This window comes from Xanthomonas cissicola (assembly GCF_008801575.1).
Taxonomy (GTDB): Bacteria; Pseudomonadota; Gammaproteobacteria; order Xanthomonadales; family Xanthomonadaceae; genus Xanthomonas; species Xanthomonas cissicola.
On record NZ_VZPL01000027.1, the window covers coordinates 1 to 56,898 of the forward strand.

General features: G+C 64.6%; 49 protein-coding genes, 1 tRNA gene, 1 other RNA gene and 3 pseudogenes (1 of these 54 only partly in view). 22 read left to right on the top strand and 32 right to left on the bottom strand.

Features of this window, described 5'->3' with window-relative positions:
- Nucleotides 1-118 (top strand): annotated as a pseudogene (locus F7R02_RS12905) (IS5/IS1182 family transposase); the annotation flags it as partial.
- Nucleotides 119-133: 15 nt separating this feature from the next.
- Here the strand turns inward: F7R02_RS12905 and F7R02_RS12910 are convergent.
- Nucleotides 134-209: non-coding RNA, sX9 sRNA (locus F7R02_RS12910), on the bottom strand.
- A gap of 147 nt (nucleotides 210-356) precedes the next feature.
- On the opposite strand from F7R02_RS12910, the gene sbcB reads away from it, so the two are divergent.
- From sbcB to F7R02_RS12930, 4 genes and pseudogenes are all read left to right on the top strand, one after another.
- Nucleotides 357-1,802 (top strand): exodeoxyribonuclease I, encoded by a 1,446-nt coding sequence (gene sbcB / locus F7R02_RS12915; protein ID WP_078590534.1) that lies wholly within the window; start codon nucleotides 357-359, stop codon nucleotides 1,800-1,802.
- Nucleotides 1,799-2,485 carry a DUF2461 domain-containing protein gene (locus F7R02_RS12920; RefSeq protein ID WP_003485919.1) on the top strand — a complete coding sequence of 229 codons (687 nt, stop codon included), beginning with the start codon at nucleotides 1,799-1,801 and terminating at the stop codon, nucleotides 2,483-2,485. The genes sbcB and F7R02_RS12920 overlap by 4 nt, the downstream gene beginning before the upstream one ends.
- Nucleotides 2,485-3,074 (top strand): annotated as a pseudogene (locus tag F7R02_RS12925) (aldo/keto reductase); the annotation flags it as partial. The gene F7R02_RS12920 and the pseudogene F7R02_RS12925, both read left to right, overlap by 1 nt.
- 72 nt (nucleotides 3,075-3,146) lie before the next feature.
- Nucleotides 3,147-3,698, top strand: coding sequence for a DUF2939 domain-containing protein (locus F7R02_RS12930; protein ID WP_139371040.1), 552 nt, complete (start codon nucleotides 3,147-3,149; stop codon nucleotides 3,696-3,698).
- 30 nt (nucleotides 3,699-3,728) lie between these two features.
- On the opposite strand, the gene F7R02_RS12935 is transcribed toward F7R02_RS12930, so the two are convergent.
- The 8 genes from F7R02_RS12935 to F7R02_RS12970 all read right to left on the bottom strand — a co-directional run bounded on the left by F7R02_RS12935 (nucleotide 3,729) and on the right by F7R02_RS12970 (nucleotide 11,507).
- Nucleotides 3,729-4,685, bottom strand: a complete 957-nt coding sequence (locus F7R02_RS12935; protein ID WP_005919764.1) for a 5'-nucleotidase — start codon at nucleotides 4,683-4,685, stop codon at nucleotides 3,729-3,731.
- A gap of 165 nt (nucleotides 4,686-4,850) precedes the next feature.
- Entirely contained in the window at nucleotides 4,851-5,627 is a 777-nt protein-coding gene (locus F7R02_RS12940) for an NAD kinase (RefSeq protein WP_003485927.1), read from the bottom strand.
- A 216-nt stretch (nucleotides 5,628-5,843) separates the two neighbouring features.
- Nucleotides 5,844-7,979 (bottom strand): bifunctional 23S rRNA (guanine(2069)-N(7))-methyltransferase RlmK/23S rRNA (guanine(2445)-N(2))-methyltransferase RlmL, encoded by a 2,136-nt coding sequence (rlmKL, locus tag F7R02_RS12945; protein ID WP_078590536.1) that lies wholly within the window; start codon nucleotides 7,977-7,979, stop codon nucleotides 5,844-5,846.
- The gene (locus tag F7R02_RS12950; protein WP_078514592.1) at nucleotides 7,976-8,167 is read right to left on the bottom strand and encodes a hypothetical protein; all 192 of its coding nucleotides are present in this window, start codon (nucleotides 8,165-8,167) and stop codon (nucleotides 7,976-7,978) included. The genes rlmKL and F7R02_RS12950 overlap by 4 nt, the downstream gene beginning before the upstream one ends.
- Nucleotides 8,146-9,759 (bottom strand): ABC-F family ATP-binding cassette domain-containing protein, encoded by a 1,614-nt coding sequence (locus F7R02_RS12955; RefSeq protein ID WP_078590583.1) that lies wholly within the window; start codon nucleotides 9,757-9,759, stop codon nucleotides 8,146-8,148. Before F7R02_RS12955 ends, F7R02_RS12950 begins: the two co-directional genes overlap by 22 nt.
- A 185-nt stretch (nucleotides 9,760-9,944) precedes the next feature.
- A complete protein-coding gene (locus F7R02_RS12960) occupies nucleotides 9,945-10,451 on the bottom strand; it encodes a GNAT family N-acetyltransferase (RefSeq protein WP_078590538.1) in 507 nt (168 codons plus the stop codon).
- 40 nt (nucleotides 10,452-10,491) lie between these two features.
- Nucleotides 10,492-11,019 (bottom strand): alpha/beta hydrolase, encoded by a 528-nt coding sequence (locus F7R02_RS12965; RefSeq protein WP_078590540.1) that lies wholly within the window; start codon nucleotides 11,017-11,019, stop codon nucleotides 10,492-10,494.
- Nucleotides 11,016-11,507, bottom strand: a complete 492-nt coding sequence (locus tag F7R02_RS12970) for an MOSC domain-containing protein (protein WP_078590541.1) — start codon at nucleotides 11,505-11,507, stop codon at nucleotides 11,016-11,018. The genes F7R02_RS12965 and F7R02_RS12970 overlap by 4 nt, the downstream gene beginning before the upstream one ends.
- A gap of 23 nt (nucleotides 11,508-11,530) precedes the next feature.
- Here F7R02_RS12970 and F7R02_RS12975 point away from each other — a divergent pair, with 23 nt between their 5' ends.
- Complete coding sequence (locus F7R02_RS12975; RefSeq protein ID WP_078590543.1) at nucleotides 11,531-12,106, top strand: N-acetylmuramoyl-L-alanine amidase; 576 nt, start codon at nucleotides 11,531-11,533, stop codon at nucleotides 12,104-12,106.
- Between the two features lie 364 nt (nucleotides 12,107-12,470).
- On the opposite strand, the gene F7R02_RS12980 is transcribed toward F7R02_RS12975, so the two are convergent.
- From F7R02_RS12980 to F7R02_RS12995, 4 genes are all read right to left on the bottom strand, one after another.
- Nucleotides 12,471-13,424: a DUF1684 domain-containing protein gene (locus F7R02_RS12980; protein WP_059028868.1), complete on the bottom strand. Its 954-nt coding sequence runs from the start codon at nucleotides 13,422-13,424 to the stop codon at nucleotides 12,471-12,473.
- A gap of 88 nt (nucleotides 13,425-13,512) precedes the next feature.
- Nucleotides 13,513-14,385 carry a sulfurtransferase gene (locus tag F7R02_RS12985; RefSeq protein WP_078590545.1) on the bottom strand — a complete coding sequence of 291 codons (873 nt, stop codon included), beginning with the start codon at nucleotides 14,383-14,385 and terminating at the stop codon, nucleotides 13,513-13,515.
- Entirely contained in the window at nucleotides 14,382-15,203 is an 822-nt protein-coding gene (locus F7R02_RS12990) for a CoA pyrophosphatase (RefSeq protein ID WP_078590547.1), read from the bottom strand. Before F7R02_RS12990 ends, F7R02_RS12985 begins: the two co-directional genes overlap by 4 nt.
- 113 nt (nucleotides 15,204-15,316) lie before the next feature.
- On the bottom strand, nucleotides 15,317-16,015 hold the full coding sequence (locus F7R02_RS12995; RefSeq protein WP_004429231.1) for an FKBP-type peptidyl-prolyl cis-trans isomerase: 699 nt from the start codon (nucleotides 16,013-16,015) through the stop codon (nucleotides 15,317-15,319).
- A 163-nt stretch (nucleotides 16,016-16,178) separates the two neighbouring features.
- On the opposite strand from F7R02_RS12995, the gene F7R02_RS13000 reads away from it, so the two are divergent.
- Genes F7R02_RS13000 through nth form a run of 3 tightly spaced genes read left to right on the top strand, consistent with a single transcriptional unit; the run spans nucleotide 16,179 to nucleotide 18,056 of the window.
- Nucleotides 16,179-16,961, top strand: coding sequence for an enoyl-CoA hydratase/isomerase family protein (locus tag F7R02_RS13000; protein WP_078590549.1), 783 nt, complete (start codon nucleotides 16,179-16,181; stop codon nucleotides 16,959-16,961).
- Between the two features lie 7 nt (nucleotides 16,962-16,968).
- The gene (locus F7R02_RS13005; RefSeq protein WP_039578024.1) at nucleotides 16,969-17,349 is read left to right on the top strand and encodes a hypothetical protein; all 381 of its coding nucleotides are present in this window, start codon (nucleotides 16,969-16,971) and stop codon (nucleotides 17,347-17,349) included.
- Nucleotides 17,346-18,056 carry an endonuclease III gene (gene nth, locus F7R02_RS13010; RefSeq protein ID WP_078590551.1) on the top strand — a complete coding sequence of 237 codons (711 nt, stop codon included), beginning with the start codon at nucleotides 17,346-17,348 and terminating at the stop codon, nucleotides 18,054-18,056. Before F7R02_RS13005 ends, nth begins: the two co-directional genes overlap by 4 nt.
- 200 nt (nucleotides 18,057-18,256) lie before the next feature.
- Here nth and F7R02_RS13015 read toward each other — a convergent pair whose 3' ends face one another.
- The 3 genes from F7R02_RS13015 to F7R02_RS13025 all read right to left on the bottom strand — a co-directional run bounded on the left by F7R02_RS13015 (nucleotide 18,257) and on the right by F7R02_RS13025 (nucleotide 20,953).
- Nucleotides 18,257-19,825, bottom strand: a complete 1,569-nt coding sequence (locus F7R02_RS13015) for a SulP family inorganic anion transporter (RefSeq protein WP_033485684.1) — start codon at nucleotides 19,823-19,825, stop codon at nucleotides 18,257-18,259.
- 11 nt (nucleotides 19,826-19,836) lie between these two features.
- Nucleotides 19,837-20,517: a carbonic anhydrase gene (locus F7R02_RS13020; RefSeq protein WP_005913808.1), complete on the bottom strand. Its 681-nt coding sequence runs from the start codon at nucleotides 20,515-20,517 to the stop codon at nucleotides 19,837-19,839.
- A gap of 115 nt (nucleotides 20,518-20,632) precedes the next feature.
- A complete protein-coding gene (locus F7R02_RS13025; protein WP_003487163.1) occupies nucleotides 20,633-20,953 on the bottom strand; it encodes a hypothetical protein in 321 nt (106 codons plus the stop codon).
- A 336-nt stretch (nucleotides 20,954-21,289) separates the two neighbouring features.
- Here F7R02_RS13025 and F7R02_RS13030 point away from each other — a divergent pair, with 336 nt between their 5' ends.
- From F7R02_RS13030 to rnt, 9 genes are all read left to right on the top strand, one after another.
- Nucleotides 21,290-22,540, top strand: a complete 1,251-nt coding sequence (locus F7R02_RS13030; RefSeq protein WP_003487161.1) for an OprO/OprP family phosphate-selective porin — start codon at nucleotides 21,290-21,292, stop codon at nucleotides 22,538-22,540.
- Between the two features lie 187 nt (nucleotides 22,541-22,727).
- On the top strand, nucleotides 22,728-23,747 hold the full coding sequence (gene pstS, locus F7R02_RS13035; protein ID WP_078590553.1) for a phosphate ABC transporter substrate-binding protein PstS: 1,020 nt from the start codon (nucleotides 22,728-22,730) through the stop codon (nucleotides 23,745-23,747).
- A gap of 351 nt (nucleotides 23,748-24,098) precedes the next feature.
- The gene (gene pstS, locus F7R02_RS13040; RefSeq protein WP_078590556.1) at nucleotides 24,099-25,190 is read left to right on the top strand and encodes a phosphate ABC transporter substrate-binding protein PstS; all 1,092 of its coding nucleotides are present in this window, start codon (nucleotides 24,099-24,101) and stop codon (nucleotides 25,188-25,190) included.
- 112 nt (nucleotides 25,191-25,302) lie between these two features.
- The gene (pstC, locus tag F7R02_RS13045; protein WP_003487154.1) at nucleotides 25,303-26,277 is read left to right on the top strand and encodes a phosphate ABC transporter permease subunit PstC; all 975 of its coding nucleotides are present in this window, start codon (nucleotides 25,303-25,305) and stop codon (nucleotides 26,275-26,277) included.
- Entirely contained in the window at nucleotides 26,277-27,146 is an 870-nt protein-coding gene (gene pstA, locus F7R02_RS13050) for a phosphate ABC transporter permease PstA (RefSeq protein WP_005913799.1), read from the top strand. The genes pstC and pstA overlap by 1 nt, the downstream gene beginning before the upstream one ends.
- Nucleotides 27,147-27,168: 22 nt before the next feature.
- Entirely contained in the window at nucleotides 27,169-27,999 is an 831-nt protein-coding gene (gene pstB, locus F7R02_RS13055) for a phosphate ABC transporter ATP-binding protein PstB (protein ID WP_005913798.1), read from the top strand.
- Between the two features lie 128 nt (nucleotides 28,000-28,127).
- Nucleotides 28,128-28,838: a phosphate signaling complex protein PhoU gene (phoU, locus tag F7R02_RS13060; RefSeq protein ID WP_003487149.1), complete on the top strand. Its 711-nt coding sequence runs from the start codon at nucleotides 28,128-28,130 to the stop codon at nucleotides 28,836-28,838.
- 110 nt (nucleotides 28,839-28,948) lie between these two features.
- A complete protein-coding gene (locus F7R02_RS13065) occupies nucleotides 28,949-29,356 on the top strand; it encodes an RcnB family protein (RefSeq protein ID WP_078590559.1) in 408 nt (135 codons plus the stop codon).
- A 256-nt stretch (nucleotides 29,357-29,612) separates the two neighbouring features.
- Nucleotides 29,613-30,254 (top strand): ribonuclease T, encoded by a 642-nt coding sequence (rnt, locus tag F7R02_RS13070; RefSeq protein ID WP_005913796.1) that lies wholly within the window; start codon nucleotides 29,613-29,615, stop codon nucleotides 30,252-30,254.
- Between the two features lie 239 nt (nucleotides 30,255-30,493).
- Here the strand turns inward: rnt and F7R02_RS13075 are convergent, their stop codons facing one another.
- The 4 genes from F7R02_RS13075 to rnr all read right to left on the bottom strand — a co-directional run bounded on the left by F7R02_RS13075 (nucleotide 30,494) and on the right by rnr (nucleotide 38,134).
- A complete protein-coding gene (locus F7R02_RS13075; RefSeq protein ID WP_078590561.1) occupies nucleotides 30,494-33,529 on the bottom strand; it encodes a ligand-binding sensor domain-containing diguanylate cyclase in 3,036 nt (1,011 codons plus the stop codon).
- Between the two features lie 261 nt (nucleotides 33,530-33,790).
- Nucleotides 33,791-34,540, bottom strand: a complete 750-nt coding sequence (rlmB, locus tag F7R02_RS13080; protein ID WP_078590563.1) for a 23S rRNA (guanosine(2251)-2'-O)-methyltransferase RlmB — start codon at nucleotides 34,538-34,540, stop codon at nucleotides 33,791-33,793.
- A gap of 310 nt (nucleotides 34,541-34,850) precedes the next feature.
- Nucleotides 34,851-35,324 (bottom strand): GFA family protein, encoded by a 474-nt coding sequence (locus F7R02_RS13085; protein WP_078583162.1) that lies wholly within the window; start codon nucleotides 35,322-35,324, stop codon nucleotides 34,851-34,853.
- A 281-nt stretch (nucleotides 35,325-35,605) separates the two neighbouring features.
- Entirely contained in the window at nucleotides 35,606-38,134 is a 2,529-nt protein-coding gene (rnr, locus tag F7R02_RS13090; RefSeq protein ID WP_078590566.1) for a ribonuclease R, read from the bottom strand.
- Between the two features lie 121 nt (nucleotides 38,135-38,255).
- On the opposite strand from rnr, the gene F7R02_RS13095 reads away from it, so the two are divergent.
- A tRNA-Leu gene (locus F7R02_RS13095) sits at nucleotides 38,256-38,342 on the top strand.
- A gap of 323 nt (nucleotides 38,343-38,665) precedes the next feature.
- On the opposite strand, the gene F7R02_RS13100 is transcribed toward F7R02_RS13095, so the two are convergent.
- Nucleotides 38,666-40,189, bottom strand: coding sequence for a platelet-activating factor acetylhydrolase IB subunit (locus tag F7R02_RS13100; protein WP_172397270.1), 1,524 nt, complete (start codon nucleotides 40,187-40,189; stop codon nucleotides 38,666-38,668).
- Nucleotides 40,190-40,516: 327 nt separating this feature from the next.
- On the bottom strand, nucleotides 40,517-41,698 hold the full coding sequence (locus tag F7R02_RS13115; protein WP_172397271.1) for an acyl-CoA dehydrogenase family protein: 1,182 nt from the start codon (nucleotides 41,696-41,698) through the stop codon (nucleotides 40,517-40,519).
- Between the two features lie 88 nt (nucleotides 41,699-41,786).
- On the opposite strand from F7R02_RS13115, the gene F7R02_RS13120 reads away from it, so the two are divergent.
- The 3 genes from F7R02_RS13120 to metH all read left to right on the top strand — a co-directional run bounded on the left by F7R02_RS13120 (nucleotide 41,787) and on the right by metH (nucleotide 46,919).
- Nucleotides 41,787-42,782: an ArsR/SmtB family transcription factor gene (locus tag F7R02_RS13120; RefSeq protein WP_003484667.1), complete on the top strand. Its 996-nt coding sequence runs from the start codon at nucleotides 41,787-41,789 to the stop codon at nucleotides 42,780-42,782.
- Nucleotides 42,779-43,918 (top strand): homocysteine S-methyltransferase family protein, encoded by a 1,140-nt coding sequence (locus tag F7R02_RS13125; RefSeq protein ID WP_078590569.1) that lies wholly within the window; start codon nucleotides 42,779-42,781, stop codon nucleotides 43,916-43,918. Before F7R02_RS13120 ends, F7R02_RS13125 begins: the two co-directional genes overlap by 4 nt.
- 247 nt (nucleotides 43,919-44,165) lie before the next feature.
- The gene (gene metH, locus F7R02_RS13130) at nucleotides 44,166-46,919 is read left to right on the top strand and encodes a methionine synthase (protein ID WP_078590572.1); all 2,754 of its coding nucleotides are present in this window, start codon (nucleotides 44,166-44,168) and stop codon (nucleotides 46,917-46,919) included.
- 137 nt (nucleotides 46,920-47,056) lie between these two features.
- On the opposite strand, the gene F7R02_RS13135 is transcribed toward metH, so the two are convergent.
- From F7R02_RS13135 to F7R02_RS13180, 10 genes and pseudogenes are all read right to left on the bottom strand, one after another.
- Nucleotides 47,057-48,262, bottom strand: coding sequence for an AGE family epimerase/isomerase (locus F7R02_RS13135; protein WP_078590573.1), 1,206 nt, complete (start codon nucleotides 48,260-48,262; stop codon nucleotides 47,057-47,059).
- Complete coding sequence (locus F7R02_RS13140) at nucleotides 48,259-49,245, bottom strand: carbohydrate kinase family protein (RefSeq protein ID WP_033484228.1); 987 nt, start codon at nucleotides 49,243-49,245, stop codon at nucleotides 48,259-48,261. The genes F7R02_RS13135 and F7R02_RS13140 overlap by 4 nt, the downstream gene beginning before the upstream one ends.
- Complete coding sequence (gene fucP, locus F7R02_RS13145; RefSeq protein WP_033484225.1) at nucleotides 49,242-50,552, bottom strand: L-fucose:H+ symporter permease; 1,311 nt, start codon at nucleotides 50,550-50,552, stop codon at nucleotides 49,242-49,244. Before fucP ends, F7R02_RS13140 begins: the two co-directional genes overlap by 4 nt.
- Before the next feature lie 13 nt (nucleotides 50,553-50,565).
- A pseudogene (locus F7R02_RS13150) lies at nucleotides 50,566-51,736 on the bottom strand (LacI family DNA-binding transcriptional regulator).
- A 140-nt stretch (nucleotides 51,737-51,876) separates the two neighbouring features.
- Nucleotides 51,877-52,722, bottom strand: a complete 846-nt coding sequence (locus F7R02_RS13155; protein ID WP_033484223.1) for a transporter — start codon at nucleotides 52,720-52,722, stop codon at nucleotides 51,877-51,879.
- A gap of 327 nt (nucleotides 52,723-53,049) precedes the next feature.
- On the bottom strand, nucleotides 53,050-53,784 hold the full coding sequence (locus F7R02_RS13160) for a DUF2058 domain-containing protein (RefSeq protein WP_011050998.1): 735 nt from the start codon (nucleotides 53,782-53,784) through the stop codon (nucleotides 53,050-53,052).
- Nucleotides 53,785-53,802: 18 nt separating this feature from the next.
- Complete coding sequence (locus tag F7R02_RS13165) at nucleotides 53,803-54,039, bottom strand: SlyX family protein (RefSeq protein WP_003483700.1); 237 nt, start codon at nucleotides 54,037-54,039, stop codon at nucleotides 53,803-53,805.
- Nucleotides 54,032-55,381 (bottom strand): UDP-glucose dehydrogenase family protein, encoded by a 1,350-nt coding sequence (locus F7R02_RS13170; protein ID WP_078590576.1) that lies wholly within the window; start codon nucleotides 55,379-55,381, stop codon nucleotides 54,032-54,034. The genes F7R02_RS13165 and F7R02_RS13170 overlap by 8 nt, the downstream gene beginning before the upstream one ends.
- 25 nt (nucleotides 55,382-55,406) lie before the next feature.
- A complete protein-coding gene (locus F7R02_RS13175; RefSeq protein WP_033484221.1) occupies nucleotides 55,407-56,378 on the bottom strand; it encodes an FKBP-type peptidyl-prolyl cis-trans isomerase in 972 nt (323 codons plus the stop codon).
- A 90-nt stretch (nucleotides 56,379-56,468) separates the two neighbouring features.
- Nucleotides 56,469-56,898 carry the 3' portion of a glutathione peroxidase gene (locus tag F7R02_RS13180; protein ID WP_078590578.1) on the bottom strand. 128 nt of this gene lie beyond the right edge of the window, so the window shows 430 of its 558 coding nt (coding positions 129-558); its start codon lies off the right edge, out of view; its stop codon occupies nucleotides 56,469-56,471.

Here is a 56,898-nt window from a genome sequence, read left to right on the forward strand (position 1 = left end):
TAGTTTTGCTTGGCTGGAGAAGAACCGAAGGCTATGGAAGAACTGCGAGCGCAAACTCAACACCAGCCTGCAGTTCATCCATTTGGCCTTCTTGGCGCTATTACTCAGAAGATCGTGAACAGGTTCTTAGAGCGGCTGACAAAACGTAGCGAGAGCCGTCAGGTGGGCGCGGACGGCGCGCTCAGAACCGCAGTGTACGAGTGGTACATGCCGATTCCGAGCACCGGCCGCACCCGCCTGGCGGCTGCGCAGTCGTTTTGTTAGCTGCTCTTCGCGTGACGTTGCCGCGATGGGGGATACTAGACGACACCGGCAGCACATACGCCGTGCGCCGCGCATCTGGATGTCGTACCCGCATGCCTGACAGCTTTCTCTTCTACGACCTGGAAACCTTCGGCCAGGATCCACGCCGCACCCGCATTGCACAGTTCGCTGCAGTGCGCACCGACGCGCAACTGCGCGTGATCGAAGAGCCCATCAGCTTTTTCGTGCAGCCGGCCGACGATCTGCTGCCCTCGCCCTACGCCACCATGGTGACCGGCATTACCCCGCAGCACGCGCTGCGCGAGGGCGTCACCGAGGCGGAGGCGTTCGCACGCATCGCCGAACAGATGGGCCGACCGCAGACCTGCACGCTGGGCTACAACTCGATCCGCTTCGACGACGAATTCATCCGCTGCGGCCTGTTCCGCAATTTCTACGACCCGTACGAGCGCGAGTGGCGTGGCGGCAATTCCCGCTGGGATTTGCTGGATGTGCTGCGACTGGTACACGCGCTGCGCCCGCACGGCATCGTCTGGCCACAGCGCGAAGATGGCGCCACCTCGTTCAAGCTGGAGCACCTGGCCGATGCCAACGATGTGCGCGAAGGCGATGCGCACGAAGCCTTGTCGGACGTGTACGCCACCATCGGCATGGCGCGCAAATTTCAGCAGCACCAGCCGAAGTTGTGGGACTACGCGTTGCGCCTGCGCGACAAGCGCTTTGCGGCCACCTTGCTGGATGTCATTGCGATGCAACCGGTGCTGCATGTTTCGCAGCGTTACCCTGCCTCGCGCCTTTGCGCTGCGGCGGTACTGCCGCTGACGCGCCACCCGCGCATCGACAGCCGCGTGATCGTATTCGATCTGGAGGGCGACCCGGAGGTGCTGTTGCGGCTCAGCCCCGACGATATTGCAGACCGCCTGTATATCCGCGCCGCGGATTTGCCGGAAGGCGAACAGCGTATCCCGCTAAAGGAAGTGCATCTGAACAAGTCGCCCGCGCTGGTAGCCTGGCAGCATCTGCGCGCTGCGGATTTCGAGCGCCTGGGTGTGGATCACGACGCGGTAGTGGCCAAGGCGGCACGGTTGCGCGCATTGGGCCCTGAACTTGCCGAGAAGGTGCGCCAGGTCTACGGCAGCGAACGCGCCGCGGCCGCGGTGGTCAACGATGCCGACGCCTCGCTCTACGATGGCTTTCTGGCCGAAGGCGACAAACGCCTGCTTGCGCAGGTCCGCGCCAGCGCGCCGGACGAACTGGGCGCGCTGGAAGCGCGCTTTCGCGATCCGCGCCTGATCGAGCTGCTGTTTCGCTACCGCGCGCGCAACTGGCCGCAGACACTCTCGTTCGAGGAACAGGAGCGCTGGAACGTGTATCGCCGCCAGCGCCTGCTCCAAGACCGCGACCTGGGCGAAGTCACCCTGGAGCAATACCACGCGCAGATCGCTGATTTACGGGGTGCTCACCCCGACGATGCTACCAAGCAAGCCCTACTCGACCAGCTCGCCGCCTGGGGTTCGGACCTCCAACGCACGCTATGACCACCTACTTTTCCGACGCCAGCTTCAAGTTCCTGCGCGCCCTGGCCCGCCACAACGACAAGACCTGGTTCAACGACCATCGGCATCAGTATGAAGCGCATGTGCGCCAGCCGTTCCTGCAGCTGATCACCGATCTGCAGCCTGCACTGGCTCAGGTCAGCGAGCACTATCGCGCCGATCCCAAGACCCAGGGCGGCTCGCTGTTCCGCATCTATCGCGATGCGCGGTTTTCCAACGACAAGTCGCCGTACAAGAACTGGCAAGGCGCGCGCCTGTTCCATGAGCGCCGCCGCCAGATGCCGGCGCCATCGTTCTATCTCCATCTGCAGCCCGGCGAAAGTTTTGTCGGCGCCGGCCTGTGGCATCCGGAGCCGGACACGCAACGCAAGCTGCGCCAGTTCATTTTCGACAACCCCGGCAGCTGGAAGGCCGCTGCGCATAACCCGAAATTGCTGCGCAAATTCAGCCTGGACGACAGCGAAAAACTGGTGCGGGCACCGCGCGGCTTCCCCAACGATTTTGAGTTCATCGACGATCTCAAGCACCGCAACTGGGCGTATCTGCGTCACCTGGACGACAGCATCATGACCGGGCCGCGACTGCGCCAGACCATCGAGGCGGACCTGGTGATCCTGGCGCCGTTCGTCGATTACCTGTGCGCGGCCTTGGACCTGGAATTTTGATGACACAGGATCTACCGCTAGGCCAGCAGCGCCGGACGCTGGGCCGCACCAGGCTATTGGTCTCGCCGATCGGTTAGGGATGTTCCGGCTCTTGGGGCCACCGGCGCTTCGACGAAGGCGCCGCCGCACGGGTGGTCGAGCACGCGCTGGCGCAGGGCGTGAACCTGCTCGATACCGGCCACCACTACTCCGCCTTCCATGTGCGCAACCGCGCCTGCGACGGATCCTGCGCCCCCTGCTGGCGCAGCGTTCGCGGGATTCGCTTGTCGTGTCCAGCAAGGGCGGTACGTTGACCGGCCAGGCCGGTGCCAGTGGTGCGCAACAGCGTGACTTCTCTGTCGCAGCGATCACGGCCAGTTGCCAAGCATCGCTGCGCAATCTTGGCTTGGACTATCTCGACATCTACCAGCCACATGGCGCCAGCGAGCACGACATCAACGACGACCTGCTGCTGGCTGTGCAGCGCCTGCGCGAACGCGGCCTGATCCGCCACACCGGCATCAATACGCATTCGGCATCGACCCTGCGCTGGATGATCGCCAATCCTGACGTCTTCGATGGGGTGCTACTGGACTACAACGCGCTGCAGTCGGCGATGGCCTCGGCTCCCCCAGTCACTGATCTTCACCTGTCGCGGCCGCGATTGCGGCAGTCTGGCGGCATGAAAAAAGCCATCGGCGTCCTCATCGCTTTCCTGCTGACCGTCACTGCGTGGTGGTTCGGCGGGCCTTACATGACCATGCATGGCCTGTCCAAGGCCATCGAGCAACGCGACACCGCTGCACTGGGACGTTATGTCGACTTCCCGCGTGTGCGCAGCAGCCTGCGCGCCCAGCTCAACGATTATCTGGTGCGGCAAGCCGGTCCAGACCTCGCCGCCAGTCCGTGGGGCACGTTGCTGTATGGCCTGGGGAACCAACTCGGTGGTGCAGCGGTGGATACGCTGGTGACGCCGATCGGCATCGGTGCACTGTTGCAGGGGCATGTGCTGTGGAAGCGCGGCCGCAATGAACTGCAGGGCGGCGATCCCTTCGGCCCCACCGAGCCAGCACGACCGCTGAAAAACGCCAAACACCGCTTCGAGGCACTGGACCGCTTCGTGATCGACGTCGAACGCGCCCCCGGCGAACCACCACTGAAGGTGGTGCTGGAACCACAGGGGTTGCGCTGGAAGGTGGTGGACCTCCAGTTGGAGATGTCGCCGGCGTCATGATGCCGGTTGAGCGACGTAGCCGCCTTCGCCTTACCCTTCGTTGGCCACGCCGTGCGGCACATGGCCGGCGGCCACATGCTGATGCTGGCGGGCACTGTCGATGTTGTGCTGCGAGTCGTCGAAGAAGATATCCGCACCAAACGCCTGAAGGAACGGGCCCTTGTGACGCCCGCCAAGGAACAGCGCCTCGTCCAGACGCACGCCCCACTCGCGCAACGTGCGGATCACCCGCTCATGCGCCGGGGCCGAGCGCGCGGTGACCAGCGCCGTGCGGATCGGCGAGGCCTGGCCGGGCGGAAAGGCCGCCTGCAAGGTATGCAGCGCCGAAAGGAAATTACGGAACGGCCCCACCGACAACGGCTCGCGCGCGCGTTCGCGCTCGTGACGACCGAAGGCCTCCACGCCCTGCTCGCGCGAGATACGTTCGCTCTCGTCGCCGAAGATCACCGCATCGCCATCGAAGGCGATCCGCAGCTGCGTTGACAGCCGGCTTTCGTCGTTGTCCACGATTGCCGCGGCGGCCTCGGCGCGTTCGCCCAGTGCGCGCGGCATGATGGTCGCCGCCGCGATGCCATGGCTCAGCGCACGGCGCACCGATTCCGGATTGGCCGACAGGAACAGATCGGTCCCGAATGGCTTGACGTAGGGCCAGGTCGGCTCGCCCGAGGTGAAGGTGGCACGCACGATGCCCAGGTTGTAATGCTGGATCGAGTTGAAGATGCGCAGACCGGTATCGGCGGAATTGCGTGACAGCAGGATGACTTCCACCCGCGGCGCGTCCTCGGGCACATCGTGATTGAGCGCCAGCAGCTTGCGCACCACCGGGAACGCAACGCCAGGTTGCAGGATGTCGTCCTCATGCTCGCGCTGGAACGCCGAATACGCCTCCACTCCGTCGGCCTCGAACAGCGCATGGCCTTCTTCGAGATCGAACAGGGCGCGCGAGGTCACCGCGACGGTCAGGAGCCTGGGGGAGTTATCGGTCATTGGGGCGGGGATTCGGGATTCGGGGTTGGTTTAAAGCAGGAACTGGAGGTCGGGATTTGATCGCCCCTCCGCGCAGCATCGTAGCGCGTGCGCGCGATTCTAAAGACGACGTGGCACGCTGCTGCCGTTGCCAATCCCGAATCTCGAATCCCAGATCCCCGCCTTTCACACCGCAAACTGCTCGCTGAAGATGCGCTCTTCGAGATTGTGTTCGGGATCGAACAACAACGTGACCTGGCGCTGCGCGGATTCGCGGATGGTCACTTCGACCACGTCGCGAATTTCGTGCGAGTCGGCGGTGACGCTGACCGGGCGCTTGTACGGGTCGAGCACGCGAAAGCGCACTTCGGTATCTGCCTTGAGGATGGCGCCGCGCCAGCGTCGCGGACGATACGGTGCGATCGGCGTCAGCGCCAACGTATGCGAGCCCAGCGGCAGGATCGGCCCGTGCGCGGAATAGTTGTACGCCGTGCTGCCGGCCGGCGTGGCCACCATCACGCCATCGCCGATCAGCTCGGCGATGCGGGTCTGGCCGTTGAGATCAATGCTGAGATGCGCGGCCTGCCGGGTCTGCCGCAACAGCGAGACCTCGTTGTAGGCCAGCGAGCCGGCACTGGCCCCGGACTCGGTCTGCACCTGCATTTCCAGCGGCCGCAGATACGCCGGCTCGGCGCGCTGCAGGCGCTCGAGCAGGTCGTCCTCGTTGTCGCGGTACTGGTTCATCAAAAAGCCGACCGAGCCCAGCTTCATGCCGAACACCGGCTTGTCGGAGGCGCCATGCCGGTGCAGCGTTTGCAGCATGAACCCATCGCCGCCCAGCGCACAGACGATGTCGGCGCTGTCCAGCGCATGGTCGCCATAGCGCTGCGTGAGGCGCGCGCGCGCAGCAACCGCCGGCTCGGCGGGGCTGGCAAGAAAAGCGATGCGGGGTGGTGCGGTCATCGTTGACTCCAGAGCATGCGAATCAGCATACCGCAGCCCCGTGCTGGGCTTGTTGTGGGTCCGTTGCGATCATGTCCCACCCTCACCCACCTGCACGGCAGCAGTTGCGTCGTCGCAAGCACCGCTCCCGCGCCTGCACGCATGGCATCCTGGCAACTGCGTCTGCTGGCGCCTGCGGGCCATGCCGGCCCGCCGACGGACGCAACCGACCCGAGCTCAGGCCGTCAACCGCCAGGCGCGATGGATGCGCGCATGCCGCTCGAAATCCGGGTCGATGGTGCGGGGGCTGATTTCTTCGCACTGCGCGAACTCCGCCACCCCTTCCTCGTCCAGCTTGAAGCGACGGAAGTTATTGGAGAAATACAACACCCCCCCCGGCGCCAACCGTGCCACGGCCGCGCGCAACAGACGCACGTGCTCGCGCTGGATATCGAAATCTTCCGCGCGCGCAGAATTGGAGAAGGTCGGTGGGTCGCAGAAGATCACATCGAAGTGCGCACGCTCGGCTTCCAGCCAGGCCAACGCATCGGCCTGCACCAGTTTGTGCTTGCTGCCGGCCAGCCCGTTCAACGCAAGATTATCGGCGCACCACTGCAGGTACGTTGCAGACAGATCCACGCTGGTGGTGGAGGCCGCACCGGCCACCGCCGCTTCCACGCTGGCCACACCGGTGTAGCAGAACAGGTTGAGGAAACGGCGCCCCCTGCACTGCTGCGCCATGGTGCCGCGCAGCGGGCGATGGTCCAGGAACAGCCCGGTATCCAGATAATCGAACAGGTTCACGCGCAGCAACGCGCCGTGTTCGCGCACGTGGACGATTTCGTTGCGTTGCTCGAAGCGGCCGTACTTGCTGCCGCCCTTGCCGCGTTCGCGCGACTTGAGCGCCACGCGCTCGGCCGGTACCTCGAAGACCTCGCGTGCGGCGGCCAGCAATTCGTTGAGGCGACGACGCACATCGGCCTCGGGAATCGTCGCCGGCGCTGCGTATTCCTGCACATGCAGGAAGATGCGCCGGTCGCCATCGGCCTGCTGGTACACGTCGATGGCGGCGGAATATTCCGGCAGGTCGGCGTCGTAGGCGCGGAAACATTCGATGCCTTCGCGTGCGCGCCACTTCTTGAATTTCTGCAGATTCTTGCGCAGCCGGTTGGCCACCATCTGCGCGCCCTCGCTGAGCGCGGTTGGTGCCGCCAGCGGGGTACGCCGCGGCACTGCAATCGGGTCGCAGACGATCAACGCGCATTCAATCGCGCCGTTGAACAGCTGGTATTTCTTGCCCGCGCGCAGGCCGGTGGCATACGCCAGCTCGGCATTGCCGCACAGCAGGCTGGCACGCCACTGCGGCGCGACGCGCTGCAAGGTGTCGCCCAGGCGGCGATACAGCGCCGCATCGGCGGCCAGGCGCTCGTCGTAGGGCGGGTTGCACACCACCACGCCGGTGGCCTGCGGCGGGGTCTGCAATTCACCGACCTCGCGCACGCCGAACCAGATCGCCTCGGCCACGCCGGCCACTTGCGCATTCTCTTTCGCAGCGCGGATGGCGTGCGGGTCCATATCGCTGCCATGGATCACCTGCTTGAGCGCAGCGCGGCCGACCCTATCGCGTTCGCGCGCCTCACCGACCAGCTGCTGCCAGCGGTCGCGGTCGAAACCGCGCCAGCGGCTGGGCACATCGCTGCCGTAGCGCTGCAGACCGGGCGCGACGTCGGCGGCCATCAGCGCGCCTTCGATCAGCAGCGTGCCGCTGCCGCACATCGGGTCGAGTAGACCGCCGCCATCGGCATAGGCGCGCGGCCAGCCGCCGCGCATCAGTACCGCTGCGGCCAGATTTTCCTTCAACGGCGCCTCGTTCTGCGCCATGCGCCAGCCGCGACGATGCAGCGGGCCGCCGCCCAGGTCCACCGAAATGGTGGCGCGGCCCTTGCGCAGCGACAGGTTCAGGCGCAGGTCCGGGTTTTCCACGTCCACCGACGGGCGCTCCAGCCCCTGCCGGCGCATGGTGTCGACCACCGCGTCCTTGATGCGCTGCGCCGCGTAGCGGGCGTGGGTGATGGCGGTCCCGGACACATGCGCGTCCACCGACAGCGTATGCCCCACCGACAGATGCGCGTCCCATGGCAGTTCGGCCACGCCGGCGTACAGCGCGTCTTCGTCCGGGCAATCGAACTCGGTCAGCGGCCACAGCACGCGGCTGGCCAGGCGCGACCACAGCACGGCGCGCTGCGCATCGCGCAGTTCGCCTTCGACGTTGACGCCGGAAATAGTGGCAGTGGCCTTGCTGGCACCGAACGCAAGCAGCTCGTCGGCAAGCAGGTATTCCAGGCCCTTGGCGCAGGATGCGAAGAATTTCACGTAGGCAGGTATCGATAAAGACGCTGGCCGCGGCGGCGAGCGTGAAAGCAGGACGGCGGGCCGGCTCCCTGGTGGGCAATGCCGCGGCCGCCGTGGACGGGCCGCAAATGGTCGGCCATCGCGACCGGCATTACCAGCCCGGCGCCAGCGTCGCACACTGCACGGTTCACCACGGCGCCAGCCGCCACTGCGCCTGCGCGGTGTCCAGGCGCTGCTGCAGACCCAACCGTTGCAAGAAGGCCGCATCATGCGAGGCGACGATCAGCGCCCCCTGGTGGTCGTGCAGCAGCGCCTCGATCGCTTCCACCGAGGCCAGATCCAGGTGGTTGGTGGGCTCGTCCAGCAACAGCAGGTGCGCCGGCCGCGCCCGGTACAGCGCGCAGACCAGCGCAGCCTTGAGCCGCTGGCCGCCGCTGAGCTGGCCGCAGGGCAGGTCGGCACGCGTCTGGTCCAGCCCCAGCAGCGCCAGGCGCAGCCGCTGCACGTGGGCTGGCGCACCCGGGTTTGCCTCCTGCAGTTGCGCAGCGGCCGAGCGCGCCGGGTCCAGCAGCCCCAGGTCCTGATCCAGATACGCCACCGGCACGTGCACCTGGCAATGCCCTGCGCTTGGCTGCAGGCGCCCAGCCAGCAATTGGAGCAAGGCGGACTTGCCGCTGCCGTTCGGACCAACCAGACCAATCCGCGACCGCCCCTGCAGCAGCAGGTCCACGCGTCGCCCGCCCAGCCGCGCGTCCGCCACTTCCACCTGCCGCCGCGTCGCCAGCCGCCGCGGCGTGTTGGCAGGCAAGGTCGGCGCCAACGCAGCGATCGCCGGATCGACTTCCACCTGCGCTGCAGCCTGCACCACCGCTTCGCTCAGCCGCGCCTGCTCGGCCTGACGTTGCTGTTGCAGTCGGCCTGCGCTGACTTGGCTGCGCTGCTTCTGCCCGCCAAGCAGGATCGCGGCCTGATTGGCCTGCCCCGCAGCACGCGCGCCGCGTGCCTGGCGGTGCTGTTGACGCTGCAGCTGCTCGCGCAACACCTGCTCGCCGCGTGCGCGTGCATGTTTGCGCTGGGCCAGCAGATCGCTGGCGGCCCGCTGCTCGCTGGCGCGCTGCTGCGCATAGAATCCGTAATTTCCGCCGTAGCTGCGCAGCCCGTGCGCGGACAAGTCCAGGATGCGCTGCATCGCCTCGAGCACGCCGCGGTCGTGGCTGATCACCAGCAAGCCGCCGCTCCAGGCCAGCAATCGATCCATCAGCCGCTGGCGTTGCGGACCATCCAGGTGATTGCTGGGCTCGTCCAGAATCAGAACATCCGGCTGGCTCACAAACGCACCGGCAAGCGCCACGCGCATCGCTTCGCCGCCGCTCAGTTGCGCGGCCGGTGCATGCGGATCGCGTCCACCCAGGCCTTGCCGTTCCAGTTCGGCAGCAAATTGCGCATGGGCCGTCCAGCGCTCCCCAACGCGTTCGAAATCGGCCGGCGCAGCACTGCCAGCGGCAATGCGGTCCAACGCATCCAGCAGCGGCGCGACACCAGCCAGGTCGGCAATGCGCTGCCCCGTCGCCACGCTCACCCGTTGCGGCAGGTAGTGCACGCTGCCACTGCGCACGCACCGCCCGGCACTGGGGAGCAGCTCACCGGCCAGCAGGCGCGCAAGTACGCTCTTGCCCACGCCATTGCGCCCGACCAGGCCGGTAGCGCGTTGGTCGATATGGATGTTCAGATCGGAAAACAGTGGGCTGCCATCGGGCAGCACATACGCAACGCGTTCCAGCGTCAGCGACGGACAGGGCATACCGGTCTCCATTGCATGCCAGCACACGCGCCGATCCAACCGGACCAGCAGCGGGTAAGGCCGTCATCTCGACGGCGGCATCAATGGCGCATCGGACCAATCCCAAAAAGGTCAAGTGTGCCCAGTCTAACCCGCCGCACCGGCTGCGACACCGGCGCAACAGGCCGGGCGAACGCAGCTCGCGCTCAACCCAGCCCGAACGCCGGGTGGTAAGACACATCGGCCAGCGGCAGCAGCCGGTCGCCGAATGCCAGGGCTTGCAGTTCCGATGCAGGCACCTCGGGCAACACCAAGCCAGGTTCGACCGCGAAACCCAGGCGCCGGAAAAACGCCGGCTCGCCCAGCGCCAGGCAGCCTGCGGCGCCGCGCTCGCGCAACGTGGCGAGCGCTGCCTGCACCAACCGCGCGCCCAGACCTTGCCGTTGGTGGCCGGGCCCCACGGCCAGCGGGCCAAGCGCGAACCAGCCGGGCGAATCGTCGGACAGCGCCACCGGCGAGACGGCCAGATGCCCGACCACATAGCCGTCGTGGCCGGCCACCAACGACAACGCCAGTGCGCCGTCCTGACGCAATCCTGCAATCACCTGGTGCTCGTCATGCCGGCTGCGTTCGGCGCGCATGAAGGCCACCATGGTCAGCAGTTCGATGGCGGCGACGTCGCCTTCGGTGGCTTCGCGGATCAACACGTTCATCGGTGGCACCACACGCAGCCGTGGCTGGGAACAGTCCGCATCACAGGCTCTGCAATAACTCTGCGAATGCGCGTGCCGACGCGTCGACGTGCAAGGCAAGGCGATGGTCGTCGTCGACCAGCAGCAGGCGCGCATGCCGGGCCTGCGCCCAGGCGATCACGTCGGCAGCCGGAATCAGTTCGTCGCGCCAGGCATGCACGATCGAGATCGGCACCGGTGCGGCGTCCAGCGCCGGCATCGGGCCCATCTTGGTCGGCGGCACCATCAGAAACAGGCCGCGGGTGGGCACCTGCAACGACACCATCCCGGCGATATACGAGCCCAGGCTGGAGCCGACCAGCACCACCGGCCCCTTCTCGGCCGCCGCCTGCGCGATTTCCAGCAGGCGCTGCAGCCGGCCTCGCACGTCGCCCAGCGTACTCACCTCGCGGCGTGCATCCAGGTCGGTGTAATCCGGGCGTTCGTGGGTCCAGCCCAACTGCTCGGCCACGTTGGCCAGCGCGGTGACTTTCAAGGCGTCCGGGCCGCTTTCGAAGCCGTGCGAGAGGATGCAATGGCCGCGACTCATAGCGCCTGCACCGTATCGCCGATGCGCAGCACGCCGCCGCGCAGGACGCGTGCGCACAGCCCACCGTGGCCGCGCATGGCGTTGTAGCCGCCTGCGCCCAGGGCATCTTCCATGCGCGAACACGGGTCGCACGGGTCGGTGCCTTCCAGTTCAATTTCACCGATCCGGAATCGCCGCCCTTTCAACGCGACCAACGGAATGCCGGACACCACCAGATTGCGCCGTAGCGTCGTCGGCGCGATGGTCGCGTGTCCTGACAACGCCGCGATCACCGGCAGATGCTCGGCCTGGATCAGGGTCACGCCACGCTTGCCGCTGCCGCCCTTGTAGCGGTCTCCCACAAGGCCAATACCGGTGGTGACCTGCGCCGCGTCCACCTCCAGCATCGCCACGTCGCGCGCCGGACGCACGCCGATCCAGGTGACCTGACCGGTCTGCGGCAGCGTCGCCATCAATTTGCCCAGGGGGCTGTCGGGATTCAAAGCCATCGGACAATGCTAGCATCCGCTCCATGTCCGATGCCGTCTTGCCGTCGCCGCCAATCACCTACGCGCCGTTATCCTACGAATCGCGGTTGGCCAGGCGCGCGCTCACCCAGATCGACATGGTGGTCATCCATTGCACCGAATTGCCGGACATGGCGATGGCGCGCGAATACGGCGAACGCGTGCTTTATGACAGCGGCACCGGGAACAGCGGGCATTACTACCTCGATCGCAGCGGCAGCATCCAGCAATACGTCGCCCTGGAGCGCGTTGCGCATCATGTGCGCGGGCACAACCCGCATACGCTGGGCATCGAACTGGTCAACCGCGGCCGTTATCCACACTGGCTGGATTCGCGGTATCAGGAGATGACCGAACCGTATCCCGAAGCACAGATCGCGGCGCTGATCACCTTGTTGCAATGGCTCCAGCAGCAGTTGCCGTCGGTGCGGCGCATCGCCGGCCATCAGGCCCTGGATACCACCCAGGAAGCGGCCAGCGACGACCCGTCGCGCAAGATTCAACGCAAGCTCGACCCCGGACCGTTGTTTCCGTGGTCACGTATCGAAGCGGCGGTGAGCTGGTCGCACACGCCACGTTAGGAGGCAGTTGTAGAAACCGGACGACGCCTGCATCCGACAGGTGTTTGCCGGTCCATCTGGAGCGGCCACAAAAAGATGCTGCCCAACCACCGCACCGGCGTGACGGGCGCGGAATCGGCGGCTACCCGCCAACACTCCGGCTCATGCACGTCTGCCGCCGCCGGTGGGCGACTCGCTGCGTTACGTCGGTCATGCCCGGTAGCGCCCGACGGCGCCGACATCGACGAGAAGCGGTTCAACATGCGCGCCAATCTTGCCGTCGAAAGACAGCGTCGCCTGCAGAACACGCACGTGATAGCTCTCGGATGCTTTGATGACCCGAAAAACATCTTCCTTCGCGCACCGTCAACCCGTTGCAGCACGCTCAACGTTCGGTCGCACGGTAGGTCTTCTCGCCGGCATTGACTGCCACGTCCAACCGGTTTTCAGGCGGCGCGATGGGGCAGACCACATGGGGCGTCAGCGCGCATGGCGGATTTTCGGCCAGATTGAAATCGAGGACCACCTGACCATCGCGGGGCAACGCGGCAAACAGATAACGCGCGCCGCCATAACTTTCCTTGCCGCTGGTGCGGTCGGCGAACAGGAAGAACAGGCCCTTGCCATCTTCCTGCAGCAGCGGCCGCAAGCGGTATTGGCGGCCATCGCGCGAGAACACCGCTTCTCCCGGCACCTGCACGGTGAGCGGCGTGCCGATCGACGTCAGCAAGGTCGTCGTGCGCGGCGTTGGATAGGGTTGCCACTGCGCCTGGATGCGCCACTGCGGATCGGTCGGGAAATAGTCCAGCCCGTCGAACTGCGTCAGCGCCGGCGCTGCCGGGTCGCGGAAGCGCCAGCCGTACAAGGCGCCGGTCTGCACCAGATAGAACTGCCGGCCACCCACGTCCAGCCGGTCGCCGCGCTGCCCTGCCCGCTCCGGTTCCAGGCGCACCTCATCGACGCGCTGCCCATCGAGCGCCACCGACGCGGCGGCATCTGCGCGAAAGCGCACCTGCCCTGCAGCATCCAACGTCAGTTGCCCCAGCTGCGCAGGGCCGGCAGGCAGGACGATATCGCTATGCGGGTCGCTGCCCACACGGTACTGGCCGGCGCGCACGCGCCCCGAACCGGTATAGCTCAACCACCCGTCGGGCGCACGCAGCTGCCTCAGCCGCTCCGCACGCGCTTGTTCCAGCGCGACCTGGTACACATCGTGCTGCGCCGCATTTCGATGACCGGCAGCAGGCCTATCGCTGACATCGGCGGACGACTCCGCCGAACAGGCAGCCAACGTCCACACCGCGACGCACAGCGCGCCAACCCGTAACTGCAACCGCATGGCTCACCCAGCACTGCAAGAAACTGCGCTCCGCGCAGCGAACCCGCGTCCCCACAGGTCACCGTTCCTGCCGCCATTGTGCCTGCAATCAGGCGCCGGTCGCGACCGGCCGCGAGGCGTCTTGCAGCCAACCGCTCCAGGAACCGGCGTAGACGCGCGCTCCTGATAACCCGGCCACTTCCAATGCCAGCAACAGATGGCATGCCGTGACACCCGACCCGCACATCACCACCGCCTGCTCGGGCCGGTACGCACCCAGCAACGCGGACAACTGGGCGCGCAGTTCGGCAGCTGGTTTGAAGCGACCATCACGCAGGTTCAGCCCCAACGGACGATTCACCGCACCCGGCACATGCCCGGCCACCGGATCGATCGGCTCGACTTCGCCACGGAAACGCTCGCCTGCCCGCGCGTCCAGCAACCAGCCCGGCGCCTGCTGCAGTCGCTGCACGATCTGCTCGGCATCCACGACCTCGGCGGTATCGAAACTGCCGGGATACGCTGCGCCATCACCCACTGCAGGCGACTCGGTGCTTTCCGCAAACCCGGCAGCACGCCAAGCGGCCAAGCCGCCGTCCAGCACCGCCACCCGGCCATGCCCCATCAGTCGCAACATCCACCACGCGCGCGCAGCCGCCATGCTGCCATCGGCCGCGTCGTAGACAACGACCTGGGTGTGCGGATCGATGCCCCATTCGCCCAGACGTTTGGCGAATGCCGCGCTGTGCGGCAACGGGTGCCGCCCCTGCGCCGGCCGCGAAAGATCTGCAAGGTCTTGGTCGAGATCGGCGTAGTGCGCGCCGGGCAGATGCCCCTGCGCGTACGCCTTGCGCGCTGCGTGCGGGTCTGGCGCGGTCGGTGGGGCGGCACGCGCATCCAGCAGACGCAGCTGCGGATGCTGCAACGCGGCCGCCAGCACGGCGGCATCGACCAACGTGGTCCAGTTCGGATCGGCACTCATGCAACCTGCTCCAGGCGACGACGAAGATTGAGAAGAATGGCGGCGGTAGCGCCCCAGATGCGGTGGGCAGGCCAGTCGTATTCGAGCACGCGCCGCGGGCGCCCGCGGAATTCCAGTTCCACACTGCGTAGATTGTTCGGGTCCATCAGATAGCCCAGCGGCACTTCGAAGACGTCCGCCACTTCATCCGGCTGCGGCACCGCCACGAACCCCGGGTCGATGACCGCCACCACGGGCGTCACTCGAAATCCACTGACGGTCAGAAACGGATCCAGGTATCCGATGGCATGCACCTGCTGCGCCCCCAGCGCAATTTCTTCGCAACTCTCGCGCAGCGCTGCAGCGGCGGCGTCGGCATCGGACGGCTCCATCCGTCCGCCAGGGAAGCTGACCTGCCCGGCGTGATGGCGCAAGCTGTCCGTACGCCGCGTCAGCAACACCGTCGTTCCCTGTTCCCGCGGCACCAGTCCGCACAGCACCGCCGCTTCGGCAGACGCGTCGCCGTCGGTCAGGTCGATCAGCTCGGCATGGTTCCAACCCGGCCCGGCCGGCGCGGTATCCAGCGGATACAGCGCCCGCCTCAACTGCGCGTATTCGGGCAGGCGTGCCGTCAGCGCGCGTGCGGGCAGCACCGTGTGCAGATAGTCCTGGCGTTCGGCGTCGCTCATGCTCATCCAGCGTGCAATTTCATCCAGGCTGCGCAAACAGCCGACGCAGTGCGACTGCGCGTCCAGCGAACATACACCGATACACGGACTTGGCAGAGGGCCGGCAGCGAAATCGGGACCATCATCGGATGCGACGTCATTGCCGCTCATCGCTGGTCCTGCGGCCGCTGCATTGTTGCATCGCTCTCTTCAGACAATCGCCAGACCAAAAAACGACAACGCCGGCCTGGTGGCCGGCGTTGTCGCAGCAACATCGCGTGCAATTACTTGACGCTGACCAGCTTGATCTCGAACTGCACAGCCACGTTCGGCGGGAACGGGGTACGCGGATCGGCGCCGTAGGCCTTTTCCGGCGGGAGGGTCACTTCCCACTTCGAGCCGGCCGGCATTTGCAGCAGCGTGTCGCGCATGGCCTGCATTTCGACCTCGCTGACCTTGATGGCCGGGATCTGCTGCGCCGGACGTGCCTTCTCGCGGTCGCCGAACGGGAATGGACCGGCCACTTCCAGCTGCACGGTGCTGGCCTGGGTCGGCTTGGCGCCCTTGCCGGCTTCGATCACGCGGTACTGCACGCCGCTCGGCAGCGTCTGCACGCCGGCGGTGCTCTTGTTCTTGGCCAGGAACGCGTCGCTCTTGGTCTTGTTGGCCGCAGCGGCCTTGTCGTACTCGGCCTTGGCCTGCTGGGCACGGCCCTGCTCGCGCTTCTGGAACGCTTCAACTGCCGGCTTCAGCTGGTCGGCAGTGATCGCCGGCTGCTTCTTGGCATAGGCGTCCTGCAGACCCTTTACCACCGAGTTGATGTCGAGCTGCTCGCCGCGGCCGGTGAGCTCGGCAAGATTGTTGCCGTAGTCGTAGCCGAAGTAATAGCTCAACTTGCCCTTCTCGGACGTCGTGTCCTGGGCCAGTGCATTGCCCGTCAGGGCCAGGGCCGCCACGGCGACCGCGATAGAACGCAACTTCATCAAACAATTCTCCAGGGTGGTGGCACAGGACGGGTCTGCCGCCTGAGATGACGCGCTAGGATAACGGCCGCGATACCGAACCGCTACTTATCGCGAAAGCTAGGACCAGCAAGGTTTTCGGAAGTTCCGTATTTACTATTTTTTTACGTTCGCAAGGGTTCACATGTCCAATCACGTCATTCTGATCGCCGATCACGCCAGCATCCGGACGATTACCGTCAATCGGCCGGACAAACTGAACGCTTTGAGCCAGGCGACCATGCAGGCGCTGGATCAGGCGTTCCAAGACGCAGCCGCTGCGGACGATGTACGCGCCGTGATTCTCACCGGCGCCGGCCCCAAGGCCTTCGTGGCGGGTGCGGATATCGCGGAAATGAGTGATCTGTCGGCAATCCAGGGCCGCGCATTCTCGCTGGTGGGCCAGCGGCTGATGCGCCGGATCGAACGCATGCCCAAGCCGGTGATCGCGATGATCAATGGCTTCGCGCTGGGCGGCGGCCTGGAGCTGGCGATGGCGTGCCACCTGCGCATCGCCGCAGCAACAGCGCGCCTGGGGCAACCGGAAATCAATCTCGGCCTGATCCCCGGCTTTGGCGGCACGCAGCGCCTGCTGCGTCTGACCGGTCGCGCCGCAGCGCTGGAACTGTGCCTGCTCGGCCTGCCGATCGACGCAGCCCGCGCACTGCAACTGGGCCTGGTCAATCGCGTGGTCGAAGCGGATGCCTTGCACGAAGAGACGCTGGCGCTTGCGCAACGCCTGGCAAACGCGGCGCCACTGGCGCTGCGCGGCATTCTCGATGCGGTGATGTTCGGCGGCGAATGCGCCATCGAAGAAGGTCTGCAGCTGGAAACCGCGCAATTTGCGTTGTTATTCGCCACTGACGATATGCGCGAAGGCACTCGCGCGTTTCTCGACAAACGCCCTGCACAGTTCCGCAATCGTTGATATCGCCATGACGCTCGACCTCATTCCGGAATCGCGTCCATGGCCGCTGCTGTTGTTCGATTGTGTGCAGGCCGACGACCTGGATCGTGCGCTGGCACTCGGCTTGATGGCGTATCTGCCCGACCCGCAGCACGGTACGCTGGACGCCGACTGCCCGCAGGTCTGCGCCACGTTGCTAAGCGCGCAGCGTCGTCTACGAGACGCCTGGGCCGCGCGCGAACGCTATCGCGCGCGCTCCGCGCGCCTGCACCGCCGGGCTGCCGAACGCGACGCGCGCAGGGCGCCCGCCCCGGCACCCAGCCAACCGGCAACGCCCGCACTGCCGCCGCTGGCCGCTGCCATCCTGGCGCGCGCAAAGGCGAAAGCCGCTGGCGGAGCGCAGCCATGAACATACCTCAGGCAACGGCGCCGGCGCGTCGTGGCGGCAGCATGCGCAAGCCCGAGATACGGGAAATGTTCGAGCGCCTGCGCGAACTCAATCCGCACCCCACCACCGAATTGGAGTACACCACCCCATTCGAGTTATTGATCGCGGTGCTGCTGTCGGCGCAAGCCACCGATGTCGGCGTCAACAAGGCGACCCGTAAGCTATATCCGGTGGCCAATACCCCGCGCGACATTCTCGATCTCGGCGAAGAAGGCCTGAAGCGCTATATCTCCACCATCGGCTTGTTCAACGCCAAGGCCAAGAACGTCATCGCCACCTGCCGCATCCTGCTGGAGCGCTATGGCGGCGACGTGCCGCATGATCGCGCCGCGCTGGAAGCGCTGCCCGGCGTTGGCCGCAAGACCGCAAACGTGGTGCTCAACACCGCCTTCGGCGAGCCCGCCATGGCCGTGGATACGCATATCTTTCGCGTCTCCAACCGCACCGGTCTTGCGCCAGGCAAGGACGTACGCGCGGTCGAATACAAGTTGGTCAAGGTGATTCCGTCCGAATTCCTGCACGATGCGCATCACTGGCTGATCCTGCACGGACGCTACGTCTGCAAGGCACGCAAACCGGATTGCCCGGGCTGCGTGATCCACGATCTATGCCGCTACCGCGACAAGACGCCGCCGGCCCCTGAGCGGCAAACAAAAACCAGGAGTTGATGCATCAATGTAGCCGGAGCAACGACGCAACCGCGCGCCCTGATACACGCGCAGCAACCGCAAAGCCGCAAGCTTTTACGAATCCCGAATCCCCACTCGCGCCAAAAAAAAATCGTGACCGGATGATGCGTCGTTCGGCGCCATGCATCATCCGATCACGATGGGGTCACCCGGCGCGAACGCCGGGCGTTTACGACACTTTACGCAGCTTTCGCCCGCTCGACGCGCTGTTCCACCAGCACGCCATCCACCGTGGGCTGACCTTCGACACGTCGATCCAGTTCCTTCCAGTCCACCACCAGTTCGCAGCCGCGCGAGGCCGCATTCCGGCTCCAGTCGCGCAACAACTCGATGCAGGCATGATCGACGTGGTGCAGCTTGGCCACATCTAGATGCAGCGCAGTGTTCGGCGGCACGCTTTCCAGCGTACGTGCCATCGCCGGCACCTTCAGGAAGGTGGCCGAACCCTGCAGGGTCAGATGCATTTCGTCCTTCTTGTCGGCGTGCTCGCGCACCTCCACCTTCAAACGCGAAGAATGCAGTGCCAGACGGAACAGCGACAGACCGAAGCCGATCAGCACGCCGGTCAGCAGGTCGGTGGCCACGATCGCGAAGGTGGTCGCCAGGTAGATCGCAGCCGTTCCGCGGCCGTAGGTCGCCAGTTCCTTGACCTGCCCGATCTTGATCATCTTCACGCCGGTATAGACCAGGATGCCAGCCAGACACGCCACCGGCGTCATCCGCAACAGCCACGGCAACAGCATGGCGAACACCAGCAGCCAGCTGCCGTGCAGGATGGTCGATGCACGCGTTGCCGCACCGGCCTGCACATTGGCCGCGCTGCGCACGATCACGCCGGTCATCGGCAAAGCACCCAGGAAGCCGCAGAGCATATTGCCCACGCCCTGCGCCGCCAGCTCACGGTCGTATTGCGTCCGTGCGCCCTGATGCATACGGTCCACCGCTGCCGCCGACAGCAGGGTTTCGGCGCTGGCGATGAAGGCGAAGGTCACAGCCGAGACCAGCAAGGTGTGGTTGAACACGCCAAAGATGTCGGAAATGCTGGGGATGCTGATCGCAGAGAACAGATTGGTCGGCACGTCGACCTTGTTGACATTCAAGCCCTGCAATTGCACGGTCGCCGTGACAACCACCACCGCGATCAATGCACCCGGCAGAAACCGCAGACGCTGCGGGCGCAGCTTGTCCCAAGCCAGGATGATGCCGATCGTCGCCAGACCCACGAACAGCGCATTACGGCCGGTCCCCTCGCTGATGGCCTGCCACAACACGCCAGGCAATGCGGCGAAGTTTTCCAGACCGCGTGCCTTGGGCGCGGCATCCATCAACACGTGCGCCTGCGAGGCCACGATCAAGATGCCGATGCCCGACAACATGCCGGCCACCACGGCCGGCGATGTCATCCGGAACCAGACGCCTGCGCGGCACAGACCGGCAATCAGCTGAATCGCACCGGCCACCAAGATCACCGGCCCGAGCGCAACAGCGCCGTGCTCCCGGACCAGTTCGAACACCAACACAGCCAGGCCGGCGGCCGGCCCGCTCACTTGCAGCGGGGAACCCGCCAGAAAGCCGACGACCAGACCACCAACGATGCCGGTGATCAGGCCTGCGGCGGGCGGCATGCCGGATGCGATCGCGATACCCATGCACAGCGGCAGCGCGACAAGGAAGACCACTACGGACGCCAATAAATCACGCCCAAACAGTCCCTGACGGAAATATCCGCCGATACCTGATGTGTTCATGGCAGGCTCCGTCAGGCGAGTTCAGCGCGCACGACTTGCTGCAGTCGCGGGCGTGGAGTGGCTTCGGGGGTGCTTTCGGCCAGCAGTGGCCGGAAGCCACCCTTCTCGGCATCGAAGGCGCGGATCTCCCCGTGGGCGATGTCGTAGATCCAGCCGTGGATGCGCAAGGTGCCTGCCGCCAGGCGCGCTGCCACCACCGGCTGCGTGCGCAGATGGTCCAGCTGCGAGACCACGTTCTCTTCGGTCATGCAGTTCAGCGCATCCGGGCTCTGTGGATCGTGCCCGTGATGCGCGGTGACATGACGCGCCGCATCGGTGTGCTTGAGCCACGCTGCCACGGAGGGCACGTCTTCCAGCGACTCCGGCTTAAGCACGGCCTTCATCGCGCCACAGTCGGTATGCCCGCAGATCACGATGTGCCGCACGCCCAGCACAGCGATGGCGTATTCGATCGCCGCCACCACGCCGCTGACGTGCTGAGAGTAAGGCGGCACCACATTGCCGATATTGCGATAGACGAACAGTTCGCCTGGCTGTGCGGAGAAGATCAGCTCCGGCATGACGCGCGAATCTGCGCAGGTGATGAACAGCGTATGCGGGCTCTGGCCGCCCGCCAGCTCCTGAAAGCGCGCACTCTGGCGCGGATAGACTTCCTTACGGAAATGACGAAAACCTTCTAGCAAACTTTCCATGGGAGATTCCTCTAGGCAACGAATAGCAGTCCGCGGCGCACGCCGCGAATTGCAAAGACAAACAAATCAGGTAGGAATCCGGCGCCGAACGCACCGGGTGCAGCGACAGCGGGGATCAGCCAAGCAGTGCGTTTGGAGGACGCAGCTGTGGGATCAGGTCGCGTTTTTGATTTGCCGGCGCGTGATGCGCATGCCAAGAGGGGGAATACCGCGCCAGCATCGGCCATGCTTGGGAGAGCAAGGGGATATCGTCTGCAGGCTGTGTGTCGACTTGGCTCTGTGTATCGCCGTCGTCCTGCGGATCTTCAACTGCATCGCGTTCTTCGCCAGCATCCACCATGACCGCCAAGCCGTCGCCCACGAACGCATCCTGCATGCGCGCGTGCGCGTTGGCTGCCGACCACGCGGAGAGCGCGAGCAGGCAGACCAACAGCAATTGGAGGAATCGAGGAAACATGGCCTCGAAGCTAACAATTCTGACGCCGCGTATGCAAGTGGTGCGCCGCACAAACTGACGCATGTGTTCAGGCTGGCGTGGCTCCAGTTCAGGCCGTCAGCGGCGCAGCTTGCAAATTCAAGGATTTGGGTCGGCGCGCGGCGCTGTCATAAACCATTGCCGTTCAGCTTTTTGACACACGATGACATAGTTTAAACACCCGTAAACTCTTGTCTTTATTGGCAAAAATTACTTATTACGTTTCTGTTGTTTTGTCACATTAACGCAACCTTCACACCCTAGCCTGCGCCCACTTTCTCAGGTCGCAAGGCATCTATGAAACTCGCTCCCACCCTGCTTGGTTCCGCGCTGCTGCTGGCACTGGCCGCTCCTGCAGCACATGCCGAGATCGCCATCGATGTAATCGGCGGTTCGGAAATCTCGCTGGAAGGCCTGGTCCAGGCCGACGGCAACTGGTTCCACAACGATGTGCAGGACCTCAATGGTCCGATCGGTGCCAATGGCGACAATTCCGAATTCAGCATCCGGCGCGCCGAGCTGGTCCTCAAGGGCAAGGGCCCGGGCAACTTCGAATGGGTCGCCGGCTATGACCCGAGCGTGCTGAAGGAAGTCACCATCCGTGGCACCACCATTCGCAGCACCGGCCGCTTCCTGGATAACAACATCAAGTACAAGTTTGGCGGCAACGCGAACAACTACCTGCAGATCGGCCAGTTCAAGCAGCCCAACAGCCTGGAAGAACTGTCCAGCACCAAGAACAACGACTTCGTGTCGAAGGCGTCGGTGACGAACACCTATGGCATCTCGCGCCGGTTGGGCGTGGCCTATGGCATGGGCGACAACAATTGGAGCGTGACCGCCAGTGCATTCGGCCGCGAGCTGACCCGTAACCAGGCGCACGGCAACGGCTATGGCGCGCGTGGCACCTGGGCGCCGATCAACGAGACTGGCAATGTGCTGCACTTCGGCCTGAGCTACCTGGCCTACGACACCGACGACGACACCTTGCGCCTGCGCGCACGCCCCGACGCGGACCTGACCACGGTTCGCCTGATCGACAGCGGCGCCATCACCAATGTGGACAACGTCGGCGTGGCCGGTGCCGAGGCGATGTGGATCACCGGGCCGTTCAAACTGCAGAGCGAGTACTTCCAGGAAAACGCCAACCGCATCGGTGCCAATGCGCACGACTACAAGAGCGACGGCTGGTACGTGAGCGGCGTCTGGAACCTCACCGGCGAAACCTGGGGCTACAAGGCTGGCGTGCCGACCACCCCGCTACCCAACGAGCCGGCATCGGGCATGTGGCAGCTGGCGGTGCGCTACGACACCCTCGACCTCAACGACGGCCACCTGGTCGCCAACGGCAACACGCCGTTCGTCGATGGCGTGCTGGGCGGCAAGATGAACATCTGGACGGTCGGCGCCAACTGGTACTGGCGCTCCAATTTCAAGTTCGCGCTCGACTACGCCAAGGTCGACAGCACCCGCTACAACAGCAGCACGCGCGGCCTGGTCGACGACAATCCGTCGATCATCGAAGCACGCGCGCAGTTCTACTGGTAAGTGCGTCGCTGCCGCGTGCGCTCGGTCGAGGCACGCGGTGGCAGCCGCCACTTCCTGCCGGCCCGAACATCCGACGGCGCAACGCCGTCATCGGCCTGTCATGTCCCAGACACCGCATGGTCATGCCGTTGCCCTGCAATGGCACCACGGCGGGACGTCCTCATCCCTTCGCTACAGGAGCTGTTCCGTGATCCACTCCTTCAAGACCCGTCTGGCCGTCGGCGTGCTCGCCGCTTCGCTGGTACTGTGCGCCCAGGCTGCCGACGTCACCGGTGCCGGTGCGTCGTTCATCTACCCGGTGATGTCCAAGTGGTCGGCCGACTACAACGCGGCCACCAAGAAGCAGGTCAACTACCAATCGATCGGTTCGGGCGGCGGCATTGCCCAGATCAAGGCGGCCAGCGTGGACTTCGGCTCTTCCGATGCCCCGCTCAAGCCGGAAGAACTGGCCGCTGCCGGCCTGGCGCAGTTTCCCTCGGTGATCGGCGGCGTGGTACCGGTGGTCAACGTGCCGGGCATTGCCGCCGGCACGCTCAAGCTGGACGGCAAGACCCTGGGCGACATCTTCCTGGGCAAGGTCAGCACCTGGAACGACCCGGCCATCGCCGCGCTCAACCCGGGCGTGAAACTGCCGGAAGGCAAGATCACCGTCGTGCACCGCTCCGACGGCTCGGGCACCAGCTTCAACTTCACCAACTACCTCTCCAAGGTCAACCCGGACTGGAAGGGCAAGGTCGGCGAAGGCACGGCGGTGCAGTGGCCGACCGGCATCGGCGGCAAGGGCAACGAGGGCGTAGCTGCCTACGTGAAGCAGATCAAGGGCGGCATCGGCTATGTCGAGCTGTCGTACGCGCTGCAGAACAAGATGGCCTACACCGCAATGAAGAACGCGGCCGGCAAGTTCGTGCAGCCGTCGGATGAAACCTTCGCCGCCGCTGCCAACAGCGCCGACTGGGGCACGGCCAAGGACTTCTATCTGGTGATGACCAACGCGGCCGGCGATAACGCCTGGCCGATCACGGCGACCAACTTCATCCTGGTGCAGAAAAAGCCGAAGAATCCGGCTGGACTGAAGAACACGCTGGAATTCTTCCGCTGGGTCTACACCAAAGGCGATGCGCAGGCCAAACAGTTGGACTACGTGCCGCTGCCGGACACGCTGGTGACCCAGATCGAGGCGTACTGGGCCAAGAATCTGCCGCACTAAGAGTACGGCGCAGGCCTCTGCTGCAGCGGCCTGGTGGGGCAAGCCATGCTCTAAAACGGCATGGGCCGTTGTCTGGTCCATGCCGGCGAGCCGCCCGCCCACCTGGAACTGGCAATGGGCGCCGTGCACTAGGGCCTGGCAGCAAGCACGAAAACGCGTGAAGGAACGATGCCGTCTCTCTCCCCGGCGTCGGCCCCGGGACGCGGATCCCGGAGGGTGCAACGCCCTCCGTGGTCCGCTTCTTTTTTTGTGATGCGTTGGCCAGAAGGCGCTGTCATGCGGGTGTAACAAAAACATCATTTCATAGTGTGGTCTGCCGGAGACACCGGCCAATCCAGCCTCGGAGCTTCCATGAAATTGCAGTCGGCCAGCCTGACCGCCCTGTCCCTCACCATTGCCCTCGCCCTGGCGGCGTGCTCGCCCGGCAAGGACGCGCAGTCCGCAGACGCCGCAAAGGGCGCGCCAGCCGCAGGCGCCGCCGCCAGCGACAGCAAGGGCGCTGAAATTTCCGGCGCCGGTGCTTCCTTCATCTATCCGCTGGTGTCCAAGTGGTCGGCCGACTACAACGCCGCCACCGGCAACAAGGTCAACTATCAGTCGATCGGCTCCGGCGGCGGCATTGCGCAGATCAAGGCCGGCACGGTGGATTTCGGTTCGACCGACAAGCCACTGGACAGCGCCGAACTGCAACAGGCTGGCCTGGGGCAGTTCCCGTCCGCCATCGGCGGCGTGGTGCCGGTGGTGAATCTGGAAGGCATCGCGCCGGGCAAGCTGCGCCTGACCGGCGCCCTGCTGGGCGACATCTTCCTGGGCAAGGTCACGATGTGGAACGACGCGGCCATTGTCGCGGCCAACCCGGGCGTGACCCTGCCCGCCACCAAGATCAACCTGGTGCATCGCTCGGATGGTTCGGGCACCACCTTCAACTTCTCCAACTACCTGTCCAAGGTCAGCCCGGAGTGGAAGAGCAAGGTCGGCGAAGGCACCTCGGTGCAGTGGCCGGGTGGCGTGGGCGGCAAGGGCAACGAGGGCGTTGCGTCGTACGTGCAGCAGATCAAGGGCTCGATCGGCTATGTCGAGCTTGCCTACGCACTGCAGAACAAGATGCCGTACACCTCGCTGCAGAACGCGGCCGGCCAATGGATCGAGCCGAATGCGGAAAGCTTTGCCGCCGCCGCTGCCAGCGCCGACTGGGCCAACGCCCGTGACTTCAATCTGGTGATCACCAATGCGCCGGGCGAGAAGGCATGGCCGATCACCGCGACCAACTTCATGTTGATGCACAAGCAGTCCAAGGACGCCGCGCGCAGCAAGGCGACGCTGGACTTCTTCAAGTGGGCGCTGGAAAACGGCCAGGCCCAGGCCAGCGAATTGCACTACGTGCCGCTGCCGCCGGAGCTGGTGAAGCAGATCGAAGCCTACTGGGGCAGCGAGTTCAAGTAATGCCCTGCACCCGCCCATGCGGCGGGCTGCGCTGCGGCGAGGTACCTGAAGGTGCCTCGCCGTTCCTGCTGTCTCACGCTCCCGCCGTTGCGCGGGTGACGAGTCCAATCGAATGAATGCCACCGCCATTCCCGAAGCGATGACCGCGCCACGCGGCCGCGACCTGCGCGACGCACGCGCCGATCGCCTGTTCAAGCTTGCGCTGGCCGCTACGGTCGTTTTCGTCCTGTTGGCGCTCGGCAGCGCGGCGCTGTCGATGCTGTGGGGCGGACGCCATGCCTTGCAGATGCAGGGCCTGAGTTTCTTCTATTCGGCCGACTGGAATCCGGTCGAAAACAAATACGGTGCGCTGGCACCGATCTACGGCACCCTGGTCACCGCGGTCATCGCGATGCTGATTGCGGTGCCGGTGAGTTTCGGTATCGCGTTCTTTCTGACCGAGGTGGCGCCGCGCTGGCTGCGTGGCCCGGTCGGCACCGCCATCGAACTGCTGGCCGGCATCCCGTCGATCATCTACGGCATGTGGGGCCTGTTCGTGCTGGTGCCGGTGATGACCGAGCACGTCACACCATGGCTCAACGATCATCTCGGCACGCTGCCGCTGATCGGCCCGTTGTTTCAGGGCCCGCCGTTGGGCATCGGCCTGCTGACCGCCGGCTTCGTGCTGGCAATCATGGTGATTCCCTTCATCTCCTCGGTGATGCGCGAAGTGTTTTTGACCGTGCCCACGCGCTTGAAGGAATCGGCATACGCGCTGGGCTCCACCAAGTGGGAAGTGAGCTGGGACATCGTGCTGCCCTACACCCGCTCTGCGGTGATCGGCGGTGTGTTCCTGGGTCTGGGACGTGCGCTGGGCGAAACCATGGCGGTGGCCTTCGTGGTCGGTAACACGGTGCGCCTGTCGCCGTCGCTGCTGGAGCCCGGCACCACCATCGCGGCGTTGATCGCCAACGATTTCGGCGAGGCCACTGAAACCTATCGATCGGCATTGCTGCTGCTGGGTTTTGTGTTGTTCATCGTGACCTTCATCGTGCTGGCCATCGCGCGCTTCATGCTCATGCAGCTGTCGCGTCGGGAGGGCAACTGATGTCCGCCGCTTCGGTGTCGCAATCGCTGTACAACCGCCGCCGGGTCACCAACGCCATTGCGTTGCTGCTCTCGTGCGTCACTGCATTGTTTGGTCTGTTCTTCCTGGCCTGGATCCTGTGGACGCTGGTGTCCAAGGGCGTGCCGGGCATCGATCTCAACTTGTTTACCAAGATGACGCCGCCGCCGATGCAGGAAGGCGGCCTGCTCAACGCCTTCTTCGGCAGTGCGGTGATGTGCGGGCTGGCACTGGCGATCGGCACGCCGCTGGGCATCGCTGCAGGCACCTGGCTCGCCGAGTACGGCAACGCGCGCAAGGCCGGCGTGGTGGTGCGCTTCGTCAACGACATCCTGTTGTCGGCGCCCTCGATCGTGCTGGGCCTGTTCGTCTACACCTTGTACGTGATGCAGACCGGCGGACGCTTTTCGGCATTCGCCGGTGCGCTGTCGCTGGCTTTCATCGTGCTGCCGGTGGTGGTGCGCACCACCGACGAAATGCTGCGGTTGGTGCCGGCGCAGATGCGGGAAGCGGCATTGTCGCTGGGCATTCCCCAGTGGAAAGTCACGGTGCAGGTGCTGTACCGCAGCGCCTCGGCAGGCATCGTCACCGGCGTGCTGCTGGCGCTGGCGCGCATCAGCGGCGAAACCGCACCGCTGCTGTTCACCGCATTCGGCAACCAGTACTGGAACAGCAACATCTTCCAGCCGATGGCCAGCGTGCCGGTGATCATGAATCAATTCGCCGGCAGCCCGTACGACACCTGGCAGACGCTGGCCTGGGCCGGCGCGCTGGTGCTGACCGTGTTCGTGTTGCTGGTCAGCCTGGGCGCGCGCGCCCTGCTCTTGCGCAACAAGATCTCCAATGACTGACCTTTCCTTCCGGACACCCGACATGAACGATCTCCAAAACGCCAAGCCGATGCATCGCATCGCTGTCCCGGCCGCCACGGGGGCGCCGACGGCGCAGGCGCCGGTGAAGGTGGCCGCACGCAATCTGGATTTCTATTACGACAAGTACCACGCGCTCAAGAGCATCAACATCGAGATCCCCGAAAAGCGCGTCACTGCGTTGATCGGTCCCTCCGGCTGCGGCAAGTCGACCTTGCTGCGCATCTTCAACCGCATCTACGCGCTGTATCCGAAGATGGAAGCGCGCGGCGAGGTATTGCTGGACAACGAAAACATCCTGTCGCCGAAGTACCCGATGAACCGCCTGCGCAGCAAAGTGGGCATGGTGTTCCAGAAGCCGGTGCCGTTTCCGATGACCATCTTCGAAAACGTGGCCTACGGCATCCGCCACCACGAAAAACTGTCCAAAGCCGACATGCAGAACCGCGTCGAGCAGGCCTTGCGCCAGGGCGCGCTGTGGGACGAGGTCAAGGACAAGCTGGGGCAGAGCGCGCTGGGTCTTTCGGGTGGCCAGCAGCAGCGCCTGTGCATCGCACGTGCGGTAGCGTTGCGCCCGGATGTGTTGTTGCTGGACGAACCGACGTCCGCGCTGGACCCGATTTCCACCAGCCGGATCGAACAGTTGGTGGAAGAGCTCAAGCGCGACTACACCATCGTGATCGTCACCCACAACATGCAGCAGGCCGCGCGCGTGTCCGACTACACCGCCTTCATGTACCTGGGCGATCTGATCGAGCATGACCGCACCGAAACCATTTTTTCGCAGCCGTCCAAGCAACAGACCGAGGACTACATCACCGGCCGCTTCGGTTGATGTAAGGCGCGCCAGCGCAACGCCGCATTGACGCAGTTCCGCCACACCGCCCGGCACGACATTTGCATCATGTGCCATGTCGCCAAGGTTACGGCGGACATCCACCACTGCCACGAATCGAGATCACGATGAACCAGCACCTCAACGACCATATCGTCAAAAGCTACGACGAGGAGCAGCACCGTCTCGTCGCCGAGATCGTGCGCATGGGCGAGACGGCGGTGGCGCAGCTGGAAGCCGCACTGGATGTGGTGGAGCGTCGCGATGACAATGCCGCGCACCGCATCGTGGTCAACGACGAGGCGATCGATGCGCTGGAGCACGCGATCAGCCACGACGTGATGCGACTTGCATTGCGCGGCCCGATGGCGCGCGATCTGCGCGAAATTCTTGCAGGCCTGCGGATTCCGGCCGATATCGAACGTATTGGCGATTACGCGGCCAACGTGGCCAAGCGCTCGATCGCGCTCAATTCCGCACCGCCGCTGCCGCAGACCGTGGGCCTGCGCGCGCTCGGCCAGATGGCGGCCGATGCGGTGCGAGAAGCCGTACAGGCGTATCGCAACAAGGATGCCGATGCGGCGATCCGTGTCCGCGACGAAGATGCGCGCCTGGATGCGCAGTACACCGCGTTGTTCCGCGAGCTGCTCACCTACATGATGGAAGACCCGCGCAATATCACCCCGTGTACGCATCTGCTGTTCATGGCAAAGAATCTGGAACGCATTGGCGACCACGCCACCAACATCGCCGAGAACGTGTGGTTCCTGGTGCATGGCGAGCAACCCTTGCCTCCGCGCGTGAAGCGCGACGACACCAGCAGTACCGGCGTCGTCTAGACCCCGGCAGCGCTGCCGTGAGGCGCCGGAACGCCTTCTCATTACGTATTCAGCTTGAAACTTCTACCGTGCAGGTGCACAGGCATTTCCTGTGACCCAGGAGTCCGCTGATGAAACGCTTCGTTGGATCTTTCATGGCCTTGACGCTGCTGACCTCTGGCGCAGCGTTTGCAGCGCCGCAGCAGCACGACCTCGATCACGACCGTGACCGCAACGCGCAGCGTCACGACGACCATGGCCCTGACCGCCATGACGACCATCGCGACGAGAGGCATGACGACAGGCGCGACGATCGCCGCAAGGCGCATCACGACGATCACCGCAACGACCGGCGCGGCCCGCCGTATCGCCGCGGCGAGCGGCTGGCGCCGGACCATCGTGGCAGCCGCGTTGCCGACTACCACAAGCACCATCTCAAGCCACCGCCGCGTGGACACGAATGGCGTCGCGTGGATAACACGTACGTGCTGATCGCAGTGGCCTCCGGGCTGATCACCAGCGTCGTCGCTGGGCACTAAGCGCTCGCTCACCGTGTCGTCAGTGAGGCCCGGTCCGTGGCAACGCGGATCGGGCTTCTCCTATTTGGTGTGGGGGCGACCGACGCATATGGTCCACAGCCGCCCGGTTCGAAAAAAAATGCTCGCCAACACGGGGCGATCGTGCGCGCCAACGGCATGGTGTTAGGTCATGCACCGGGTGACGCGGGCCGCCGCCGCAGGTATGAATCTGCAAGCCTGCAGCCAAGGCAGAGCCCGACGTGCGACCTGCTAGGCTATGCGGATGAACGAACCGGTCGATGCACAGCCTGCCCCCTCCTTTTTGCCGATGTCGCGCCGCTTTCGTGGCTATCTGCCCGTGGTGGTGGACGTAGAAACCGGCGGGTTCGACTGGAACAAGCACGCACTGCTGGAGATCGCTTGCGTGCCGATCGAAATGGGTGCCGACGGACGCTTCTTTCCCGGCGAGACCGCCAGCGCACACCTGGTGCCGGCGCCCGGGCTGGAGATCGACCCGAAGTCGCTGGAAATCACCGGTATCGTGCTCGACCATCCATTCCGATTCGCGAAGCAGGAAAAGGACGCGCTCGACCATGTGTTCGCGCCGGTGCGCGCAGCAGTGAAGAAATACGGCTGCCAGCGCGCAATCCTGGTCGGCCACAACGCGCATTTCGATCTGAATTTTCTCAACGCGGCCGTGGCGCGCGTGGGCCACAAACGCAACCCGTTTCATCCCTTTAGCGTGTTCGACACGGTGACGTTGGCCGGCGTGGCCTACGGCCAGACCGTGCTGGCACGCGCCGCGCAGGCCGCAGGCCTGGACTGGAATGCAGCCGACGCCCACAGCGCGGTCTACGACACCGAACAGACCGCACGCCTGTTCTGCAAGATCGCCAACGCCTGGCCCGGGCCAGTCTGAGGACGGAATTCGGGATTCGGGATTGGGCATTCGGGATTGGTGAAAGCGTCTTGGTTTCTGGATTGAAGCGGCCAATCGCGTACGTTTACCAAGCACGAGCCGCAACCGTCTGATCACGACGCAGCACTGCTGCTTGCTGCCGTACCCTCACCCGCCCTTTTGGGCACCTTCTCCCGCAGGAGAAGGAACGCCTGCACTGCCGTTGCGAATCCCAAATCCCGATTCCCGAATCCCGGCGTCTAACCCACACAGATCCGGTCGCGCCCGGCGCTCTTGGCCTCGTACAAGGCGTGATCGGCGCGCTGCATCAGCGACGAGCCGGTGTCTTCGTCGCGCAGTGCGGCAACACCGGCGCTGAAGGTCACCTGCAAGCCCTCGACGCTGCCCCAGTCGTGACGGGCATGGAAGAGCGCGCGGATGCGCAGGCAAAGTGCCTGTGCCTCGTCCAGCGTGGTGTCGGCCAATAGCAGCGCGAATTCTTCGCCGCCCAGGCGTGCCGGCAGATCCGAGGCGCGCGCGGCCGCCGTGAGAAGCACCCCTACCTCGTGCAGGACCGCATCGCCGCTGGCGTGCGAATAATGGTCGTTGATGCGCTTGAAGTGATCGATATCCAGAATCGCCAGCACCAGCGGGCGTGCACTGCGCCGTGCACGGCTGATATCGCGCGCCAGCGCTTCGTCGAAATGGCGACGGTTGGGTAGCCCGGTCAACGCATCTTCGTGCGCCTGACGCTCGAACACATCGGACTTGATACGCAAACGCGTCAATAGCTCGCTCTTTTCCTGGTTGGCCTGCAGCAAGCGCTGCGCCTGCCGTTGCAGGTCCTCGGTGCGCTTGCGCACCAGCTCGGCCAGGCGCGCGTTATGGGTCTTGTAGCGATGCAGCAACACGCGATACAGCAAGGCCAGCAACAAGAGCGTCCCCAGCGCCGCGGCCAAGCGCACATCCTGGCGTTGCCACCACAGCGGCAATACCTCGAACGCCCACACCGCTTCGTGCGGGCTCCATGCCCCGCCCGGATGGCGCGCAGCCACGTGCAGACGATACTTGCCCGGCGGCAGGCCGATGAATTCCACGCTGCGCTGCCGGCCGCGCTCGGTCCAGCTAGCGTCCAGACCCTCCAGTCGGGTGCGGTACTCGATTCGCTCCGGCAGCAGAAAGCTCATGCCGACGTAGGACACGTTCAAGCGATGCCCGCCAGCCAGTTGTGCGCGCTGGCGCCACACCAACGGCTGGCCATCCTGCTGCACATTCTCGATCACTGCCGGCGGCGGGCGACGTTCGCGAAAGCGCTGCAGGCGTGAGGGGTCGACCCTGCTCACGCCGCCAGCTGTCACCACCCACACCGTGCCGTCGGCACGCCGCAGCAGGCTGGGGCCGGAACTGCCGTTGGCCTGCGCATTGCCCATGCCATCGATCTCGCCATAGCGTTCGATCGCGAGCGTGCCGTGCCCGTCGGCAACGGCATTGAGGGTCTTAAGTTCGGTACGCAGCACACCGCGATTGCTGCTGATCCATGCATTGCCACGCCGGTCGTCGATGAGCTGGAACACCGTATCCACCGGCATACCCTGCTCCAGACCCACGCGTGCAAGCACGCCATTGCGCTCGCGATACAGGCCGCGATCGGTCGCGATCCACATGGCATCGCCGATGGGCTGAAAACCGAACACGCTGCGCGCGCCGCCCAGTTTTTCCAGATTCAACTGGCGCAGCTTGCCGTTGCGTAGCACTGCCGCACCATCGACCGAACCGATCCACAACGCACCATCGACGCTGGCCAATGCGGTCACCACGCTGGCAGGCAGGCCTTCGATGGCCAACGGCGCGCGCCTGCCATCCACTAGCTGCGCCACGCCACGCTGGGTTGCCAGCCACACCGCATCGTGGTCGTCGATCACGATCGCGCGGATATGCCCGCCGGGAATGCCCTCGGCCTCGCCGTAATGGCGCAGCACGCGCCCAGCGCGCAACACGAAGACGCCATCGGCATAGGTGCCCACCCAAAGATCGCCGTGCCGGTCCAGCGCCAGACTGAGCACCGAAAGGCATCGCCCGGAGGGTGTGACCACCGGCACCGGCACGATGCGCCCGTCCGGCAGCATCCGGTCCAGGCCGGCGGTTCCGGCGATCCACAGACTGCCGTCGCGGTCTTTCAACATGGCGCGGCTGTAGTCGCCGCTTAATCCATCGCGCTGGCTGTAGCTGCTGAACAGGGTCTCGCGCAGCCGGAACAGACCGCCGTTGGCGCCGACCCAGATACTGCCTTCTGCGTCCTCACGCAGGCTGACGATACGTCCGGTCGGCAGGCTGCGACCGGCCGGCAGCTGCTCCACGCCGTACGGCCCGATCCGCAGCAGCCCCTGGTTTTCGCTGCCCAGCCACAGATCGCCGCGGCGATCCTGCAGCATCGCGGTGAAGTGGCCCTGCCCCGGCACCCGATGCACCAGCTCGGCGCGCTCGCCCTGCAGGCGATACAGCTGATCGCCCGCAACCACCCACACCGTGCCGTCCGTTGCGCGATACGGCCATGCCAACCCCGGTGGAAACCCGAATGCAGCCGGCGCGCGGTGCATGCGCCCATCCGGTTCGCGGTAGATCAATCCATCGAAGGTGCCGATCAACAAGCGCCCCCGCGCATCGAACACCATGCGCGGAAAGCTGCTCTGCAGTGGCGCGTCATCGCGCGGCGGGAAATAGTCGAAGTGCCCATCCGGCCACAGGCAGCCCAGCCCATGCCCTTCGAACAACAGCCACATGCGGCCTTCAGCGTCCATGGTCATGGCATGGATCAACGCCTGCGGCCACTGCCCCTGCCGCTGCCACTGCCGCCATTGCCCATCGGCAGCATGCCGGACCAGGTTGCCGCGTGCATCGCTCAGCCACAGCGCGCCATCGCGATCTACGTAGAGTGCGCCGACGCCGTTATCGGGCAGCCCCGGGCGCGTGCTGCGGTCGATCACGCTGAATTCCAGCCCGTTGTAGCGCACCAGGCCTTCCCAGGTTGCAAACCACAGATACCCGTCGCGGGTCTGGGCGATGTCGCGCAAGGAGTTGTGCGGCAGCCCGTTGCGCGAACTCCAGCTATCGATGGCGTAATCGCGCAAGCGTGCCGTTCCGGCCGGTGAAGCAACCGCAACAAGCGAACACAGCGCCAACAGCAGGCAGGCGCCGACACCGAACCAGCGCTGCTGCTGTCTATTTCTTCGTCGTGCTGACGTCTGGACGCCGCAACTGCTCTCGCCTGTTTGCCAGGCGCCCACCCCATCGTTCATCACACACAACGCGCCGTTCGCTGGCGATATGGTAGGCAAAAACGCCGCGCGGCGTTCGACGATGGAAGCGCACCTCTGGAAAGCCTTGCTGCAACTCCCTGCGCGTGGGTCAGGCCACTGTCTGCGAGCTGCATCTGCGCGGAACATTGCGCAGATGCCCATCGGCACTGCCACGATCAAGAATTGGAGCTGATGTGCATCGCGTAACGCGTGCGATACCCAGGCCGGCACGCCTGCGCTCGCGCATGATGCACGCAGGCGTTAGGCGCCCAGGCGCTGGCGCACGGCCTCGAACAAGGTCACACCGGTCGCGACCGACACATTGAGGCTTTCGATTTCGCCGGGCATCGGGATCTTGACCAGGCCGTCGCAGTGCTCGCGGGTGAGACGGCGCAGGCCATCGGCCTCGCCACCCAGAACCAGCCCGACATTGCCGCGCAGATCCACGCTGTACAACGAAGCGTCTGCTTCGCCGGCCAAGCCATACAGCCACACCCCCTGCTTCTGCAGGTCGCGCAGGCAGCGCGCCAGGTTGGTCACCGCCACCACCGGAATACGGTCGGCGGCACCGGCGGAGGTCTTGCGCACGGTGGCGTTCACCGTGGCCGACTTGTCCTTGGGAATCACCACCGCAGTGACCCCGGCCGCTGCCGCACTGCGCAGGCAAGCGCCAAGGTTGTGCGGGTCCTGCACGCCATCGAGGATCAGCACCAGCGCGCGCCCTGCGGCGGCCTCGACCAGCCCTTCCAGCTCGTTCTCTGCCCACAGCCGCGCGGCGGCATAGCGCGCGGCCACGCCCTGATGGCGCACCTGCCCGCCCACACCGTCCAGCGCCTGGGTATTGACCCGGCGCACGTCGATACCCTTGCGGCGCGCCTGTTCCTCGATCTCGGTCAGGCGCGGATTCTTGCTGCCGGCTTCGATCAAGACCTCGCGCACGTTGTCGGCGTCGTTCTCGACGGACGAGGCGACAGCGTTGACGCCGACGATCCACTGGTTCTGCTTGCTCATTGCGCGGGCATACGAAGAGGTAAAGAGGGAATGGTAGGGCCTGCGGCCTGTCACGTCACGGCCGGTGCATGGGAGCCCGGGCGATGCCAGCGAAGCGGTGCTGCAAGGGGCACCGGTGCTGGACGCGCAGCGCCCGGGTCAATGGCGCGCCTGCAGTGAACGCATGCTGGCCGTGCAACCCATCGTGCCGATGGAAGCCTGCCATATCGTGCACCAGCGCGTCTTGGCGCGGCGAGACGGCCGCGAGCGAGGTGATACCGTCACTGCTCGCATGCCGCGATGAGCAGCACAATCAAACCAGGGCGACTTCTCACGCGGGCCAATGCGCAGTGTCGTGATCCGGATGCTGCCGCGACACCACGCTGGCCAAAAAAGCCTCCGCGGCGGCATCGTCTTCGGGTGGACGCGTGGGTAGATGCGCCAAGCTATCGACGAAGGGCAGCTTGCGATCCAACCCATACTGGATATGCGGCGGCAACCGCTCCGGCGTGTCGAAGGCACCTGCTGCAACCGAGATCCCGTCGGGTGCCTCATAAGTCAATGGCGTGCCGCAATCGGCGCAAAACCCACGCTGCACGACCGTCGACGATGCAAAGCGCTTGGGCTCGCCACGGGTCCAGCGAAACTCGGTGCCTCGCACAGACACCAGCGGCGCGTAATACGCGCCGAATGCTTTCTGACACATGCGGCAGTGGCAGATGGAAGCGTCCACCAACGCACCACGCACATGAAACCGCACCGCCCCGCACTGGCAGCCGCCGCTGTATTCGCTTGAAGTGTCCATGCTCTGCTCCGCGTCAGTCTGTTACGGACACCATTGCAGACCCACACACCTGCAACGGCCCCACCTGCCTCTATGACAGCTAATAACACGACTGCGCTCACCACCAAGCGGACGCGGCCGGTAGCGGGATTGGGAATCGGCCGGAAACGCCGGCACGCTGCGATGGATCAGCGCCATCTGCACCCATCCGACGACTCTCGCTATATGTTAGTGGCTGCTCTTGCCACCACTAAACGTGCTGCGGGCTGCCATTTCGGTCGCCCGCAGCATGGGCCTGCAGCTCAGTACGATTTCTTCTTGCGCTTGGTCGGCTTCTCGCGGGGCGGCAGCGGCGCCTCGGGCGCTGCGCCATTTTCGTCGGCCAGGCGGAAATCGATCTTGCGCTCTTCCATGCTGGCCTTGAGCACCAGCACACGCACCGGGTCGCCGAGGCGGAACTCGCGGCCACGGCGCTCGCCGCTGAGCGTCTTGCGAATCGGATCGAACTGGTAATAGTCCTGCGGCAGCTGCGTGACGTGCACCAGGCCGTTGACCTTGGACTGCGTCAACTCCACGAACAGGCCAAATCCCGTCACACCGCTGATCACGCCATCGAACTGGCCACCGACGTGCTTTTCCATCCACGCTGCGCGGTAGCGCTCGTCCACTTCGCGCTCGGCTTCATCGGCACGCCGTCCGCGCTCGGAGCATTGCAATGCCAGCGCCGCCATCTGACGCGGGGTATAGATGAATGTCTGCGGGCTGGCGCCGGTCAGTGCGTGCTTGATTGCGCGGTGTACCAACAGATCCGGGTAACGCCGAATCGGCGAGGTGAAATGCGCGTATGCCTCCAACGCCAGACCGAAATGGCCGTTGTTCTCCGGCGAATACACCGCCAGGCTCTGGCTGCGCAGCAACACCGATTCCAGCAGCGCCGCATCCGGACGCGCGCGCACCTTCTTCAGCAGCTTGGTGTAGTCGCCGGGTCGTACCTTGCTCCATGCCGGCAAGCTCAGCTGGAATTCCTTGAGGAACTCCAGCAGGTCTTCGTACTTGCTCTCCGGCGGGCGCTCATGCACACGGTAGGGCGCGGGCACATGCACGCTCAGCAGGTAGCGCGCCGCCTCGACGTTGGCGGCGATCATGCATTCTTCGATGAGCTTGTGGGCATCGTTGCGCACCAGCATGCCGGCCTGGGTGACTTCGCCGGTATTGTCCAGCACGAAGCGCACTTCGGAGGTTTCGAACTCGATTGCGCCGCGATGCGTGCGCGCCTTCGACAGCAGGTGATACAGCTGATGCAGGCGCTGCACTTGCGGCAGCAACGGACCGATGAAGGCCTTGGTATCCGCATCGTCTTCGCCCACCGCCTTCCAGACCTGGCTATAGGTCAGGCGTGCGTGCGAATTCATCACCGCTTCGTAAAAACGCGAGCCGGTCACTTCGCCATCGCGCCCCACCTGCATGTCGCAGACGAAACACATGCGGTCGACCTTGGGCATCAGCGAGCAGATGCCGTTGGACAGCGTTTCAGGCAGCATCGGCACCACGAACCCAGGGAAATACACCGAGGTGGCGCGCTTTTGCGCTTCGTCGTCCAGCGGCGTCCCGGGACGCACGTAGTTGGACACGTCGGCGATTGCCACCACCAGACGGAAGCCGTCGGCGTTGGGTTCGCAATACACCGCGTCGTCGAAATCCTTGGCGTCTTCGCCATCGATGGTGACCAGTGGCATCTGCCGCAGGTCCACGCGCCGGCCGATCATCTGCGGCTCGACCACCAACGGCACGGCCGCCGCTTCGTCCAGTACTTCTTGCGGAAATTCGTGCGGTAATTCATGGCCGTGGATGGCCATTTCCACGACCAGCGACGGCGTCAGCTTGTCGCCCAGCACCGCGATGATCTTGCCGATCGCCGGGCGGCGCGCGTCCGGCGGGGCGATCAGTTCGCAGACCACCAATTGGCCTTCGCGTGCCTCGCCGATACCGTCCGGAGCGATCTGCACATTGCGCTGGATGCGCTTGTCGTCGGGGTCGACGTAAGCCACCCCGTGCTCATAGAAGAAGCGCCCCAGCATGCGCGACATGCCACGCTCGAGCACGCGCGCAATGGCGCCTTCGCGACGGCCGCGGCGATCGATGCCGGTGACATTGGCGAGCGCGCGGTCGCCATGCATGACCTTGCGCATTTCGAACGGTGGCAGGAACAGATCGTCGCCGCCCTCGTCGGGTTTGAGGAAACCAAACCCCTCCGGATTTGCGATGACCACGCCGGCGATCAGGCTGGTCTGCTGCACCGGCGCATAACCGCCGCGGCGGTTCTGCACCAGCTGTGCTTCGCGCACCATCGCAGCCAGGCGCTTGCCCAGTGCGTCGATGCGATCGCTCAGATTGAGCTGCTCGGCAATTTCTTCGGCGGTCTGCGGACCGTCGCAGGCTTCCAGCAACTGCAGGATCGCCTCGCGGCTGGCGATCGGCTCGGCATACCGAAGAGCCTCGCGCTCGGCATGCGGATCCTTGAATTCGGCAGCCGCGGGCGCGGCGGTCTGGAAGCGTTCCGGCGGCGGCGCAGACGGGCCACTCTTGCGCGGATGCGGAGCGCGCGGCGCAGGCGGCGCGGTCGCCGGCTGTGGCGAGGCTTTGGAGGCGTTGGATGCTTTGTCGGCAGCGCGCTTGTTGGCGGACCTGGTCGATGCGCCGGCTGCGGCACGGACCAGGAAGTCTGGCATCCAGCCCGGCAACTTCTGCTGTTCGGCAGCGCTGGAATCGCCTGCGCCGGTGGATTTGCGGCGACTCGGCCGATCGGAATCTGGGGTTTTTTTCTTTGTCATTGCTTACATGGTACTGCGTGGCGCGGCGAGATGGGCAGCAAGGCCGGCGCGACCGCCGACGATTACTGCACAGAAACCATTGACAAGCCTGTCGGGAGCCTGCAGAATTTGCGGATCACCTGCCCAGGTGGCGGAATTGGTAGACGCACTAGCTTCAGGTGCTAGCGGGGGCAACTTCGTGGAGGTTCGAGTCCTCTTCTGGGCACCAGTTTAAAGTTTAAAAAGACCTCCGAGCAATCGGGGTTCTTCTGGTTTCTGCGGCTCGAAAATGCAGTGCTCTGTACTCGATCGCCGCGCCGAGCCCTTGCCGGCACCTCGACCCGGGCTCGCTTTCCTGGCGTCGGACGCGGCAGATAGCCTCGCTTGAGCCCGTCGGCCGTCATCACGCTCCACGCGGAATGTGGGCCCGCGCAATGCTAAAAAAACCAAACGCGACTGTCGGCACGCACAACGCAGCAGCGCGCGGGCGGCCGCAGTGCCACACTCACCAGCCGCGCTCGCCTTTCGACGAACGCGCGCGCGCCGCCCCCGTCACGGCGCAGCGGTAATTCCTGCCTCGCGCAGCGCCCGTGCCCAGATGCGGTAGCCGGATTCGCTGGGATGGGTGCCATCGGGCATCAGCGCTTCGGGCAGCGTGCCGTCGGGCTGCAGCAGCCTGGGGCCGATATCGACCAACTGCACCGCCGGATCCTTGGCATAGCGCGCGACCAGCAGCCGGTTTGTCTCGGCGATCGGCGCGCGCCGCGCATCGTCGGGGTTGCGGCCACGCGGCATGATCGCCATCAGGATCAGCTTGCTGTTGGGCAGGCGGCGGCGCACCTCACTCACCACCGCCTGCACACCCAACGCCGCTTCAGCCGGGGTACTGGCGCGCGATTGCGCCGTGCCGCTGAGATTGTTGGTGCCGAGATGCAGCACCACCCAGCGCGGGTCCAGACCATTGAGTTCGCCCTGGCGGATGCGCCACAGCACATTTTGCGTGCGGTCCCAGCCGAAGCCCAGATTCAGTACCGGCCGCATGCCATACAACCATTGCCACGATTCGGGGCCACTGACGCGCGTGGCCTGCGGCGGCCCAGACCAGAAATGGGTGATCGAGTCGCCGATCATCACTACCTCCGGCTTCAGGCTGCGCGCGATGGCCAGCGCTGCGTGGTGGCGTGCGTACCAGTCGTAGGAATCCTGCTCCAGCCAGTCGACCGGCATCAGCGAGGTCGCCGCGTCACGGCCGAGTTCGGCCACCGGCTTGACCGGCGGCTCGCCCAGCAGCCGCGCGAGCGTGGGCTCGATCGCTTCGGCCAGCATGCGCTGCCCCCGCGTGTCCGGATGCAAGGCACCGGCCGCCGGACGGAACCGGGTGTCGTAAAACAGCTCGGTGCGCAGCTTGCCGTCGCGCTGGAAGACCGAGCTCACATCCAGATAGGTCACGCGTGGGTTGTCGCCGTAACGCACGGCCAGGCCCTGATTGATCTGCGCATCGCGCCGCGATTTTTCGCTGGAGAGATCGCTGGGCAACACACTCAGCAGCAGGATGTGCGTGCGCGGCAGCTTTTGCTCGATCGCTGCGACCACCGCATCGATACCGAGTTGGGTCTGCTCGGCGGTTTGACCGAGATGGCCGGTGTTATTGGTGCCGATCAGCACCAGCGCGACCTTCGGCTGCAGCCCGTCGACTTCGCCATTGGCCAGCCGCCACAACACGTTTTCGGTGCCGTCGCCACTGAAACCCAGGTTGAGTGCGCCGCGGCTACCGTAGAAGGTTTGCCAGGTCGGCTGGAAGTCTTCGTCCGGCGCCCTGGCTTTTTCGTAGTTTTGGGTGATCGAATCGCCGATCAGCAGCAATTTGGTATCCGGGTGCTGCTTGACCTGTTCCAGCACCTGGGCATGCCGCTGCGCCCACCAGGACTCCTGCAGGCGATCGGTCGGCACGATCGACGGTGGCGGCGTTTGCGCGCTTGCCATCGTGCAGAACAGCAGCAGCCCCCAGCACCAAAGCGTATGTGCAAAGCCGGAGCGTAAAACACGGAACGAAGCAGCGTGCGAAGACCGGGACATGCGCGCACCAGACACGGGAGAGGCGTCGATTGTGGTCCGCGCCTGCAACGCAGGACAAGCGTTGGCGTAGCCGCCCTTGGTGATCACAACGCACTGCAGCAAGCGCTCGGACCTTGCCGCATCGCTGCGGTCCGAGCGCGCTCCCGCGCTGCCGCGTATAGCGGCAGCGCGGGAGCGCGGCAAGACCTCAGCGCAAGCCAGTCTCGCCGCGCGCATTCACCAGGCGCTGAATTTCCGAAGTCCCCTCGTAGACCTCGGTGATCTTGGCGTCGCGGAGAGCGCTCCAGCGTTGCCGCGCGTGGCGGCAGCGCTGGAGCGCGGTCGACTTCAGCGCAAGCCAGTCTCGCCTCGCGCAATCACCAGGCGCTGGATTTCCGAGGTGCCCTCGTAGATTTCGGTGATCTTTGCATCGCGAAAGTAGCGCTCCAGCGGCATTTCTTTCGAATACCCCATGCCGCCATGGATTTGCACGGCCTGATGGGTGATCCACATCGCCGCCTCGGATGCAGTGAGCTTGGCCACTGCCGCTTCGGTGCCGAACTTCTGCCCCTGCCCTTTCAACCACGCGGCGCGCAGCGTCAGCAGCAGCGCTGCATCCAGCTTGCACTTCATGTCGGCGATCTTGGCCTGGGTCATCTGGAACGTGCCAATCGCCGCGCCGAATGCCTTGCGCTCCTTGACGTAGGCCAGCGTGGCCTCATAAGCCGCACGTGCAATCCCGACCGCTTGCGAGGCAATACCGATGCGCCCGGCGTCCAGAACGCTCATCGCAGTCTTGAAGCCCTCGCCTTGCACGCCCAGCACTTCATCGGGCTGCGCAACGTAATCGGCAAACTCGATTTCGCAGGTGGCCGAGGCGCGAATGCCGAGCTTGGGCTCGGTCTTGCCGCGATGAAAACCGGCGCGATCGGTGTCGACCATGAACGCAGTGATGCCGCGCGAACCCTTGTCCGGCTCGGTCATTGCAAACAAGACGATGTACTTGGCCACCGGGCCGGAGGTGATCCAGCTCTTCTTGCCGTTGATGAGGAAGCTGCCATCGGCCTGCTTGACCGCGCGGCAGCGCATTGCCGAGGCATCCGAGCCGGACTGCGGCTCGGTCAGCGCAAACGCACCGATGTGCGCGCCTTCGGCGATCGCGCGCACGTAGAGCTGCTTTTGCGCTTCGCTGCCGTTCTTCAGAATACCGGTGCAAAACAGCGAGTTGTTGACCGAAACGATGGTGGAATGCGCGCCGTCGGCCGCGGCGATTTCGATCATCGCCAGCGCGTAGCTGATCGGGTCCATGCCGGCGCCGCCGTATTCGACCGGCACCTCGATGCCCATCAGGCCGTTTTCGCCCAACAGGCGGATATTTTCGAGCGGGAATTCGCCGCTACGGTCGAATTGCTCGGCGCTGGGCGCGATCTTTTCCTGCGCGATGCGGCGCGCCACATCCTGGATCATTAATTGTTCTTCGGTGAAGCTGAAATCCACGTCGCACCCCTTCAGGCCTGAGCTGAGCCCCATTGTAGCGCCAACCATTCGCATGCGTATGTAGTTGACCGCACCTGGCGCCGGGTCGAAAATATCTCCATATCGCGATATAGAGATATTCATGGATCTGGAAGACTGGTCGGCACGCCTGAAGGTATTCGCCGACGCCACCCGAGTCCGCCTGCTGGCCTTGCTGGAGCAGGAAGAACTCACCGTGGCCGAGCTGTCGGCCATCACCCGCCTGGCGCAGCCGCGGGTGTCCACGCACCTGGCCAAACTCAAGGAAGCCGGGCTGGTCCGCGACCGTCGCGCCGGGGTGTCGGCGTATTACCGCTTCGACGAAGTGTCGCTGGACCCGGCCCAACGGGCGCTGTGGCTGGCACTGAGCACCGGCAGCGACGACCCGTTGTTGCGCCAGGATGCCGAGCGCGTGGCCGCCGTGCTGGCCAACCGTGCCGCGGACCAGAACTGGGCCGATTCGGTGGCCGGCGACATGGAGCGGCATTACTCGCCGGGCCGCACCTGGGAGGCCCTGGCGCGCACCGCCCTGCCCCTGCTGGAAACCGGCGACGTGCTCGATATCGCGTCCGGCGACGGCGTGCTGGCCGAACTGGTGGCACCGCACGCCACCCGCTACATCTGCATCGACACCAGCGCGCGCGTAGTTGCGGCCGCCAGCGAGCGCCTGCGCAAACTACGCAACGTGGAAGTGCGCGAAGGCGATATGCATGCGCTGCCATTCCCCGATGCCAGCTTCGACCTGGTGGTGCTGATGCATGCACTGACCTACGCGGCCAAACCGGCGCAGGCGGTAGCCGAATCGGCGCGCGTGCTGCGCCCGGGCGGCCGCCTGCTGCTGTGCAGCCTGGCCAAGCACGAACATCGCGCCGCAGTGCATGCGTACGGCCACGTCAATCTGGGCTTTGCGGCCAAGGAGTTGCGCAAGTTCGTTGAAAAAGCCGGGCTGGACGTCTCCAGCCTGGAGACGGTGACACGCGAAAAACGCCCGCCCCATTTCGAAGTGATCTCGCTGATTGCGGTGAAGCCGGGAATGGCGAATCGGGATTCGGGATTAGTGGAAAACAAAGACACCGCTGCGCGGAGAACCGGACCATGACGCACGTGCGAATCCCTAATCCCGAATCTCCAATCCGGTTTGCATTGCCGTGGCTGCATCCAGAACGCGCAGCCAAGCTCACTGCCGCGCTTGCCGAGCGCATCCTCATCATCGATGGGGCGATGGGCACCATGATCCAGCGCCACGATCTGCAGGAGCCCGATTACCGCGGCACCCGCTTTGCCGACGGCTACGACAGTGCGCACGTGCACGGCCCCGGTTGCGACCACGCGCACGTACCGCAGGGCCACGACCTGAAGGGCAACAACGATCTGCTGCTGTTGACCCGCCCGGAAATCATTGCCGGCATTCATCGTGCCTACCTGGAGGCAGGTGCCGATCTCCTGGAAACCAATACCTTCAACGCCACGTCGGTGAGCCAGGCCGACTATCACCTGGAACATCTGGTGTACGAGTTGAACAAGGCCGGCGCACAGGTCGCGCGCGCCTGCTGCGACGACGTCGAGGCGTTGACCCCGCACAAGCCGCGCTTTGTGATCGGCGTGCTCGGCCCCACCAGCCGTACTGCCTCGATCAGCCCGGACGTCAACGACCCGGGCTACCGCAATACCAGTTTCGATGCGCTGCGCGCAACCTATCGCGAGGCTATCGAGGGCCTGATCGATGGCGGCGCGGATACGCTGATGGTGGAAACCATCTTCGACACGCTCAACGCCAAGGCCGCGCTGTATGCGATCGAAGAGGTCTTCGACGCGCGCGGCGGGCGTTTGCCGGTGATGGTCTCCGGCACCATCACCGATGCATCCGGTCGCACCTTGTCGGGACAGACTGCCGAAGCGTTTTATGCATCCGTCGCGCACGGCCGGCCGTTGTCGATCGGCCTGAATTGCGCGCTCGGCGCCAGGGATTTGCGCCCGCATGTGGAAACGCTGGCGCAGATCGCCGACACCTATGTCAGTGCGCATCCGAATGCCGGCTTGCCGAATGCCTTCGGCGAATACGACGAGACGCCGGAAGAAGTGGCGCAGACGCTGCGCGAATTCGCACAGGCCGGCCTGCTCAATCTGGTCGGTGGCTGCTGCGGCACCTCGCCCGACCATATCCGCGCCATTGCCGAGGCGGTCGCTGATCTGCCACCGCGGCAATTGCCGGGCGCACAAGAGCTGGCGGCGTGATGCGTCAGGCTCACCCTCATCCGCCCTTCGGGCACCGTCTCCCGCTGGCGGGAGAAGGACAGTGCGGCGCTTGGATTGCCGCAAGGACGCGCCGTGCGCAGTCCACCTGCCTTCTCCCACTTGCGGGAGAAGGTGGCGCGAAGCACCGGATGAGGGCCGCATTGCACCGCGCCCCAGGGTCGGACCGTGAACACCTACTCACCACGACCGATCGCGCCGTCGGCGTCGCCTTCCAGCAGAGCCTTGCATGAGCACTCCCCGCTACACCCGCTTGTCCGGCCTTGAGCCGCTGGTCATTACGCCGGACCTGTTGTTCGTCAATGTCGGCGAGCGCACCAACGTCACCGGCAGTGCGCAGTTCCGCAAGCTGATCAAGGAGGAGCGCTACGAGGAAGCGGTGGAGGTCGCGCGTCAGCAGGTGGACAGCGGTGCGCAGATCCTCGACGTCAACATGGATGAAGGCCTGATCGATTCGGAGAAGGCAATGACGCGCTTTCTCAACCTGATCATGTCCGAGCCGGATATCGCGCGCATTCCGGTGATGGTGGATTCGTCCAAGTGGAGTGTCATCGAAGCGGGATTGAAGTGCCTGCAAGGCAAGAGCGTGGTGAATTCCATCTCGCTCAAGGAAGGCGAAGCGGTGTTCATCGAACACGCCCGCAAGGTCTTGCGCTACGGCGCCGCCGCGGTGGTGATGGCCTTCGACGAAGCGGGCCAGGCCGACACCTGCGCACGCAAGGTCGAGATCTGCACGCGCGCCTACACGCTGCTGACCGAGCAGGTGGGCTTTCCGCCGGAAGACATCATCTTCGACCCGAACATCTTTGCCGTGGCCACCGGCATCGAAGAGCACGACAACTACGCGGTGGACTTCATCGAAGCTACCCGCATCATCAAGGACACGCTGCCGCGCTGCCATGTGTCCGGCGGCGTTTCCAATGTCTCGTTCTCGTTCCGCGGCAACGAAACCGTACGCCAGGCAATCCACTCGGTGTTCCTGTTCCATGCGATCAAGGCCGGTATGGACATGGGCATCGTCAACGCCGGCGGCATGCCGATCTACGACGAACTGGACCCGGAACTGCGCGAACGCGTGGAGGACGTGATCCTCAACCGACGCCGTGACGGCACCGAACGTCTGCTGGAAATCGCCGAGCGCTACAAGGGCACCAAGGGCGCGGCAAAAGTCGAAGACCTGGCCTGGCGCGACAAGCCGGTACGCGCGCGCTTGGCGCATGCGCTGGTGCATGGCATCGATGCATTCGTGGAAACCGATACCGAAGAAGCGCGCCAGCATTCCACACGCCCTCTGGACGTGATCGAAGGCCCGCTGATGGACGGCATGAACGTGGTGGGCGATTTGTTCGGCGCCGGCAAGATGTTTTTGCCGCAGGTGGTCAAGTCCGCGCGCGTGATGAAAAAAGCGGTGGCGTATCTGCTGCCCTTCATCGAAGCGGAAAAACTGCGCACCGGCGATGTCGGCAAGTCCAACGGCAAGATCATCATGGCCACCGTCAAGGGCGACGTGCACGACATCGGCAAGAACATCGTCGGCGTGGTGTTGGCCTGCAACAACTTCGATGTGGTGGATCTGGGCGTAATGGTCTCGGCGCAGGTGATCCTGGATCGCGCACGCGAAGAAAACGCGGATCTGATCGGGCTGTCCGGCCTCATCACGCCATCTCTGGAAGAAATGTCGCATGTGGCGCGCGAGATGCAGCGGCAGGGCTTTGACATTCCGTTGTTGATCGGCGGCGCAACGACCTCGCGCGCGCACACCGCGCTGAAGATCGACCCGCACTACACCGCGCCCATCGTGTGGGTGAAGGACGCCTCGCGTGCCGTGGGCGTGGCGCAGTCGCTGATCTCGCGCGACCTGCGCCAGGCCTTCGTCGCCGCCAACGATGCCGATTACGCGGAAATCCGCGCACGCCACCGTAATCGCGGCGATGCCAAGCGCTTGGTGTCGCTCGAAAAAGCGCGTGCGCAACGCTTCGACGGCGATTGGGGCACTTACACGCCACCGGCCCCACGCCAGCCAGGCATCCACGTCTTCGATGACTACCCGTTGCAGGAGCTGATCGAACTCATCGACTGGACGCCGTTCTTTCAGGCATGGGAACTGGCCGGCAAGTTTCCCGCGATTCTCAGCGACGAAATCGTCGGCACCCAGGCCAGCGAGCTGTATCGCGACGCACGCCGCATGCTCAAGCGCATCGTCGAAGAGAAGTGGCTGACGGCCAAGGCCGTGTTCGGGCTGTGGCCGGCAAATAGCGTTGGGGATGATGTTGAGGTGATCCTGACGGACCACCGGGATTCGGAAGTCGAGGTTGGAGATTGGCAGAAGCAAAGCCAATCCCGAATTTCCAATCCCCAATCCCGGCAACTCCTGCACTTTTTGCGCCAACAAGTCGACAAGCCCATCGACCGCCCGGATTTCTGCCTGGCCGATTTCATCGCTCCGAAAAGCAGCGGCACGCAGGACTGGATCGGCGCCTTCGCGGTCACTGCCGGCATCGGTATCGATGCGCATGTGGCCCGGTTCGAAGCCGCGCACGACGACTACAATTCCATCCTGCTCAAGGCTCTGGCCGACCGTCTGGCAGAGGCACTGGCCGAGCGCCTGCATCAACGCGTGCGCACCGAGTTCTGGGGTTATGTCGAGGACGAAGCGTTGGACAACGAAGCCTTGATCGCCGAGCGCTATCGCGGCATTCGCCCGGCACCCGGTTACCCGGCCTGCCCCGAACACAGCGAAAAACGTACCTTGTTCGATCTGCTCGATGCCGAGCGCAACGCCGACATGTCGCTGACCGAAAGCTTCGCGATGCTGCCCACTGCCGCGGTCTCCGGGTATTACTTCAGCCACCCCAAGAGCCAGTACTTCGTGGTCGGGCGACTGAGCAAGGAACAGGTGGCCGATTACGCAAAGCGCAAGGGCATCACGCCGGCACTGGCCGAGCGTTGGCTGGCATCGAATCTGGATTACGACCCGGAGTAAGGGCATCTGCAGTCCGCAGATCGTAGGAGCGCACCCGGGCGCGATGAGGCTTTCCTGGTAGAACCTCATCGCGCCCGGGTGCGTTCCTACGCTGCAATGCCACCGCATTGCGCGGCGGCGCTTGGATCACGCCAGCATCAAGCAGCCGGCCGCAACACGTTCAAGACTTCGTAGCACGCGCCCATGGTGTGGTAATCGGTCTTACCCGCCGGGCTTTTCTCATCGCTGTACTTGCGGTTGTCCGCATCCAGGATGCGATACCACGCGCCATACTGATGGTCGATCATGTGCGCCCACGAATAGGCCCACAGCGTGTCGTACCACTGCCAGTAGCGATCGTCGCCGCTGCGCTGCGCCAGCAATGCGGCAGCGGCCAACGACTCGGCCTGCACCCAGAAATACTTGTCGTCGTCGCAGACATTGCCTTCAGGGTCGAAGCCGTAATACAGCCCGCCGCGCTGCGTATCCCATGAGCGCTCCACCGCCACATCGAACAGGTGCTGCGCGGTGGGCAGCAACCAGTCGGCCGGCGCATAGCGATCCAGCAGCATCAGCAGCTTGGCCCATTCGGTCTGATGGCCCGGCTGAAAGCCCCACGGGCGGAACAGGTGCTTGGGATTATCGCGGTTGTAATCCCAGTCGATATTCCACTGCAGGTCGTAATGCTCCCACACCAGCCCATCGGCTTTGGCAGCCTGGCGTTGGGTCATGTTCTCCGCCAGCACCAGTGCACGATCGAGATAACGCTGCTCGCCGCTGGCCTCGTACGCGGCGATCATCGCCTCGCACATATGCATGTTGGCGTTCTGACCGCGGTAGCTGGTGAAGTTGAACTGCGCGTCGGCTTCGTCGCGATACAAGCCGAAGCCTGCTTCCCAGAAGTGTTTTTCCAGCAGTTGCCAGGTTTCGTCCATCCACGCACGCGCCTCATCGACGCCGGCTTTCAAGCCGCACGAATACGCCAGCAACACAAAGGCAACGCCGTAGCAGTGATTCATGTCGTCTTCGACCACGCCATCGCGCAGCGTCCACGCATAACCCCCGGTTTGCGGGTTGCGATGCACGTTGCGCAGATAGTCCAGCCCGTGACGTACCGCCTGCAGGTACGCAGCATCGCCGAACTCGCGGTAGGCCATCGCGTAGTTGAAGACGAAGCGCGTACTGCTGACCAAGTGCCGATGCCCGGCATCGTAGATCGAACCGTCATCGCGGAAATACTGGAAAAACCCACCGGCCGGATCGATCGCGCGCGGATGATAGAACGCCATGGTGTCGGCGATGTGCTGGCGCAAGACGTCGGCCGAACGGAAATCGGGTGCGGGTGTTGCAGGCAAACGGCTCATGATTGTTCCTGGATCAAGGAATGGACTTCATCGATGCTCGGCATTGCCGCGAACGCGCCCTTGCGCGTCACCGCCAGCGCGCCGACCGCGGCAGCAAACCGGATCACCTCATTGATTACCGCGGGATCACCGCACAGCTGCTCCAGCGATGCAGCACGCGTTGCCAGCTGATACAGCAGCCCGCCGACGAACGCATCGCCGGCGGCGGTGCTATCGCGCACCTGCACCTGGAACGCCGGCACCTGGCCCGAATCGGTACGTGTCTGCCAATGCACCGGCCCGCCGCCATCGGTGACCAGCAACCAACTGGCCCTGCCCTGCCACAGCTTTTGCGTGACCGCACTGGCGTCGCTATCGAGCGTTCCCGCCAGATACTCAAGTTCCTCGCGCGAAAGCTTGACCACATCGGCCAACGCCAGCGCCTCCCATAGCAACGGCGCCGGGTCGACATCCTGCGGCCACAGCATCGGGCGCAGATTCAGATCAAGGCTGACGATGGCGCCATCGGCGCGCGCACGGCGCATGCCGTCGAGCGTGCACTGGGCAATTTCCGGCTCGGTCATGCTGTTGGAGCACACATGCAAGACCGCTGCCTGCGTAAACCCGTCCGCAGCGAAGTGCTCGGGACGGAACAACAGGTCCGCTGCCGGTGGACGGTAGAAACTGAAACTGCGTTCGCCCGCGTCGTCCAACGCAACGAACGCCAACGCAGTCTTGGCCTGATCGGTGCGTACGATGCCGTCGGTCGCCACGCCCGATTGCTGCAGGCTTTGCAGCAGGAAATCGCCGAACATGTCGCGCCCGAGCATGCCCACAAAATGCGCAGCGCCCCCCAGGCGCGCCACCGCAACGGCGACATTGGCCGGCGCACCGCCGGCATATTGCGCGAAGGTGCGCGCCTCGTCCGGGCGGGCCTGCGGCAACGCCAGCATGTCGATCAGCGCTTCGCCGAAACACACCACCTGATGCTTGCTCGCACTCATGCGCGTGCCTCCGCCAGTGCGCCGCGCAACCGCGAGCCCCAGATACCGTAGAACACGATGTACAGGTAGCACAGCAACGGCAGCACGAACGACTCATGCAGGCCGATGCTGTCGGCGAGCAACCCTTGCAGATACGGCACGATTGCGCCGCCGACAATGGCCATGATCAGCAGGCTCGACGCGCGCCCGGTCAGCGGACCAAGCCGCTCGATGCCCAGGGTGAAGATGGTCGGGAACATGATCGAATTGAACAGGCCGATCGCCACCAGCGCGTACACCGCCAACATGCCGCCGCTGGCCATGGTCAGGCCCAGCAACACCGCGTTGATTGCAGCGAACACCGACAACAACACGCGCGGCGACAGCTTGGCCAGCAGCGCCGAGCCGATGAAACGGCCGATCATCGCCAGCGTCCAGTAGGCCGACACATACCTGGTTGCCTCGCGCTCGGTGAACCCACCGATCTGCGGCAGCGAGAAGTAATTGACCATCAGGCTGCCGATCGCCACTTCTGCGCCAACGTAGAAAAAGATCGCCAACACACCGAAGCGCACATGCGGGTGTTGCAAGGCATCGAGCAAGGAATGCGTGCTGTCGTCTTTCTGTGCGCTGGCGTCGGTCAGAGCCGGCAGACGGAACAAAAACACGAAGATCGCCAACAGGAACAGCACGATGCCCAGCCCGATGTACGGGCCTTGCACGGCCTGCGCTTCCTGCACGCGATAAGCCAGTTGCTCAGCTTCCGGCAGGGCCTTCAGTTGGTCGCCGCTCATTACCGTGTTGGACAGGATCAACCAGCCGCCCAACAGTGGCGCGATTGCAGTGCCGAGCGAATTCAGTGCCTGGGCCAGGGTCAAGCGACTGGAGGCGCTACGCTCTGGCCCCAGCAAGGCGACGTAGGGATTGGCCGCCACCTGCAAGATGGTGATGCCAGTGGCCAATACGAACAACGCGCCGAGAAATGCGCTGTACACGCGCAATTCCGCCGCCGGCCAGAAGCCCAGCGCGCCGACCGCCGCCACCGCCAAGCCGGCCACGATACCCTGCTTATAGCCCAACCGGTTCACCAGCCAACCGGCCGGCAGCGACATCAGGAAATAGGCACCGAAGAAGGTGAACTGCACCAGCATCGCCTGCGCGAAGTTGAGCTCGAACACCGCCTTCAGATGCGGAATCAGGATGTCGTTGAGGCAGGTCAGAAAGCCCCACATGAAAAAGATCGTGGTGACCACCGACAACGCGACGCCGTTGTTGACGGGCGCCTTGTTGCCGCTGGGCACGGAGGATTGCGTGGAAAGGGAAACCATAGGGATTGTCTGGTCAGCGGCCTGAGGCCTTGGTGGGGGAATGGGCGGATGGACCGCTTGGGGGAGGTGGTGACATTCGCGTTGTGGGTCCGCAGGCGCTGCTCGCACGAATATTCAGTGCGACTGCGGCGGTCAGCTGTTGTGCGGCAAGCTCGGGGCTACCGATGCGTTGCAGCACCAATTGCGCAGCCTGCCTGCCCCGCGCACGCGGGTCTGCAGCCAGGGTGGTCAATGCAGGCGTGAACAGCGCCGCTTCGGCGATATCGTCGAAGCCGGTCACCGCGAAGTCGCGGCCGGGTACGAGGCCGTGCTTGGCCAGTGCCGCCATCAAGCCGAGCGCAACGGTGTCGTTGTAGCAGACCGCCGCAGTCGCTGCCTGCGCCGTACCGTTTAGCAAGCGCGCCCCGCAGACTGCGGCGTCCTGGCGATTTGGAGCCGACTCGACGTAATGCGTTTCCAGGTCCGCCTCCTGCATCGCACGCGCGTAGCCGGCGCGGCGCTGGCGGCAGGAACTGGATGCGGCATGCCCACCGAAGAACACGATACGCCGATGACCTTGCGCGATCAGATGCGAACAGGCCACGAACGCGCCTTGTGCGTTGTCGAGCGCCAGCAGATCCCAGTGCGCGCCTTCCACCTCGCGATTGAACAGCACCACGTTGCGCTGGCGGCCGAGCACCTGGCTCAGCGCCTGCGCCTGGCTGCCTTCGGCCGGCGACAGGATGATGCCCGCCGGCGTGTGCTCCATCAGCGAGGTCAGCACTGCTTGTTGACGCTGCGTCGATTCGCCAGTGCTACCGAGCAAGGTGACATAGCCGGCTGCGCCCAGTGCTTCGTCGACGCCGGCGGCGAACTCGGCAAAAAACGGGTTGGACAAATCGTTGATCACCAGCGCGACGCTGGACGAGGTGCGCTGGCGTAAATTCGCCGCGGCGCGGTTGTAGACGTAATTCTGCCGATCCAGCTCGGCCTCCACGCGCGCGCGCGTGCTCGCATGCACGAGCGGGCTACCGCGCAGCACCAGCGACACCGTTGCGCGCGAGACACCAATGGCGCCGGCGATATCGCGTAACGTCACCGCGCCGCGCGCCCTGCGTCGCGTCGTCCGTTGTCATCTCGGGTGTCGGCTTGGCTGGCGTCACGTGGCAAGCCTTGCGGTGGAAGAAAGACACATGCAGTGGCATCAAATTGGATCGATCCAATTAGGCCTTTTCCGCGCAGCCAATGCATGCGGCAGTGCAACATAGCTCACCTGGCACCAGGCTGAGAGGCCCAGGGCAACGCGCCGACTGGCCAGTGACCCAGCAGCGGCGGTTCGTGCCACTCACTCAAACGCGATCGACAGTCCGATGCCACCCTGCCAGTCCGGGCTTTCCGAGGTCAGTCCGCGCAACACCGACACATCCAGCTGCATCGCATGCGGCAGCTGCCAGGCGCCACCCGCCCCAGCCACACGCGCATGCTCGCTGCCGGTGTCCAAGCCCGCTTCCACATAGCTGCTGAAATGGTCGCCGGAGAAAAACGTGTAATTGGGAGAGAACGTCCAGGTGTGCCCGTCGTCGTCGCGCGCGTAATTGACGTATAACGCGATGGCGCGCTGCTGCGCCAGATCCCAGGATGCAGTCACCCCGAGTTCGCGCGAGTAGCCGTCGCTGAAGGCCGGGCTGCCGGTCGGGATGCTGTAAGTGCCCAACGCAGCCCAATGAAAGTTCTCCGAGCGCGATGGCAAGGCCACCTTCAACCCGACACTGCTGTCGCCACCGCCACGCACCCGCGCGCCACCGCCATGCTGCCAGTTGTAGCTGTCGCTCCCGAGTTGCAGCTCCACATCCTGGAACAACCCCAGACGCAGCAGCGTGTCGGCAGTGTATTGGGTCGTGCGCTGCCCGCCGCTGCGATCGGTACTCGCATCAGGCAAGCCCTGTTCCCAGGCAAACGCACCTGGCTGCAACGCCTCCGCAGCGAACGGAATGCCCGGCCGGTCGAACGCCGGCGCATCGTCTGACTGCGCGGCGGCGTGCCCGCTAGCCACGCACAGCGCAAGCATCGCCAAAGCCGACGGCGTTCGGCGCGGCGCCCGCACCGGCACGCGAACAGGCGCACGAGAGACGACGGCCGCCACGGCGTTGGATTTCAAGGATTTCGACCACAGGGACATATGCAGCACCATTGGCAGGACAGAGCAACCACGCAGGGACGAGGCCACGGCAGAGGCGCCAGCCCGCATCGATACGTAACGGCGCGCATGGTGCCGCGCCGCCTGTGACCGGCTTGTATAGCGGCGCTCTGGCCATTGTCTGCCGGGTTAGCGGTCAGGGTGAGCCCCGATGGCAGTGCGGCACCATGACCAGACAACCAGCATGCGTTCTACGCCCGACAATCCGATGGCCGCCCTCTGGCTTACGCGGCGGCTGCGCGCTTGCTGGCTGCGGAAAATGCCTAAAAAAAAGGGCACCCGTAGGCGCCCGTATACAACACACACCACGCAGCGCGCGTCTTACCAGACCAGATCGTCGGGCACCTGATATTTCGGATCAGCGTACGGGTCCTCGCCCGCTGGTGCGTTTGGGTCCACTTTCAATGCCACCGATGGGGCGAACACCGCTTCGGCTTCGGCGAGAAGCTCGGCAGTCACCAGCAGATAGCGTCCGTTGAGTTGCAGCACGCCCAGCTCCCCGGTGTTGAGCGCCTTGAGCTGATCGGCGTTGACGTAAATGCGCTTGATCTTGCCGCCATACGGAAAGTGCCGGGCGATATCCGCAGCGGCATCATTCAGGCCCTTGTCCTTCACCAGCGCTTCGAGCTTGGCCTTGGCTTCGCGACGCAGACGTGCTTCTTCCTGCTTCACTCGCTCGGCTTCGATGCGCTCGTCCTTCTCGCGCTGCGCACGGATCGCATAGGCCTTGGCCAGATCGATATCTTCGCGCGTGCGCGCCGGCCTGGGGCCACGGCGGTCTGCAGCGGGATGCTGCGGACGCGGCGCTGCACCGGGCTTGCCGTCATGACGACGCTCGGGCCTGCCAGCGGGTTTGCGCTCGCCATGGCCATCGGTCGCCGCAGCGGCATGCGGACGCTGCGGCCCCCTGGCCTGGCCCGGCCGATTACCCCCGGGTGCTGGCTTGCCACCATTGCCATGCGCACGCGCTGCAGGACGTGCATCGGGTTTGCGTTCGGGCTTGGGCGCGGACTTGAAGCCCAACCCAAGCAACTGGTCACGTAAGGTATCGCTCATGGCGGTGGCAATCTGCAATCAGTAGTGCGGAGGCGGCGGTTCGTCCGCTGCATCGGCAAACAATGTGGAGCGCACCTTGCCCAGATCCTCGAGCAGGTGGCGGATCAATTCGGCATTGCGTGCGCCCGTCAAACGGGCGTCTGCAAGTGCTTCACTCAGTTCGTTGAGCGCCTGCTCCTGGAAGGAGAGGCGCGTTTCCAATTCGATCAACCGCGCTTCCAGCGCGCGGTCTTGCAGCGGGAGTTGCTCATGCATACAGCGAACGGCCTCGTCCAATGGCGTAGTACGCCAGACCTGCGGCTTCGATCTCTTGCGGGTCGTAAAGGTTGCGGCCGTCGAAGACGACATCGTCCTTCAAGGCCTGCTTGATCTTGCCGAAGTCCGGGCTCCGGAACTGCTTCCACTCGGTAACCACGACCAGTGCGTCGGCATCTTCCAGTGCAGAAAAGGCATTGTCGCAGAAGGTCAGATCATCGCGCTCGCCGAAGATGCGCCTGGCTTCGCGAGTGGCTTCAGGGTCGTAGACGCGCACGGTGGCACCGGCTTCCCACGACTGTTCCATCAAGCGACGGCTGGACGCAGCACGCATGTCGTCGGTATTGGGCTTGAACGCCAGACCCCACACCGCGAAGGTCTTGCCGGCCACAATGCCGGCGCCCTCGGTGCCGTAATGCCGCTGCACCAGTTCGAACAGATGGCCCTTCTGCGCGTTATTGACGCTTTCCACTGCGTTGAGCAGGGTCGGCTGCATTCCGTACTGCTCGGCCGTCTTGGCCAATGCCTGCACGTCCTTCGGGAAGCACGAGCCGCCGTAACCGGCGCCGGGATAGATGAAGTGCCAGCCAATACGCGGATCAGAGCCGATGCCGTTACGCACGTGTTCGACGTCGGCACCGACACGCTCGGCAATATTGGCGATCTCGTTCATGAAACTGATCTTGGTCGCCAGCATCGCGTTGGCCGCGTACTTGGTCAGCTCGGCCGAACGCACGTCCATTTCGACGATGCGATCGCGGTTGCGATTGAACGGTGCGTACAGGCGACGCATGCGCGCAATGGCCGCCGGCTTCTTGGCGCCGATCACGATGCGGTCCGGGCGCATGCAGTCGGCCACCGCGTCGCCTTCCTTGAGGAATTCGGGGTTGGAGACGACATCGAAGTCGTGCGCCACTCCGCGCGCGGCCAGTTCTTCCTGGATCGCCGCGCGCACGCGATCGGCCGTGCCGACCGGCACCGTTGACTTGTTGACCACGATCGCCGGGCCGTCGATATGTCGGCCCACCGTGCGCGCAACTGCCAGCACGTATTGCAGGTCGGCACTCCCATCCTCGTCGGCCGGCGTGCCTACGGCAATGAAGGTGATCTCGCCATGCGCGATCGCGGCAGCCGCGTCGCTGGTGAAGCGCAACCTGCCGGCGGCATGGTTGGCCTTCACCATCGGCTCCAGGCCGGGCTCGTAGATCGGAATCAGCCCGCGATTGAGGGCATCGAGCTTGGCTTGATCGATATCCACGCAGACGACCTGATGCCCCACTTCCGCCAGGCAGGCACCGGTCACAAGACCCACGTAGCCGGTGCCGAAGATCGCAACGCGCATGGAATGAACTGCCTCCTGCGGAAGATCAGGGAAGGATACCCATCAGTTCGACATCGAACGTCAACGTTGCGTCAGGTCCGATCGGTCCTCCTTGCGTGCCGTTCGGGCCATAGGCCAAGTTGGATGGAATCCAGAAACGGTATTTCGAACCGACCGGCATCAACGCCACGCCCTCGGTCCAACCGGGAATGACTTGATCCAGACCGAACTCCGCCGGCTGGCCGCGCTGGTAGGAACTGTCGAAGACCTGCCCGTTGAGCAGCTTGCCTTCGTAGTTCACACGCACCTTGCTGGTCCGCATCGGGCGCTCGCCGCTACCCTGGCGCAACACCATGTACTGCAGGCCGGACGCGGTGGTGATCACGCCCTTCTCGGTCTTGTTCTTGGCAAGGAATTCATTGCCCTGCTGGCGATTGTTGGCAGCGGCAGCGCCCTGCTTGGCAGAGGCGAATGCCTGCATGGTGGCTGCGGCCTCCTGCTGGGTCAGACGCGTGGTGCCCTTGGCGAACACGGTACGCACCGCTTCCATCAGGATCGGCAGATCGATCTCGTCCTTGATACCGGCCAGCGACGGACCAACCGCGCGATCGCCGAGCATCAGGCCGACATTTTCCTTGGACGGTGCAGCCGGCGCGGCGCCCGGCGCCATGCCTGGCACCTGCTGGCCGTTGCGGGCAGCGAGCGCGGTACGCAATGCAGTATCGGTGGCCTGGGTCTGCTCATCCGACAACAGCGGCTTGCCGCCCTTGAATGCATTTTCGATGGCGCGTTGCATCGCGTTCACATCGATGTCCTGAGCGATCGGCTCGAACGAACGTGCCACGTCCATACCGATGGCGTAGCTGACGTTGTCGCGCGTGCTCTTATCAGACGATGCATTCAAAGCTGGCTTCTCCTTGGTGGCCGCTGCGGCCGGTTGCTGCGACATCGCCGGCATCGACGCCGCCATTGCCACCATCAGTAACGACGCCGCCGCGCCGCGCTTTCCCATCTTCATTCGATGCACTTCCCAAAAGTGAAAAGACACGCCACCGATGGCGCTGAATGCGCATTGTCGCACGCGCGCGCGGCGATGCGAGCGCTGCGCTCAGCGCGCCGGCGCCTTGAGCTCGCGTTCGATTGCTGCCAGCACGCTCGGATCGTCCGGTTTGATCTTGCTGGGGAACTGCGCAACCACCCGGCCATCGCGACCGATCAGATACTTGTGGAAGTTCCAGCCCGGCGCCACGCCAGTGGCCTGGGTCAGGCGCTGATACAGCGGCGTTGCCTCGGCACCCAGCACATGGACCTTCTCAAACATCGGGAACTTCACGCCATAGGTCAGCGTGCAGAATTCCTGGATCTGCTTCTCAGATCCCGGTTCCTGTCCCTGGAAATCGTTGGACGGAAAGCCGAGCACGGTGAAGCCGCGGCTGCCGAAGCGCTGGTTGAGCGCTTCCAGACCTTCGTACTGCGGGGTGAAGCCGCACTTGCTGGCGGTGTTGACCACCATGACAACCTTGCCGCCGTAGGTACGG

Excerpts from the sequence above, each read along its gene's own strand:
- sbcB (WP_078590534.1), top strand. The coding sequence starts at position 357 with ATGCCTGACAGCTTTCTCTTCTACGACCTGGAAACCTTCGGCCAGGAT.
- F7R02_RS12920 (WP_003485919.1), top strand. The coding sequence starts at position 1,799 with ATGACCACCTACTTTTCCGACGCCAGCTTCAAGTTCCTGCGCGCCCTG.
- F7R02_RS12930 (WP_139371040.1), top strand. The coding sequence starts at position 3,147 with ATGAAAAAAGCCATCGGCGTCCTCATCGCTTTCCTGCTGACCGTCACT.
- F7R02_RS12935 (WP_005919764.1), bottom strand. The coding sequence starts at position 4,685 with ATGACCGATAACTCCCCCAGGCTCCTGACCGTCGCGGTGACCTCGCGC.
- F7R02_RS12940 (WP_003485927.1), bottom strand. The coding sequence starts at position 5,627 with ATGACCGCACCACCCCGCATCGCTTTTCTTGCCAGCCCCGCCGAGCCG.
- F7R02_RS12955 (WP_078590583.1), bottom strand. The coding sequence starts at position 9,759 with ATGCCCTGTCCGTCGCTGACGCTGGAACGCGTTGCGTATGTGCTGCCC.
- F7R02_RS12960 (WP_078590538.1), bottom strand. The coding sequence starts at position 10,451 with ATGAACGTGTTGATCCGCGAAGCCACCGAAGGCGACGTCGCCGCCATC.
- F7R02_RS12965 (WP_078590540.1), bottom strand. The coding sequence starts at position 11,019 with ATGAGTCGCGGCCATTGCATCCTCTCGCACGGCTTCGAAAGCGGCCCG.
- F7R02_RS12970 (WP_078590541.1), bottom strand. The coding sequence starts at position 11,507 with ATGGCTTTGAATCCCGACAGCCCCCTGGGCAAATTGATGGCGACGCTG.
- F7R02_RS12975 (WP_078590543.1), top strand. The coding sequence starts at position 11,531 with ATGTCCGATGCCGTCTTGCCGTCGCCGCCAATCACCTACGCGCCGTTA.
- F7R02_RS12980 (WP_059028868.1), bottom strand. The coding sequence starts at position 13,424 with ATGCGGTTGCAGTTACGGGTTGGCGCGCTGTGCGTCGCGGTGTGGACG.
- F7R02_RS12985 (WP_078590545.1), bottom strand. The coding sequence starts at position 14,385 with ATGAGTGCCGATCCGAACTGGACCACGTTGGTCGATGCCGCCGTGCTG.
- F7R02_RS12990 (WP_078590547.1), bottom strand. The coding sequence starts at position 15,203 with ATGAGCGGCAATGACGTCGCATCCGATGATGGTCCCGATTTCGCTGCC.
- F7R02_RS12995 (WP_004429231.1), bottom strand. The coding sequence starts at position 16,015 with ATGAAGTTGCGTTCTATCGCGGTCGCCGTGGCGGCCCTGGCCCTGACG.
- F7R02_RS13000 (WP_078590549.1), top strand. The coding sequence starts at position 16,179 with ATGTCCAATCACGTCATTCTGATCGCCGATCACGCCAGCATCCGGACG.
- F7R02_RS13005 (WP_039578024.1), top strand. The coding sequence starts at position 16,969 with ATGACGCTCGACCTCATTCCGGAATCGCGTCCATGGCCGCTGCTGTTG.
- nth (WP_078590551.1), top strand. The coding sequence starts at position 17,346 with ATGAACATACCTCAGGCAACGGCGCCGGCGCGTCGTGGCGGCAGCATG.
- F7R02_RS13015 (WP_033485684.1), bottom strand. The coding sequence starts at position 19,825 with ATGAACACATCAGGTATCGGCGGATATTTCCGTCAGGGACTGTTTGGG.
- F7R02_RS13020 (WP_005913808.1), bottom strand. The coding sequence starts at position 20,517 with ATGGAAAGTTTGCTAGAAGGTTTTCGTCATTTCCGTAAGGAAGTCTAT.
- F7R02_RS13030 (WP_003487161.1), top strand. The coding sequence starts at position 21,290 with ATGAAACTCGCTCCCACCCTGCTTGGTTCCGCGCTGCTGCTGGCACTG.
- pstS (WP_078590556.1), top strand. The coding sequence starts at position 24,099 with ATGAAATTGCAGTCGGCCAGCCTGACCGCCCTGTCCCTCACCATTGCC.
- pstC (WP_003487154.1), top strand. The coding sequence starts at position 25,303 with ATGAATGCCACCGCCATTCCCGAAGCGATGACCGCGCCACGCGGCCGC.
- pstA (WP_005913799.1), top strand. The coding sequence starts at position 26,277 with ATGTCCGCCGCTTCGGTGTCGCAATCGCTGTACAACCGCCGCCGGGTC.
- pstB (WP_005913798.1), top strand. The coding sequence starts at position 27,169 with ATGAACGATCTCCAAAACGCCAAGCCGATGCATCGCATCGCTGTCCCG.
- phoU (WP_003487149.1), top strand. The coding sequence starts at position 28,128 with ATGAACCAGCACCTCAACGACCATATCGTCAAAAGCTACGACGAGGAG.
- F7R02_RS13065 (WP_078590559.1), top strand. The coding sequence starts at position 28,949 with ATGAAACGCTTCGTTGGATCTTTCATGGCCTTGACGCTGCTGACCTCT.
- rnt (WP_005913796.1), top strand. The coding sequence starts at position 29,613 with ATGCGGATGAACGAACCGGTCGATGCACAGCCTGCCCCCTCCTTTTTG.
- F7R02_RS13075 (WP_078590561.1), bottom strand. The coding sequence starts at position 33,529 with ATGAACGATGGGGTGGGCGCCTGGCAAACAGGCGAGAGCAGTTGCGGC.
- rlmB (WP_078590563.1), bottom strand. The coding sequence starts at position 34,540 with ATGAGCAAGCAGAACCAGTGGATCGTCGGCGTCAACGCTGTCGCCTCG.
- F7R02_RS13085 (WP_078583162.1), bottom strand. The coding sequence starts at position 35,324 with ATGGACACTTCAAGCGAATACAGCGGCGGCTGCCAGTGCGGGGCGGTG.
- rnr (WP_078590566.1), bottom strand. The coding sequence starts at position 38,134 with ATGACAAAGAAAAAAACCCCAGATTCCGATCGGCCGAGTCGCCGCAAA.
- F7R02_RS13100 (WP_172397270.1), bottom strand. The coding sequence starts at position 40,189 with ATGTCCCGGTCTTCGCACGCTGCTTCGTTCCGTGTTTTACGCTCCGGC.
- F7R02_RS13115 (WP_172397271.1), bottom strand. The coding sequence starts at position 41,698 with ATGGGGCTCAGCTCAGGCCTGAAGGGGTGCGACGTGGATTTCAGCTTC.
- F7R02_RS13120 (WP_003484667.1), top strand. The coding sequence starts at position 41,787 with ATGGATCTGGAAGACTGGTCGGCACGCCTGAAGGTATTCGCCGACGCC.
- F7R02_RS13125 (WP_078590569.1), top strand. The coding sequence starts at position 42,779 with ATGACGCACGTGCGAATCCCTAATCCCGAATCTCCAATCCGGTTTGCA.
- metH (WP_078590572.1), top strand. The coding sequence starts at position 44,166 with ATGAGCACTCCCCGCTACACCCGCTTGTCCGGCCTTGAGCCGCTGGTC.
- F7R02_RS13135 (WP_078590573.1), bottom strand. The coding sequence starts at position 48,262 with ATGAGCCGTTTGCCTGCAACACCCGCACCCGATTTCCGTTCGGCCGAC.
- F7R02_RS13140 (WP_033484228.1), bottom strand. The coding sequence starts at position 49,245 with ATGAGTGCGAGCAAGCATCAGGTGGTGTGTTTCGGCGAAGCGCTGATC.
- fucP (WP_033484225.1), bottom strand. The coding sequence starts at position 50,552 with ATGGTTTCCCTTTCCACGCAATCCTCCGTGCCCAGCGGCAACAAGGCG.
- F7R02_RS13155 (WP_033484223.1), bottom strand. The coding sequence starts at position 52,722 with ATGGTGCTGCATATGTCCCTGTGGTCGAAATCCTTGAAATCCAACGCC.
- F7R02_RS13160 (WP_011050998.1), bottom strand. The coding sequence starts at position 53,784 with ATGAGCGATACCTTACGTGACCAGTTGCTTGGGTTGGGCTTCAAGTCC.
- F7R02_RS13165 (WP_003483700.1), bottom strand. The coding sequence starts at position 54,039 with ATGCATGAGCAACTCCCGCTGCAAGACCGCGCGCTGGAAGCGCGGTTG.
- F7R02_RS13170 (WP_078590576.1), bottom strand. The coding sequence starts at position 55,381 with ATGCGCGTTGCGATCTTCGGCACCGGCTACGTGGGTCTTGTGACCGGT.
- F7R02_RS13175 (WP_033484221.1), bottom strand. The coding sequence starts at position 56,378 with ATGAAGATGGGAAAGCGCGGCGCGGCGGCGTCGTTACTGATGGTGGCA.